Raw genomic sequence first — 57671 nt, forward strand, 5'->3', positions numbered from 1 at the left:
TCACAAATCTCTACGGTACGAGCTTTTAATCCTTCTTCCGTTTCACTCTCAAATATCATGTATGCATAGGGATAATCATAATTCACATCTTTTGGATATTCTTGTCCGACTTTTCCTAAAAGTTGATAGTCTACGACCCAGTCCGGCGGATTATCGATCGGCAGGGAGACGATACGGCCTTCTTTGGGTGTAAAATAGACAAACCCATACAATTTTTCTGGATTGTGATTTTCCCCATCATTTGGCAAATGGATAGGTGTTTCTACATGAATTTGAAACATCAATTTAACCAAATCTACGTCGTACGTATAATCGATACAATGAGGAAGATGGCTGCCTGGACAGCGACATGCAATTTCACATAACACAATGTCGTCATCAACAGTATGAAATAACTCAGCATGAAATACTGCATGTTTTGGAGTATCTAATGCTTGAATCATCTTTTTCGTATATGCTATCAATCGTTTGGATAATGGATTTGTTGGATGAAGAATCCAATTCCCATTGATCCCACTACTATCTAGATCAATTAAGTTTCCACCTACATACTCACTTGTACTAATAAATACTACTTCATCGTTTATCACGACTCCGTCGACTGTATATAGTGTACCTTCGATGTATTCTTCTGCCTCATATCCCAAAAAAATGGGCTTACTTCGTAGATAGTCGTCCAAATCATGCTCGCTCCAAAGAACCTTTACACCAATCGAACCAAATGCAGAAAGGGGCTTCAGTAGAACAGGAAAACCATTTTCATCAATAAAGGAAAGTAAATCCATCTCATCATGTAACCTGCGATATCGTGGTACACGAAGTCCTCCAGCTTTTACTTTGTCTTTCATATAGACTTTGTCACGATATTGCAAAGCACTGTCGCTACTCTGTAGACCTTCTATATTCAAATGTTCTCTTAACTTCGCAGATCGAATCATATCTAATTCTGTAGGGCCGATAATTTTACGAAATGTATGTTTCTTATGTAACTGCATAGCCCTACGCATCACCATGGGATTACTCCAAAAATCAGAAAATGTTTCAATATAAGCAAATTTGTCTTTTAGAAAGAAATCTACAATTTCATCACTTGTTAATAGAAATAGTTCCTCTCCTAGTGATTCATACCAATCATGTACTGCAAATTTCCTTGCACAGAGGACTAATATCATCTTGTTTTCCAACTTTCTATTTTTATTATGAGATTACTGTAAATCCCATGAAACTTGTGATGTAAACCATTGACATACGTTTTGGATTCGTTTTTTTAATTGTAGTTCGGACGGAGCTTCGAGTAACATATGAGCAATTCTCCCAAAAGCATAAGAATCTTTTGCAAAAGACTGACCTACTTTTCCAAAAACACAGTATTCAAAGACACCCTCTGGAGGATCTCCTTCTGGAAGAGACAAAAGCTTACCTTGTTCACCATTAAAATAAAGCCATGCTGATAAGCGTGATGGTGTATGATTTTCTCCATTATTAGAAAAAGAATAGGGAGCACCCGCCTGCAATTGTACATGTGCTTGTGTCATATCAATTCCAAACGTATGGTAAGCACTTGGTGCGATATGAGCTCCACAAGGCCTACTCGCTATTTCACATAAAACAATATCATCCTCTTGTGTATAAAAAATCTCGGCATGAAATGCTGTATCCGAGGGAGTTTCTAGAGCCTCTATGACTTTTTTACAGTAAGCGGTCATTCTCTTGAACAATGGATTTTGTGGGTGCAACTGAAAACTTCCTGTGATCCCACTATGGTCCAGATCAATAAAGTTCCCTCCTACTGCTTCGGAGACACAAATAAATGCAATTTCTCCATCTTTCACAATCCCATCTACGGTGTGCAGCGTGCCATTTATAAATTCCTCTACTTCCAAATTAGATAAATCTGGTTTCTGTTTTATAAAATCATCTAGTTCTTCTTCTGTATGAAGAATCGTAGTTCCAATTGATCCAAAACCATCTATGGGCTTTACTATCACAGGATATCTGTTGCTATCCAAAAAAGTATGCAAATCTACTATATCGTTGATTCTGTTATACTTCGGCACACGCAACCCCGATTCTGCAACTTTGTCTTTCATTGTTACTTTATCTCTGTAATTCATTGCGCTTTGTATATGCTGACCATCAATATGAAAGTATTCACGCAATTTTGCTGCCAAAACAATATCCCCTTCAAAAGCGGCAACTACTTTACGAAAGGAATAGGTGCGATGCAACTGGATGGCACGATGATAAACAAGCGGATGATGCAAATAATTGTCAATGATCTCCATATGAGCAAATGCATCCTTTGGATAAGAAGATGCAGTTTCCCTACTTGTAATGAGTACTAGAGGTTCGTCTAATGATGCAAATAATTTTTCATATGGCGTTCGCTCATGAGGAGCGAAATTAAGAATTAAAATACTCATTGTACACCGCCTGTTTTTTTCAAAATAATAGTAAATATTTTACTAATTTAGGGTAGAAATTGGTATAAATACCCAGTTATCATCCTTCCTATTAGACACCATTATAAAAAAATAACATTGTATTCGCAATCGCATTTATTGAAAATTAATCAGTTTTTATATTTTATTCTTTATATTTATAACAAAAATATAATAGTAACCTATACTCGGATCTATATTTCGAACATGTTTTATTTTTCAATAAAGTACTTATTATTCCTAGTTAATTATATAACTTTGACAAACAGGATCTCCCTGGTTCATTAGAATCGTGAGTTTCGGGCACTTCTTTTGATAATCCAAAATATAAAAATGGATTATAATTCTATTTTATGTATTTTATTTGTATTTTCTTCCCATCCTAAACCTTAAAAATATTGTTTACCTTTCCTATCATAAATTGTATAATTCATATATTTATAAGAAATAGTTAAGCGATAATATTAAATAAATTTATTAAATATGGTAGGATCAAAAATATTAGAATAGACAAAATGGAAGTAATTTATCTATTTTTTAAACAATTCTACTTTTTTTTCTAAAAAATATTGAAATGAGGTACATCCATGTCATCACATCTGAAAGACGATCGAGTCGGTATGTGGTATGCTGTCGCAGCTTATATATCTTGGGGAATTCTTCCTATATATTGGCACTTTCTAGAACAAATTCCCTCTCTCCAAATACTAGCTCATCGATTTATTTGGTCTTTTTTATTTGTCGCAATTTTAATAACAATGAGGAAACAATGGCCTCAAATAAAAGAGGTCTTCACTAGTGTAAAAACTGTATCAATGGTTTTAGCTGGAGCAGTTTTTATGTGTGCCAATTGGTTTATATATATCTGGTCTGTAACAAATGGACATGTGATTGAATCCAGTTTGGGATACTATATTAATCCTTTGATCAGCATAGCTTTTGGAATGTTATTTTTTAAAGAACGACTGAACCTTTGGCAAACCGTCTCCTTATGTCTAGCTTCGATTAGTGTGATTATTCTAACTATTAACTATGGTCAGATTCCTTGGGTTTCTCTTTCTCTCGCACTTACTTTTGCTTTATATGGTCTATTTAAAAAAGTAGTCCATGTAGGTCCAGTCGTCTCTCTCGCTTTGGAAACGATTATGATGATTCCAGTTGCAATTGCTTATTTGGGTTTTGTAGAATTCAACGGGACAGGCTCATTGGGTCATGTTTCTCCTTTCGTGATGATTCTACTTATTTGCTCTGGCGTGTTGACTGCCTTACCACTTCTCTGGTTTGGGATCGGACAAAAAAGAGTTTCGATGTTTACCATGGGATTTTTGCAATACATTGCACCAACCATTAACTTGATCTTAGGGATCTTCTTCTTCCATGAATCATTTACAACCGTGGAATTTGTGAGTTTTAGTTTCATTTGGTTAGCTCTCATCGTCTTTACATTCTCTCGCATGAAATTTATGAGAATTCCTATAAAGGAAGAGGAGCTCATAAAAGAAAACACCTAAAAACTCAGCTGTTTTAGCCGGCGTTGCATGACGAATCAATTGGATATTCATCGAGATGCCTCCTTTTTGTTTATAAAACCTTTTGACTTCTCTTTACTTGGTACTCCTATAAATGTTGGATGGCTGGTGTATTCCTACACCAGCCACTGAGGTTTATGATCTCTTTTTCTTATCTATTTTTTCTTATCCCCAGATACAGGAGAAACAGAATGAGGGAACTAATCGGGAAACCGATGAGCAATCCCAACGAGTTTTCATATCCTTGCTGCACCGCTTCATTTGCGAAAAGCCATTTTGCAAGTGCAGGCATGAGTTCGAAGCAGACGATGGAAAAAGTGGCAAAGGCAGCACCGATCATTTCTGGCTTCATTTGACGTTTTAGCATGTCAAAGAACAGAATAATGGCAATACCATAACCCAATCCAATCATCAGCACAGCCCCGTAGGCAAGAAAATCTCGCCCCTTCCACAACATGATCGTTCCACTAATGACCATGCTCATAGCGAAGATCATGCTAGTCTGTGTTCGAGCTGTCATGTAGCCGGCACACACTCTTCCCAATACGATGGCAAGCGTGATACCAATCGTCACTACAACCAAGAACAGCTCTTTTTCTTTGGACAACGGCTCACTGTAGGTGGTTACCACCGCAAAGACAGCAGCAATACCTCCTGCCATAACACCGTAAGGAATGGCAGCCAAAACGAAAAAGCTCCACCATTTCGGTTTGTCACCTTGCAGGAGAAAAATCTCCTTCTTTTTGCTGATAAAGAGACTCAACCAGATGTACAATACCATCGTGACGAATGCCACCAGCATGTACATCATATGGAAGGGAATCTGTTCCATTAGAAACAAGCCGCTATAACCGATCGCGAAGATACTGATGGTACCAGCTACTGAGTAGTAGCCCATCCCTTTCGCAAACTGCTGCTCTGGCACATCCGATTTTCTCGGAGCAGTGCTCTCCAGTACTTTGGCAACCAAGGAATCGCTAAAGGAAAACGTTACTCCTTGAACCATTCCTTGTACCACTCGAAGCCCCAAGAAAAGTGCTGGCACACTGACGACTCCATACATCAAAGTCGTAATGACCAACATGAAAATGCATGCATGGAGTGCATAAAGGTTGTTTACTCGACTGAGCAGCCATCCGCCTAGCACACGCCCGAACACCATGCCAATGAGGTATAGAGAGCTCATCAATCCAAGCTCTCGCTCCCATTCTCGCTCTTCCACAAGGATAGGTATGGTCATATTTCCAAGGAACATCAGCCCGCAGGTGAGAAAGTTCACACCTACAAACGGATAAAAAACGATTGGGAATGACCAATTCCGTTGAGAAAACATACGTTTCCTTTCCATCTGCTGTTTTCTGTAAGTCTATTATATCGGATTTGTGTGAAAAACGGATACCATTCTCAATTTCAAATCAAACCTCTTCGTCACCCCTATGCTCTCGTAAAATCTTTCGAGAATAAATATCTGCTTGTCTTACAATTTCAGGTATACGGCTAATGTTGCCCACTTGCTCTAAACTTAACCGAATAGCATCTTCTAAAGTTATATAGTTCCCAATGGAAACATAGACTGGCTTTACATTGGTTTGTGTTCGTACTATAGCCCCAATAACCTCTTGGTGATCGCGAATCAATTGATAATCTCCCTGATTCCCCCCCAATTCTTCATGTTCTCCTAACAGATAAGTTTTGGCTATACCAATTGTTGGTTTTTGTAGAAAAAACGAGGCATGAGTGGCAATACCCATCCTTCTTGGATGCAACATTCCATTCCCATCGAAAAAAACAACTTCTGGTTCGATTGCGAGCTTCTCCCATGCTTTCAAAATAAGCGGAAGTTCACGAAAGGCAAGCATTCCCGGAATATAAGGTTCATTTACTGTTTCACAATGAGAAACGATTTCTAAGATTTCTTTTGATTGATGATTCATAATCACGATGATTGCTGCTGCTTGATCCGATTGATACGCAAGATCAATCCCACAAACAATACTTGGTGTATGGGAGTGAGGTGAAAATACAATCTGTTTAGCAAATTCTGTTTGTATTTGTTTCTTTTGTTCATCCTTTACAGGGAAAGTATGTATTCTTTCGTATTTCATATGTCCTCCGCTAAATTCATTCTGTCTTTATTTCATTTTATACTACCAAGAATTGAAAATGTGGATTCTTCAACTATCTCATACTCCCTCAGACAATTTCATTTTAAAAAAATGCTCTCTTGATTCTATTGAATCAAGAGAGCACCCATTTTCTATTGCAGACCACCTAAAGTCACCCAAACTTGTTTTTGATCTTTCCTCACTTTATTTAATTTGATCGATACACCGTGTTTTGGAAGAATTTTTCCTCCATCTGGATTAAAAGGACTACTATAATCTTGTTGATCTGAAAATCGAGTGATACCTGTTTTGGATTTATATTTCATATGAACACCACCAAATTGAATATCAATTGGGGAAGTTGGATGAATATGAAAAGCTGCATCGTTTACTTGATAGCGTGTAGACCCAACTTTCCCATCACTCCAATAATGCCCAATTTGATGAGCATCCACTACACCTAAGAACCCCTCACCTGGATGGAATCCTGTTTGATTGTCTTCTCCAAAGCTGCCATCATAGTACCAAACTAACATTCCTGAATCGTAACTTAACAAGTTTTTCTCTCTTCGAATATGGGCCAAGCCTTTATCCACTCCATGATGGGTTCTCCACTCAATCAAATAATAGTTGGGATAAGCGACAGGTGAACCATCGAAAACCTGAAAGCCTTCTAAGGTAAAACGAGGCTCCCCTTCAGCATCATCTGCGAGAACAGGTTGTTCATCTGCTAACACCTGTATATTATCGACATAGAATCCTTCTAACACTGATCCTACATCTGTCACATAATGAAATGCCAACCGAACCCGATGACCAACCATAGAAGACAAATCTAAATTTTTCTGCACCCATTTTTTATCCGTCTTCCCTGTAAAAGATGCAATTTGCTTAGGCTCTTGCCTGTCATCTATGTATGCTTCTACATATAAAAAATCATAACCCGATTCGATTTCATACCATGTATCAAAAGTTAGTTTTGCTGAATTGTTTTTCGTTAAATCTATCGTTGGCGAAACTAGTTTCGTATGAAGCATGTTCCCTTTGGTAGAATAGTAAGATTTTTTCCCTAATGGTTGAAGAGGTGGAGAAATAACGCGATCTGGTAAATCTACTTTGATCATTTTCCCTTTTCTAGAATAAGCTACTGCTTCTCGAATCGGTAATGTTCGTGGATTTTGTAAATCTTCCAATTTAAAGGACTTGGGAACAGCCCAATTGCCACCATAGACACTCGCAAAATACAATTTATCCCATGGACTTAAACCAGAAGGCTCTGTATCTGGAATCACCCCTGTCCAACTACCATATGACATCAAAGACCATGCCTCTACAGGTGAACCTGTACCTGTATATCCTGTGTCATATTCGTCTGGCAACCCTAAGTTGTGTGCATACTCATGTGTAAAAACTCCCGTTGCTCCATCTTCTGGTTGAATAATATAATCATAGGCTTTTAAGGTCGTACCAGGAATCGGTCTTGGTTCAGGTCCTATTACAGATCGATGAGACCAAATCGAGTTATCTCCACCACCTGCTTCTTCCCCTTTCCCTGCGTGAACAACAAATAAATTATCGAGTAATCCATCTGCTTCCATCACATTTTCGTCGTCATCTAAGTCATAAGGATCACGTTGATCATACATCGCTTCTTTTCCAGCAATTTTACTACCTACACTTTGTAATGTTTCTTCTATTAGTTCCGTAGGATTGATATCATTTTGTGTATAATCTTCAGTTTTATGATGAGCTCCATAGTAGGCAGCAGGCTGTTTGGCTAGACTCCATTTGGTCACAACCCCATCCAAAGTCCAAGTCCCAGCAGACTGTTGCTGATAATATTGATGTGCAGTGATTAATTTCTTTTCATTCGACATGGTATATCCATTTTTACCAAAAAGTAGATTTTTGTAATGCTCAGGATTGAAATCTTTTGTCCAAAAACTACGGTCATCAGAAAAATTTATTTGATTGTGGAGTTGATCAGGAAACTCGATTAATGCAACGACTGCATTATCTTGATGAGGGAACGAAGGAAGATCTGTTTGCTCGGAAAGTTTATGTACACGCTGGATCACTTTTTGTCGCAACTTTTGTTGTTGAAGGTATACCTTTTCCCCAAAAGTGCTCGTTGTATCTATACCATCTGTTAAAAAGAATGGATTTTGCCTTTGCTCCAATTCCTGTTTGACGATTTTATCTATTTGTTCAGGAGTAGTAGAAGCTTTGATTTTCCCTTTTTTACGTAGGTATGTGATATAGCCTTCTTGATGGACTAATCCCTTATCCATATACATAAACTTCTTTTGTTTTTGTTCTTTTGCTTCAACATCGTGATGCAATATAAATGGCAAACAAGCGCAGCTTAGCAAAATGAAACAAAGTACGATCTTCCATCTCCGATTAGAAACAAATATAGAAAAACCACCTCTTTATATGTTCAACATTGGCTAGGTGGGAACGAGAGAAGATTCGATTGGATTTATTACAATATTTCATTTATTTATTATAAAATTAGCATCCTCTCTTCTTTTTCCATAATAGCGCATATAAAATATAACATAAATTTACAATTTTTCAAACTCAAAGCTTATGAAGGGTAACATCATTTGGCAATCTACTCATCCAAATAACTACGGCGGTGACAACAAAGCTGTCACCGCCGCTATGCATGATCCAATTTCATGCATTTTGGATTCGATCAACCCTTTGCTCTTGGCGAGTTCTGATTCGCCTTGATTGCTCGAGTAGGTCGATATGAGCAAAGGGTTTACAAGTTTGTCCAAATTACTTATACCAGACACACATTTGCTCGGTTTAAAGCTTTCGATACAATTAAGGATATGATGGGGAAGAGCTGAAATCTCTCCTATACACGAAGTTGCAAATTTCACTTTGACTTGTCTGTTTTCATTTTAAATAAGATAAATAAAAAAACCTCCCTCATATAACAGGGAGGATAAAATCTTATTTTTTATGCCGGCTACCTGGTTTTACAACAGGAACTCCATCTTTACAGAAAGGACAGTCTTCTGCTGGATAGCTCTCGATTTGTACTGCTTTTAGTGCGCGATATGTTACATCAAATGGATTTTCACCCTTGGTACGATCTACTAGTGATCCTACTCCGATGATCTTCGCTTCTCTTTCTTCTAACAAAGCAATGACTTCCTTTACAGAACCGCCTGTTGTCACTACATCTTCAATGACGAGGACTCGTTCCCCAGCTTCTACTTCAAAGCCTCGTCGAATCTGCATTTCACCTTCTTTACGTTCAGCAAAGATACAGCGTACTCCTAATGCACTCGCTACTTCATGCGCGATGATGACTCCACCTAAAGCAGGGCCCACAACAAGATCAATTTGTTGATCTTCAAAAAGTTTAGCAACGGCAATTCCTGCTTCCTTTGCCTCCGCAGGGTATTGAAGCAATTGAGCCATTTGCATATATTGGTCGCTGTGACGACCAGAAGATAATAAGAAGTGGCCTTTTTTCAATACTCCTGTCCGCTCGATTGCGGCTTCTAATGTCCAATTGCTCATGTTGTAGCCTCCTTGATGGATTGTAAAATGGTTTCATACGCTTGAACCGGATTTTCGGCTTTGGTAATCGGTCTGCCTATCACCAAATAATCTGCTCCGCGTTCGATTGCTTCGACTGGTGTTACGACACGTTTTTGATCATCTACCCCTGCTTCTTTTGGGCGAATCCCCGGTGTCACTGCTAGGAAATGAGACGAAGTTGCTTGTTTGATCGCCTGTACCTCGAGACCCGAACAAATTACCCCATCTGCTCCAGAGCGTTGTGCCAACTGAGCTAGATGAATAGCTGATTCAGTTACTTGAGCTCGTATTTGTAATTCATTGGTTAGCATCGATTGATCCGTACTTGTCAATTGCGTAACGGCCAAAATTTTGGTTCGGTGATCGGCTGTTGCTGTTTGTTCTACTGCTTCTCGTGCTCGTGATATCATGTGACTACCACCACTTGCATGAATCGTGAGCAAATCTACACCCAATTTGCTCACTGCTTTTACTCCTTCAAACACCGTATTAGGGATATCGTGAAGTTTGAGATCGAGGAAGACTTGATAACCTTCCTCTTTCTTTTGAGCAACCCAAGCAGGTCCTGCTTCATAAAACAATTGATAGCCTACTTTGATAAACGATTTTGGAAAAGAACGTAAAAATAATTCTGCTTCTTGTAAGGAATAATCCAATGCCACAATTACTTGTTTACTCATAATTCCTCCTACACCAAGACCGTTTGCTTTTTGGTAACTTTTGCTTCTTCGCCAATTGGTAGTGCATTTAAATGGATCGATTCCATCGTACTCAGTAATGCTTCTACTGTATCGAGCGAAGTTAAGCATGCAATGCCATGTTCTACCGCTTCTCGGCGAATGAGGAACCCATCTCTTTCTGGTGTTTTACCACGTGTCCATGTGTTTACAACCAAATCTGCCTCACCTGTTCGAATCATATCAAGGATATGAGGGGAACCATCTTTCAATTTGTTGACTCGTTGTACAGGAATACCTGCGTTTTCCAAAATGTCCGCTGTTCCTGATGTCGACACTACTCGATAACCCAGTTGAATAAAGCGCTCCATCAATGGAATCACTTCTTCCTTCTCTTTATCCCCAATTGTTGCTACTACTGTCCCAAATCGAGGTAGAGAAATACCTGCTGCTACTAAACCTTTGTAAACTGCTCTTGCATAATCGCGATCTCTACCCATGACTTCTCCAGTAGATTTCATTTCTGGACCAAGCATGATGTCTACTCGGCGAAGCTTAGCGAAAGAGAACACAGGTACTTTCACTGCTACTTCTGGTGTTTCGGGCCATAGTCCACCAGTATATCCTTGATCCGCTAAGCTTTCACCCAGCATAATTTTTGTTGCAACTTGTGCCATTGGGATACCTGTTACTTTACTCAAGAAAGGAACGGTACGGGAAGCACGAGGATTCACTTCTAGTACATACATCTCTTCTTGGAAGAGCACAAACTGGATATTGATAAGTCCTTTTGTATTCAGTGCTTTGGCAATGCTTGTTGTGATTTCAACAAGGCGTTGCTTTTGTTGATCCGTAATAAATTGCGGTGGATAGACTGCGATCGAGTCACCTGAGTGAACTCCAGCTCTTTCGATGTGCTCCATAATTCCGGGGATAAGCACTTCTTCTCCATCACAGATCGCATCAACTTCAAGCTCTTTTCCTAACAAATAGCGGTCAATCAATACAGGGTGTTCTGGATTTACTTTTACTGCTTCCACCATATAATCTCTTAGTTCACTTTCGTTATATACAATCTGCATCGCGCGTCCACCTAATACATAGGAAGGGCGAACCAGGACTGGATAACCTAAGTCTGTAGCAGTTTCCACTGCTGCTTCAATGGAAGTAACTGCTGCTCCTGGCGGCTGGGCTATATCTACATCACTGAGAAGCTTTTCAAATTTCTTGCGATCTTCCGCACGATCAATCTCTTCTAAAGAAGTACCGAGGATTGGAATGCCTTCAAAGCGTAAGTCTCTTGCTAAGTTTAAAGCAGTTTGGCCACCAAATTGAACGATTACACCGATTGGTTTCTCGCGTTCAATGACATTCATCACATCTTCTTTAAAGAGCGGCTCAAAGTAAAGGCGGTCGGATGTATTAAAGTCTGTCGAAACTGTTTCTGGATTGTTGTTTATAATCACTGCTTCATAACCCGCTTCGCGAAGGGCCCAAATCGCATGTACGGTAGCGTAGTCAAACTCTACTCCTTGTCCAATACGGATCGGTCCAGATCCAAGTACCAGTACGGTTTTCTTATCGCTTTTTTCTACTTCATCTTCTTGTTCATACGTAGAGTAGTAGTAAGGTGTAGAAGCGGAAAATTCTGCGGCACATGTATCTACAATTTTATAAACAGGTGTAATTCCAAGTTCTTTCCGTTTGTTGACTATTTCCTTACCTTTACTCCCAGTCAAACGAGCAATCGTCCGGTCTGTGAAACCCATTCGCTTGGCTGTAAGTAGAAGATCAGCGCTTAGTTCAGCAGTATCTGCTAACTGTAGTTCCAGTTGGATGATTCTCTCTAGTTTGATAAGGAAGAAACGATCGATTTTGGTTAGCTGGTGTGCCTCTTCCATCGAATATCCTCGACGGAACCATTCCCCAAGTAAGAAGAGACGTTCATCATCTACACGAACGATTCTCTTTTCCAATTCCTCCCGAGTCATATCCTTTGTTTCTGGTAAATAAAGATAGTCTGCACCGATCTCAAGGGAGCGAACTGCTTTTAGCAGAGACTCTTCTAACGTACGACCGATCGCCATCACTTCTCCTGTTGCTTTCATTTGAGTTCCCAAACGGCGATTGGCAGAAGAGAATTTATCGAAAGGCCAACGTGGAATTTTGCTAACTACATAGTCCAATGCTGGCTCAAAACAAGCATATGTTTGTCCCGTTACCGGGTTGATTAATTCATCTAAGGTATACCCCATCGCAATTTTTGCAGCGATCCGAGCAATTGGATATCCTGTCGCTTTAGATGCTAAGGCACTGGAGCGGCTCACTCGTGGATTCACTTCAATCACGTAATACTGAAAACTATGAGGATCAAGGGCAAACTGAACGTTACAGCCACCTCGAATATCAAGAGCACGAATCATTTTTAGCGCAGACGAGCGAAGCATGTGATATTCTTTGTCCGACAAAGTCTGACTAGGAGCAAATACGATACTGTCGCCTGTGTGAACCCCTACTGGATCAAAGTTTTCCATGTTACACACGACGATAGCATTGTCATTTGCATCTCGCATCACTTCATATTCTACTTCTTTAAATCCGGCAATACTCTGTTCGACAAGGCATTGCGTGATAGGACTTAGGCGAAGCCCATTCTCGACGATTTCGCGTAATTCCCCTTCATTGTTTACGATACCGCCACCAGTACCGCCTAGTGTATAAGCAGGTCGTACGATAACAGGGTATCCATTGGAGCTGGCAAAACGAACAGCCTCATCCGCAGTCTGTACAATATCACTTGATGGAACGGGTTCATTTAACTCATGCATCAATGCTCGAAATTGATCCCTGTCTTCGGCACACGTAATTGCACGAAGTTCCGTACCGAGTAATCGTACTCCTTCGCGCTCAAGAACACCTGCTTCTGCCAATTTCACTGCTAAGTTTAACCCTGTTTGTCCTCCTAAAGTAGGCAACAAACCATCTGGTCTTTCTTTACGAATGATTTGAGTGAGAAAATCAACAGTAAGCGGTTCAATGTACACTTTATCTGCCATATTGGTGTCAGTCATAATCGTTGCAGGGTTACTATTTACAAGAACTACTTCCATACCCTCTTCTTTCAGTGCTTGGCAAGCTTGTGTTCCTGCATAATCAAATTCTGCTGCTTGGCCAATTACGATAGGTCCTGAACCAATTACGAGGATCTTTTTTAATGTCGAATCTTTTGGCATGATTATTTCCCCTCCATCATTGTCATAAACCGATCAAACAAATAGCCAGAGTCAAGCGGTCCTGGTGCTGATTCTGGATGATACTGTACGGAAAATGCAGGTACTTCTTTGTGCTCTACTCCTTCAATCGTCCCATCATTCAATGCAAGATGACTTACTTTGAGTGCTGTATTTTCTAATGAGGACTCTCGAACGACATAACCGTGATTTTGCGCTGTTAAATAAGATCGACCAGAAGACAATTCTTTGACTGGATGATTACCGCCTCGATGACCAAATTTCAATTTTTCTGTGTCTGCTCCGCAAGCGAGGGAGAGCAATTGATGTCCAAGGCAAATTCCAAAAATCGGTACTTTACCGAGTAGGTCTTGAATGGCTTGTACAGATTCTGGTACATCTTTTGGGTCTCCAGGTCCATTGGAAAGCATCACACCATCTGGTTGATACTTTAAAATTTCTTCTGCTGTTGTATTATAAGGAACTACTACTACTTCGCAATCGCGTTCTATAAGTTCACGATGAATGTTATGTTTTGCGCCATAGTCTACTAAGACCACTCGTTTGCCATTGTTCGGAGATATTTGCACATTTTTTGTGCTTACTTGTGCAACTTGATCCGTACGAAGAGAAGCATCTTGCAATCGAGTCAGAAGCACTTCAACTGGCTCATCACTCGTTGTGATCATACCTTTCATTGTGCCATGAATCCGGATTTTTCTTGTCAACATCCTCGTATCGATATCAGAAATACCAACGATATGATGCATCGCTAACCATTCATGGATCGATAGTTCATTTCTCCAATTGCTCGCGTACTCTGCATGTTCACGTACGATTAAACCTTGGCAATGAGGTGTTAAAGATTCATTATCTTCACGATTAAACCCGTAATTTCCTATAAGAGGATATGTCATGGTAATCAATTCGCCGCAGTATGATGGATCAGTAACAATTTCTTGATAACCTGTCATACTGGTATTAAATACTACTTCTCCGATTGATTCCCCAGTTGCTCCAAATGAAATACCCATAAATACTGTTCCGTCGATAAGAAGTAATCGTGCTTTCATCCTGTTCACCCTCCGCATATGCAATCTGTTTCTATTCTGCCGTCCAAACAATTTTTCCATCTACAATGGTTAGCGTTGGCCATCCCTTCGTTTTCCATCCAACAAAAGGTGTATTTCTCCCTTTGGATAAGAAGGATTTTGGATCGATTTCTTGTTCTTGTTCCAAATCGATCACTGTAATATCGGCAAGCTGGCCCTCTGCTAACTTTCCATATGGCAAGTCAAACCGTTCAGCTGGTATGGTGCTCATCAGCTCCACTAATCGACGAAGGGTAAATTGCCCTGTTTTCACTAACTTGGTATATAAAAGGGGGAATGCTGTTTCCAAACCTACAATCCCAAATGGTGCCAGCTCGATTCCAGCCGCTTTTTCTTCTTCTGTATGTGGTGCATGATCCGTTGCAATAAAATCAATCGAGCCGTCTTGCAATGCAATAATCAATGCCTCGCGATCTTCCTTTGCTCGAAGAGGAGGATTCATCTTCCAGTTCGCATCCACATCTGGGATATCATCTTCGCAGAGTAACAAGTGGTGGGGGGTAACTTCTGCTGTTACTTTTTGACCACGTGATTTGGCTTCTTTGACTAAGCGCACAGATTCCTTTGCACTGATATGACAGACATGGTAGTGAACACCAGTATCTTCTGCTAGTAAAATATCTCGTCCAATATGAATCGATTCGGATAGACTTGGCATACCGGTCAAACCATGTTTTGCAGCAAATGCACCTTCGTGAACCACTCCGCCTTTGACCAGCGTGTCATCTTCACAGTGGGCAACAATAGGTAATCCGAGTTTTTTCGCTTTACGCATCGCTACACGCATCATTTGACTGTTTTGTACCCCTACTCCGTCATCAGAAAGGGCGAAAGCCCCAGCTTCTTTTAACGCTTCAAAATCGGTGTGTTCTGATCCAAGCTGACGAGTAGTAATAGCTCCAATCGGTAATACTCTCGCTTTTCCTGCTGCTTTCGCTTTCGCGAGAATTTCCTCGACCACTTCAACTGTATCAATAACAGGGCGAGTATTTGGCATACAAGCGATCGTAGTAAAACCCCCACGAACAGCTGCTGTTGCTCCTGTTTCAATCGTTTCTTTATGAGTATATCCGGGTTCACGCAGATGTACATGTAAATCAACAAATCCTGGAGAAACAAACTTTCCATCCAGATCAATGATCTCAGCATCGTTATCCTCTATATTTTCTCCAATTTGCTCAATTTGATTTCCATGGATAAGGATGTCACGGGTGAGCAACTCATCCCCTTCCGCTCCCAAAATACGACCATTTTTTAATAGTATTTTAGCCATCTGTTTTCCCCCTATTAATTTGCTCGCTTTCACGCTTTTAAAAAAAGTCTCTTTGCCTGCATGACAAAGAGACTTTTGGATCTTTCAAAAGTTTACCTTTGTCAGCCTCACAGGACCGCCTTTAAAAGGACTTATTCAAGTGTGTTGTTGTTTGATAGAAACTTCATCTGTTTGATGATCCGCTTCCAGTAAGGAAACTTGTACAATCTCCCGTTTGGAAGTTGGAACGTTTTTCCCCACAAAATCTGGCCGAATCGGCAACTCTCGATGACCACGATCTACCAAAACTGCAAGTTGAATCATCTCTGGCCTACCTAGATCTATCAATGCATCCATCGCTGCTCGAATCGTTCGACCAGTATAGAGTACATCATCGATCAAAACGACTTTTTTTCCCACAATACCTGGGACATTTGTATCTCGCAACTGTGGCTCATCATTTTTTTCCGTCAGATCATCTCGATACAAAGTAATATCGAGTTCTCCAATGGGTACTTCTTGGCCCTCAATCTGCAAGATCCGCTCACGTAAACGCCTAGCTAAAAATACACCACGTGTTTTGATCCCTACTAGCACTGTATCTTTTACACCTTTGTTGCGTTCGATGATCTCATGTGCAATTCGAGTAAGTGCTCGACGGATCGCCGCTTCATCCAAAATTAATTTTGTGGACAATGGAACGCTCCTTTTTGGGTAATAAAAAAAATTCTTGTCCACACTGAACAAGAAGTACGTCATAGTACTATCTCCGCATCCTTGCCAGCCTCACAGGACTGTGTTAAAGGTTCCTTTTAAACTAGAAGTATTATCACCCATTTATACTACTTTTGTCAAATGGAAATAGACCATGTGAAAAAATCTTATTTTTCCAAAACCTACAATGCTCGAATCATCTGTCGCTTTGTCCATCCATAATAAACCGTTCCAAGAACGAAATAGATCAGCCATATCCACAGAAAACTAACATAGACCGGACGGTCTAACAAAAAACTAAACAAATGCAATGCTACAATCGAATGAATACTACCAACTACAAATGGCAAGAGAAATAAAATCTGGATCTGCCTCACCAATATCATTTGTCCTTCTTTTTCATGTAATCCTAACTTACTTAACAAAGAAAGTTGATGACGCTCTACTGGCAACTCAATGTACAATCGAAAGAACAAAATGCTACCTGCTGCTAAAAAGAATAAAAGACCAATAAAAACACTGACAAACAACAAGGGAGAAAATAAGTTTTGAAAAAATGTTTGTACGATAAACGTTCCATTGACTTGCATCTCATCTTTTTGTTGTAGATGATACATCTTTTTCAGATCAGACAATAACCCTTTCGTCTTTTGATAATTCGTAAATTGGTATGCCTCAACAGACAAAACTTCGTTACCTTTCTTTAGTTTTTGAAATGTATCATCGGCTACAGCCCACATCAGTCGTGTTTGATCATGTTCGTTGAAAAGGATACCTTGTACACTATCTGACCATTTCCACTGATAAGACAACTGATTATGGTGTTGAACCGAAAACAGATCCGATTTATTCTGTTTCTTGTCTTTCGCCCATGCGCCGCTGTTTTTCACTTGCACTACTTCTCCAGAACCGATCAAGACCGTTTCTTGATTTGCTTGCTTGAGTAATACATTTAAAGCGGAGTTATCCATGACATATACAGTAGGGTTGTTCTTATTTTTCGCTCGATCTGTTGTTTCCATCTGTATGATCGAAAAATGAATATACCTTTGTAAACGCAAACCATTTGCAGCTATTTTTTGCTGCATTTGGGAGGGATTGATGGGGCTATTGATCATGCTTACATGATAGGGAGCCTGTTCTTGAGCTACTTTATCTGCTTCCATATAGTAAGTGATACTTACTCCTACACTTGTCAAAACGATACTCGTAAAAATCGTAACAAGAAATAAAATATTAGCATTATCTTTCAATCGAAAGCGAAGCTGTGAAAATAGAAACATATTGATTTTACGGTAAAACCACTTAGGCATTTTTTCGATCAGGCTAATTACAACAACACTCAATTGAGTATAACCAAGATAGGTTCCAATTAAGATCATGACAAGAATAATCAAAAAATATTTCATCATACCTGCAAACGAGATAGTAAAGGAAAGCATATAGGCCATTAGGATACAAACCAAGGAAACAACCACTAGCCAAATGGAAAAAGTGGGCCTCTTTTTCTCTTGTACTTTTTCTCGTAAGACTGCATTAATGGATTGTTTTTGAATCGAATACCTACTCCACCAAGATAAAATCAGAAAGAGACAGAGAAAGAAAAAAGTCGTAAACATGATTGCCACAAATGAAAAGTCGAATGGTATAGGATTTGGTATATGCAAGATATAAGAAATAGCTAATAAAAAAAATTTCTCACTGATTAGTCCTGCAATAACTCCAACCAGAAGTGCTAGAAAACCAACGAAAAGGTTTTCCCAAAATAACATACGAACAACTTGACCTACAGGCATCCCCAATACCTGCAAAAGTCCAATGTCTTGTTTTCGATTTCGCAAAAATGCAGATTGTGAATAACCAATAAATAAAAAAGCAAAAATAGCGACAATACCTTCCACCATATACAACAAAAATACAAATTGCTCAGGAATGAGCTTATTATCTAAAATAGGATGAAAGAGCAAGGAAGCATATAGAAAAAAGACCCATACCGCAAAAATACAACTCAAAAAATAAGCTTGGTAGCTATTTCGATGGTGTTGGATATTTTTAATTGCGAAGGCTTTTAACGTCATGAATTTCTCCTCCTAAGGTCGATTGAACCAGTAGGATCTGCTCATAAAACGCTGACCTTTCCTCTCCGCAATATATCTCATTTTCTAAATGGCCATCTTTGATAAATAAGATACGGTCACAGTAACTTGCTGTAACTGCATCATGTGTAACCATAAGTACAGTAGCTTGTTCTCTGCTATTTAACTCCACTAAAACTTTCATCAACGATTTAGCGGATTTGGAATCCAAATTACCTGTTGGCTCATCCGCCAATACGAGAGAAGGTCGGTGGATCAATGCTCTAGCAGCGGCAACTCGTTGTTTTTGTCCCCCTGATACTTCATATGGGTGTTTTTCAAGTATTGTATCTATTCCAAGATATGTACTGATCCCTTGTACTCTTTGTTCCATCTCTGTAATGGATCTTTTATTTAATACAAGCGGAATTAAAATATTCTCTTTTAGGGAAAGAGCATCCAGAAGCTGAAAATCTTGAAAAATAAACCCAAGCTTTTCTCTGCGAAAATCAGCGAGCTTCGTTGTGTTCATCCCTACGACATTTTGACCATCAATCTTCAATTCTCCAGAAGTAGCTTGCTCAATCGTTCCTAAGATCTGCAATAACGTAGATTTTCCACTTCCTGAAGGCCCCATAATTCCCACAAATTCACCTTTGTTGATGGAAATATCAAATTGATCCAATGCTTGAAAGGAAGCTGTTTGTGAGGAGTTTCCATACGTTTTACTAATCTTCTTTGCCTCTAATATCATGTGAAAAACCCCTTTCATTTCCTTCAAGTCTAGCAGTATCATATTATTTTAGGCATCGATTTTCCTTTCAATAAACACCGTTGGCCTTACATTTTTGTCACCTTCTGAAAACGGATATGAAAGGTAGTCCCAGAACCTACTTTTGATTCTACTTCATAGGAATGATGCAAGTTCTCCAAAATGACCCGAACCACATACAAGCCCATTCCGGTCGCTTCAGCAAATCTTCGCCCATTTTCGCCTGTGAAAAACGCATCAAATATCCGAGGAAGATCTTGCTTGGGGATACCAGGTCCCTCATCTGTTATTGAAAGTAATATTGTATTTTCTTCTTCTGTAATAGAGAAACGAAGATATGCCTCTTCTTTGATCTGTATGGTGTATTTCACTGCATTTTGTATCAACTGCTCCAATATAAATTTTAGCCACTTCGGATCTGTGATCACTTCTAAATTTTGTGTTTGCTCTTCTATTTTGGGGAAAATATGACTGCGAATAAATAACCTGCGTTTCTCGTTGATCACTTCGCGAATGATATCGGCTATATAAAGTCGTTTCACTTGATAATCAGAGACAAAATGATCCAAACGAGCCATCGTCAAAGCCAAATCAAGCCCGTCGTCTATCTTTTCTACTTCTTCTAAAAGTGTGGTTTTCTGTTCATTATCATATTGTTGAGACAAGAGAGATAGTGTTGCCACAGATGTTTTCATTTGATGAATCCAAATATGAATAAATTGCAAATGGCGTTGATGAATTTGTTCTAACTCAACATGTTCTGCTTTAACCGTTTTGTACATATGTTGATAAACGTCCCAAAATCTTTGAAATTCCATTGGGCTGTTCTTTGGTGTTTCCATTCCAAGCTGTTTGTCTATTAACAATTGATCCAACTTTTGATAATGAGGAACATAACGAAACCCTTGCCAGAGAAGAAAACCCAAAAGGATGCTTGTAATCAGCAAACAACCATATGCAAATAAGCTCCAATCAAAAACCGTTTTATAGCCTGAATAATAAAATCCAATGGCAAATAATACATAAAGGGTTGTACCCGTTACGTATACCAAGCCAATCAAAGGAAGCTTTGTTCGCAAATAAAAAAGGATGGATTTACGCATCTTTTGACCCCGCATCCACGAATAAATAGCCCAATCCTCGCTTGGTTTGGATTTGATCTTCTAAAGCCCATTGCTGTAATTTTTTGCGTAAACGAGTCACATTCACCGATAAAGTATTATCATCTACAAATGTTTGATCATCCCATAAAGCTTCCAAACATGTATCCCTAGACAAAATTTTGCCTTTGTTCTCTATAAACAGTCGCAATAATTTCCACTCATTTTTGCTAAGTGTCTGTGTTTCTCCTCGATACAATATTTCCATTTGAGGAATGGATAAAACTAACTCGCCTGATTGTAATTCCGCGGGCTGTGATAACTCCGAAAAATCACCATATGATCTGCGCAACAAAGCTTTGATTTTTGCATGTAGTACTTCCAGATGAAATGGTTTTAGCATATAATCATCTGCGCCATTTTCCATTCCAAGTACTTGTTCCATCTCACTAGAACGAGCAGATAACATGAGAATAGGGATACTTGACCTCTCTCTTATTAATTTGCAGATATGGTAACCATTTTGATAAGGTAAATTGATGTCCAATATAAGAAGTTGAGGATTTACTGTTTCGAATTCCTTAAGGATAGCCGTAAAATCTTGAACAATATGTATGTGATAACCGTATGGCTCTAGATACGAACAGATCGCCTCTGCTATTTTCCGTTCATCTTCTACTATGTATATGGTATACACTCCATAAACCTCCACAATAGTTAACTATTTTCCATGATGATAGGGTAACAAACATCAAAAAAAATAGCCAATTCTGAGGGAATTAGCTTTTTATCTCATCACTTGAAAGAGAGCTTCGCTTATTTATTACGTAGCTGTGAACCATCCAAGCAAGGGAAATCCACATTACAATTGTTATGACACCGTTTTCTCCTGTTATATATGTCCAATAAGGTTGCTTTACATAATATAGCGTAGCTAAGAAACCACGGATATGATTAATCAGAGCATGACACAATACTACAGGCCAAATACTATCACTCGCGATACGAATCCACCCCAGCAAGTAGGAAAGGGGGAATATCATGATCGTAAAGAGCAACAGATTCACCCACATATTTCCTGTTTCCGTGTAGGCAACCAGCAAGAAAAATGGAATATGAAAGATAGCCCAACAAATTGCCGTAATCCATAAAGCTTTTTGCGTGCCTACTTCCTTGATAAGCCTGGATTGCAAATATCCTCTCCATCCGATCTCCTCTCCAAGTGCAAACAGAATAGGACCTAGTAGAAAACCAAAAGAGAAATATATTTTAGCTACGAATAGTACACGATCCCCTTGTGTCATCGCCATTTTTGTGATTGTTGGCAACTGTACCACACCGAATGCCCATGCCACTAAAAAACTAACTATCAACAGGAAGACTACTACGACCACCCATAAATAACCCTTCCATGTTCCGATACGAAAAATACCGAGTTCTTTCCATTTTCCTTGGCGTTTTGCAAATAACACAACAATCATCGCTACGAACATGGGCAAGGCTTGGCTAAGTGCCTGCAAAATAGGATTGGATGAAGAAAGAAAAAGAATCGTCAAACCAATCGTCCCCACCATAAAAATCCAAACTTCCATCGATAGTTTCCTCATTTTTTTGTCTCCCCTTTCAGATTTATCTTTATCTTAGGGCAGACAGGAGAGATCAACCATCGATCTAGCTTTCATTTCTTCGAGAAAGATTGCAGTTTTGTAAGATTTCTAAAAACGATATTTCTATTCCTTAAATTTACATATAAACACATCCTCTTTAAAAAACCCCTTTTTCTTATGCCGTATTCTATTCCCAATTTGCTTATTCCTATAATATAATGAAAATTAAATCACACCTTCGACACAGGAGTTATCGTGACTGAGACGGAACGCATGGAAATCGATGGTCTCGCCACCATCCAGATCGACGACGGCGTCGTAACCATCTGGCTCGACAAGAAGCTCGACGGAACCGTCGACTTCACCAGCTCGGACATCAACTACTTCCTCAAGAACTGGAAGCCCGGTGACGTCTACTATCGCAGCATCGAGGACACACCTGAGTCCTTCCGACGGATCGCAGTACTGCTCGAAGAGCTCTCCGGTCACCCGAACGGCGCACTGGCTCTGAGTCAGCTCAGGGAGACTCTGCCGAAAGACCACTGGCACCTGCATGACTTTGTCCGTCCCAAGGACACTGGCTCGGCAAGGTTCTGCTCTTGGTTGCTGCCTTCCGCAACGAAAAAAAAACAGACACATGTTGTGTACAACTTCGGTAATCTGCGGCGGTACTTCTGCTGGTGGCACTACGCGTCGGCCATCCCTATGTTGGCCTTTTTCATCGGGCTAATCTATCTGCAGACGCACTTCATGCCCTGGATGATCTACTCGCCGCTGACAGGAACCATCGAGCTGGGAAAGAAGACCAGCATGGTGGCAGCCATCGCTGGCCTCGTGCTTCTGGTAGTGATCGACAACAAGCTCGGTACTTGGCAGAAGAGCACAGGCTACTCGCCGTTCACCAACAAGGCCGCCATCTACGAAGAGCAGGCATTTCGCGAGGGAGCGGAGGACTGGAGGACCTGGGAGCGCTTCCGTAGCTGTCTGTCGTTTGGTCTGTTCCACCTGCCGTCTCTGTACTATGTGTTCGGCATGTTCCTGCCGCACGTGATCATGGGTAGCGTGTTCATGGCCATCTACCTGCGTACCTTCCGACGCACTAATTGTCGTCGTACGGCTGTACTGGCAGCATCGGTGTTCCACGTTGTGTACAACCGAGTGACACTCATCGTGATCGCTTTGGTGGTACTCTTCGAGCTCGCGTTGCCGGTACTCTTCTGATCCAGAAGGTGTGGTGCCCCCGTGTACGGAACACGGGGGCACTGATTTTATTTACACAATTTCACATCTCTGGCAATTATGCATTATGTTGAGCATATGCTTGAGCCGAAACATATAAAAAATACGAAAGTCCCGTTTGCTGATTCTCCAACATCGATCGATGAAAATCATCCTCTAAAAAAAATTTCGTCTGCTCTACAAACTGAGCATCACTCTCTAGCAAATGTTGGGCTTTTAAATAAGCCACATGTTCTCCAACCGTCTGTAACACTTGTTCATCATTAAACTTTGTTCCTTTTTGTAAAGCTTCGATCATCTTATTTGTAAAATGAGCAGCTTCTGCTGCGGTTTGATTGAGTTTGTCTACTTCCATTTTCGGTTGTTCATCTAACACAGAATACCCATATGTCTCTTGTAAATGCTGATCTTGTTCCTCTAATGCCTCTCTCCACTCTGCCTCACTCGTGAATCCTTTAAATAAATCCTTTTTCTCCATAGTTTCTCCCCTTTTCTCATAATCAATCGATTTAGTAATCGTGTCCAATAATTGATCGAGCCTATCTCTACGCATAACTAACAATTTTTTCTGATCTTCTAGTACCTTTTGCCTAATCGATTCATGATCCAACAACTGCTTAATTTCCAGTAATGAAAAATCCAACTCACGGTAAAATAAAATTTGCTGCAATCGTTCTAGTTCTTTCATGCTGTACAATCGATACCCGGCATCGGTTATTTTTGCAGGAATAAGCAGTCCTATCTTGTGGTAGTGGTGTAATGTCTTCACTGTTATATGAGACATCTCTGCCATTTCCTTTACGGTAAAATACATCGCCTCTCCCCTTTCTCCTTGAGCATAAATCCTCCCCTAAGGTAAGAGTCAACCCTTTTATGTTGTGCCTTTTCCAAACAAATAAAATAAAAAATCAACCCTATTAAAATAGAGTTGATTATCAGGAAAGGGCTAAGCTTGTAACACCACGTTCGATGGTTTCCTTCCTTTCGGTCTTTTGAATAAGAAATATCCCAACGTAATGACAAGAAAGGCAACAAGGAATAAAAACAAATGATTTGCTTGTACTTGTAAATCTCCCATATTTCCACTGGAAATGACATCTCGAAAACCTCTTATGCTGTATGTCATCGGCAACCATGGATTTAGTGCTTTTGCCCAATCTGGTAATAGTTCAAATGGGAAAGTCCCTGCACTAGAAGCCAATTGGAAGATCATCACCAATAAGATAATAAATCGGCCAATCTGATCCAACCATGTCACCATCGCTTGACAGAAAAACATAAAAGTAAACGATACAAGTGCTGTATAGGCATAAAATAAGGCTACATTTTGAACTTCTATCCCAAGTAAATAAACCAAAATCGTACAAGCAATGATCGATTGTCCCGAACTCATCAAAGCAAAAGTCATCGTCTTACTTACAAATAATTTCCACCCAGCAGCCTCTTTTTGTGTACTCGATGATCGAGCTGAATACACAGTTGTAAACACAAGCGCCCCAGCAAATAACGCAAGCGATACAAAATAGGGAGCGATTCCATACCCATACAAATCGATATGCCGATCGTCATTTTCTTTGATCGAAACCGGAGTAGAGAACAACTGAATTGTTTGATCATCTGCTTTCACTTTCGAGGTGTCGTTTGCTGCATCTTGTAGTTTTGTCGCTAATTCTTTTGATCCCTCGCTCAATTTGGTAGACCCTGACTGTAGTTTGGACGAACCATCAGCTAGTTGTTTTGTACCAGTCACAAAACTCCCAGTACCAGAAGACAATTCACCGATACCAGCGTTGAGCTGGCTCGCTCCGTTTTGGATTTGACTTGCACCTTGGACTAACTTTTGACTTCCTGTTACTACACCAGTAAATTTTGTATTGTATTGATGCAGTCCATCCGACAATTGTTGCTGTCCAGCTTGTAATTTGTTCGCACCTTGTAATAGTTGACTGTTCCCTTGACTTAGTTGCTTACTACCAGATAGTAACTGTTCTTGTCCTTTGGTAAGGGATTGGCTACCAGCTAGTAATTGTGATTGAGCATCACTTAATTGCTTTGAACCAGTGGAGACTGCTTGACTTGCTGCCAGTAGCTTTTGAAAATTAGGATCTAATTTTAGTTCAGGGTGCGCTGTTTGATATTGTTGCAGACCATTCGCCACTTGCTCTGCTCCATTTGATAATTCTTTACTCGATTTCTGAGAAGTAGACAAACCTTCCTCCAACTGTTGGCTACCTTTTAGGGAGGTAGTTAGTCCATCTGTTAGTTTATCTGCACCTTGTTTGGAAGTTTGAATCCCTTTCGCTAATGTTTCTGTACCTGTTGCTGTTTGCCCTGCTCCTGCTTCTAATTGCTGCCCAGCATTAGCAAGTTTTTGTGTCCCCTCTGCCAAAGCGAGTGCACCTTTTTGTAGTTCTGCTGTCCCTTTCTCCAGTTTCCTTGATCCATCATTTAATTTCTCCGTGCCCTCATGCATCGTAATGGCTCCAGATGATAACTTGGCTAGATTGGTTGTGACTTTAGATTGTCCCTCGTTTAATTGGACGGCTCCTTTATTCAAATCGGAAGCGCCTTTTCCTGCTGTTTGTAAACCCTTGGACAGTTTGCTGAATTGTGTAAACACACTGCGAGTATAAGCTTCTGTGACGTTATCTGAGAGTTTTGCCTTCATTTCTTTGGTCGCATTTTCACTGATCTGACCAGCGATAAAATTATAGTAACTATTGGATTCATATTGAATGTTTGCTTGATGCGGATGATCGCTGTTCAAAGAAGCAGCATCAGCAGAAAAATCATTTGGTATCGTAATCATCGCATAATAACGATTATGGTTCATGCCTTGCATCGCTTCATTTTTATCCACAAACTTCCAATTGAATTTTGGATTCTTTTTTAGTTCGTCTATAAATTCTTTCCCTACATTCATCGTTTTATCTTGATACGTAGCACCTTTATCTAGATTTACTACAGCCACAGGCAAATTTTCTAATTTCCCATAAGGGTCCCATGTTCCTTTGAGTAAAAAACCACTATACAAAATGGGTACACATGCAACTCCTAAAAAGGTAAGGATCAACATTGGTTTCTTGAAAAAATGTTTGAGATCGTCTAGAAAGACTTGAAACAACTTCATGATTTTCACATCCCCTAAATAGATAATTTTATATAAATGATAGAATATTCCGTGTTTTATTAACGGCAAATATATTGCCCTGTTTTCCGTAAAATGAGGTTAGCAAAAAATGAACTTGCACCTATTTTACCGATGTTATACATTTAGGTAAATTTAATTATAATGATGTCAGATTAATTATCATTTAAGGATGTGAGATAAGGATGCACCTAGAACAATTGGAATGCATCATAGAAGTAGCCAAAACAGGCTCCCTCACGAATGCAGCAAAAAATTTACATGTCACCTTATCTGCTGTCAGTCAGTCAATCTCCCATTTAGAAAAAGAACTTAGTATAACCTTATTTAAACGGTCGAGACAAGGAACTGTGCCTACAGCGGAAGGAGAAATCATCATAAAAAAAGCGTTTGAGATTATGAGCAAGGTGCAAGAACTAAAAGATCAAGCTAATGATTTTTCTAATATGCAGACAGGTGAACTTCGGCTGGCAACTATCCCAGGCCCTCTTTCCCTTTATCTCGATACGTTGATTCAATTTAAATCGTCTTATCCCCAAATTCAGATGGAAATCAGTGAAAAAGGTACACAAGAGATCATCGATGATATTCGTAAAAACAAAGTAGACTTAGGGTTGATCATTTTGTTTGAAAACTTGTTGCAAAAAAATCCCCATCTCACCTTTGGCCATCTTCTCAAAGGAAAAATGGTTGTGTGCGTCAGTCGAAAATCTCCGCTGTCCTTGTTACGAACCATATCACCTGCTCAATTGCTTCAGCAATCCTTTGTTTTTTATAACGATGATTACATGAAATGGTATATGGAGAAGTACCAAAAAACATATGGAAACGCAAATATATTGTTCACCACCAATAATCAGGATGCTATTTTCCAAGCATTACACGAAGAAAATATAGTTACAATTGGACTCGATTTTTCCTTTGTTAAACTGCCCCAAGTAAAAAATGGAGAACTTGTCCTATTGGAAATTGATATCCCAAGGCCAGAACCAATCTACTTAGGATGGGTTCGTGCAGAAGAAAAACGATTTTCCAAAGCAGAAACGATTTTTATCCAGAAACTACAATATGAGTTACAAAAAAAGCCACATATTAAATAGTGGTTTTTCCCTATTGGGTATGTTATTACTTTGTCTGATTATCAAATAATAATTAATATTTATTATATAACTTGATAACTTACTTAGGAGTTTGATCTATCCAACAATCAATAACATCAAAACTAGCAAAGAGTAACACACATTTTTTACCTATATCACGACTCATAACGCACGCTATACTATTCTGCCAAAAGCTAACGCACAACAGCCGTGAGATGCCGACTGGTACATCTATAAAGAACGTCATCTCATCGAATGTTTTTTCAACAAACTAAAGCACTTCCGTAGAATTGTCACTTGGTATGACAAGTTAGCTACTCTTTTTTGGCGTTTATTTATGTTGCTTCCATTTTCAAATTGACTGAATAATTAGTTTTCAGATACATCCTAATTAAAAATAAAGGCTGTTTTCGTAAACATTGTTGTTATAGAACAATGTTTACGAGCATTACCTAAAAAACGACACATAGCAAATGCTACATGTCGTTTGATTTATTATGCTTCTACAGTATTTTGTTCCATTCCACTTCCGTATTGCTTTTTGAAAGCTACCACAAAGTATGCTAAGGATAATACACTGAATAAGACAATAAAGCCTAATAAGATTATTACATTATGCCACATTAAGCTATAGTCCCCAGTGGAAATAACTACCTTAAATGCTTGTACAGTATATGTCATTGGTAAAATCGCATTAAAGTGTTGTAAGAATTTCGGTACTAGTTCTAATGGGAATGTACCAGCACTTGTTGTTAGCTGTAAAATTAACGCAATAATAGCAAGGAATCTTCCTGGTTCTCCAAAAACAGTTACTAAAAATTGAATTAACGCTAAAAACGCGAAACTCGAAACAAGACTAATTAATAAATAGTAAGGTAAAGATTTAACTTCTAGACCTAATATACTTATTAATGCAACACTTGCAATAACTGATTGGATGATTCCTACCACCATTAAAATACCTGTTTTTCCAGCAAACCAAGCAAAAGCATTTTTAGGACGTGATGCAGCAGCTCTTATTGGGTAAACAACCGACATCAATAGACCACCTACATATAATCCCATTGAAAGGAAGTATGGTGTGAAACCTGTTCCATAGTTAGGAACTTTATTTATACTTTCTTTTTTCAATTTAACTGGATTTGAATACATATCTAATTGTTTATTATTTACACCAACATCTTTTGTTTGCTCTTTAGCATCACCTAATTTTGTTGATAACTCATGTGATCCATCTTTAATTTTTCCTAATCCGCTGTTCAGTTGATTAGATCCATCCGCCAGTTGATTCACACCATTTTCTAACGCTGGTGTATTATCGCTTATTTGACCTATTCCACCTGCAATTTTACTCATACCATCTACTAATTTTGGTGAATTACTACTTAATTTATTTGCTCCATCATTTAGTTTATTAATACCAGACACTAATACTGGTGAGCTTTCTGACAGTTTATTTGTTCCATTTGCTAAAGCTTGAGTTCCTGTAGCAAGCTGTTTTCCACCGTTGTTTGCTTCTCCGAGTTTTTCACCAAATTGAGATAATCCATTTGTCAATTTTATTTGACCAGCAGCTAATTTACCTACACTTGCCGTAAGTTCATTACTTTTTTCATTTAAAGTAGTTGCTCCTGCTGCTACTTGCTTACCACCTTGGCCTAGTTGCCCTGCTGCAGATGATAAATCACCTACGCCACTTGCAACTTGCTTACTACCTGAAACTAACGCTTCGATTTTTGAATTATAAGCGTCTTGTTGTTCCTTAGGTAATGAAGATAATAATGGTGCTACTTCTTTCTGTAATTGAGACAGCCCGTCAGCTACTTGGCTAGCTCCTATTTTCGCTTCATTCGCCTTATTTTGCCATGTAGTTAAATTAGTTGATAATGAATTTGCACCGTCTGCTAATTGCTGAGTACCGGATTTTAACTGAGGAAGGTTTCCTTTTAATAAATTTAACCCGCCTAACACTTGTTTTGAGCCGTCAAGTAGTTGACCGTTTGCTGAATATAATTGATCTAGACCATATGACAGAGAATTCGTACCAGTATTTAACTTAGACGCTCCAGCATTTAAGTCACTTACACCTTTTGAAAGAGGTCCTACACCATTATGAAGTTGGTTAATCCCTTGAGATAATTGTCCTAGACCATTTGTGTATGCTACTAAACCATTTTTCTCTTTTTGAGAACCATCATTTAATTTACTAACACCTTCTTTTAATTCAACTGATTTACCTGCTAATAGTTTAAGTCCATTTGCAAGTTTCTGAGAACCATCCTTAGCAGTTCCAACACCTTTATCTAATTTTGCTGACCCATCACTAGCTTGAGCGATTCCACCAGTTAATTCGCCAATACTATCGTAAATCGCTTCTACATAGTTTCGAGTAATTGTATTAGAAATTTTTTCTGTTACCTTTTCAGATGCAGAATTCCCAATTTGTGCTGATAGAAAATTGAATCCTTCATTTGGAATATATTCCATTGTTAAATGTTTTGGATTTTTTTCAGAAACAGAAGCAGCGTTTTTTGAAAAGTTTTCAGGAATACGAACTGCCATATAATATTCTTGATTTTTCAAACCTTTCATAGCCTTTTCATTGCTAACAAACTTCCATTTGAAATTGTGATCTGTTTTAAGATTCTTAACAAAATCTTTTCCTATGTTTAAAGACTTTCCGTCAACTGTTGTTCCTTCATCTAAATTTACAACTGCTATGGGTAATTCCGTTAAACTTCCGTACGGATTCCAAAAAGCCCATAAAAACATTCCACTATACAATAATGGCACTAACAATACTGCAATCACTGGAATTAAAAGCTTTTTGTTTCGTACAAGATGGCTAAATTCTTTTCCAAATTGTGAAAACACGTATCTCTCTCCTTCTTATATTGGACAATTGACCAAATTATCCAATTGGTCAATTTTATTTATTTAAAAATGGATTATCATTTTGACAATCCATTTAAAATATAGAAATTAAATAGTTCTGTAATACGTTGTTTATCTAGAGGCTCGTGATCTCTGCCCCATTCAATCGCTAGTGTTGTATACAATCTATATAAAACTACAGCAGTAATTTCTGCATCACATTGTACGATTTCATTTCGATTATTTGCTTCTTCAATCTTATGCTTAAGATATTGAATAACCACATTGTTAAGTCTCTTAATTGCGTCATGGACCTCAATTGTCCCAATTTCGCGTTGTTCTTGAAGAAGTTTAATCGTTAAATCATGTTCTTTTTGAAATTCCGTTATTGTTTCGATTCCTTTATGAATTTGGATAATAAAAGAATCAGAATCACAAATGGCATTTTCCGCTGCACTTTTCATATCCAAAATTAGATTATTGATAATTTCATCAAATAATTCCTCTTTATTTTTGAAAAAAGTATAGATCGTACCTTTTCCAACGTTTGCTTGCTTTGCAATTTGACTCATTGTTGTAGCTTTATAACCAAATGTTCCAAAAGATCTTGTCGCTGCCTCTAAGATACCTTTCTTTTTACTTGTACTCAACGTATTACACTCCTTTTGACTAATTGACCAAAAATGAATTATGGTCAATTTGATATTCTTAATTTAACATACCATTTTCATCTTTTCAACTTTGATTTAAAAAAATAAGCTTTTTTTGTAAACTTTGTTGTTATTTAAAAATGGGATTAGGATGTGCCTGAAAACTAATTATTGAGTCAATTTAAAAATGAAAGCAACATAAATAAACGCCAAAAAAGACGTAGCTAACTTGTCATACCGAGTGGCGATTCTACGGAAGTGCTTTAGTTTGTTGAAAAAAAATTCGATGAGATGACGTTCTTTATAGATGTACCAGTCGACATCTCACGGCTGTTGTGTGTTAGCTTTTGGCGGAATAGTATAGCATGCGTTATGAGCCGTGATATAATCACGAATGCTCTTTGAACCATAGGCTTTGTCGCCAAAAATATTGCTTCCTGCAATTTTGAAAAGATCAAGCATGTCACAAACAGGGCGTGAGTCATGCACATTGCCGCCTGTTAGTTTCAAAAGAAGCGGATTGCCTAAGCCATCCACAATGGCATGGATTTTCGTGGTTTTTCCTCCGTGAATGATGCCAATATGCTGTTCTCTTCATGATTTAGAGCTCCTTTTTAGCACCTGAACTGTGCTGATAGGCTTTGATGACGGTGGAATCGATGCTAAGATTTTCAAAGTCTGCCTCTTCGAGGAGAAGACAAGATTTGATGATGAACATTATTTTAAATTATACAAACAAATATCAGGTGACAGATACTTGCAACCATACATCGAATTGGATTGGAATGAAGAAAATATGGACAGCCTACGTAAGAAATTTCCTTTGTTATGGGATCGATATAGTCAAAATCCTTTAGAATAAAGCTACTCTAAGATGAGTGGCTTTGTTATGAATACTATGGCTTTAGCTATAAAACAAAAGCAGTCTAGGAGAAATGCTCCTAAACTGCTTTTGTCAACAGCCCATATCATAGTGGCTTTTTCTTAGTTCCATACATAGTTTAACCATCTGTTTCTAGTTATATAAATGTTATTGCTCTGTATTACTATCAAATTACTATTAATCGGACATTTTATTTATATATGGTAATAAAACAAATATTTACCAATAAACAGACTTGATAACTTGCAGAAATCACTATTTGTAACCAAGGATATAATCTTATGCAAAAAGATGAAATAAACTGTTTGCATTCATACTTACAAGAATGGTGATTAATACAGTAAAAACGATAGCTGCTGCCGTTTTGCTAAAAGGATCTTTCACTCGAACATGAGCGATAATCGCACCTATCATCGTGATTCCAAGCCAGATAGCACCCCATGCAACCGCTTCAGCATACCAGTAACCGATAATGAGTATAGCAGCTCCCACGAGTTGGATGGCGCCTGTAACAACACGAAACCAATGAGGCAGTTTTATATCATTGAACACATCAACCCAGTATTTGGCTCCTGCGATCTTGTTGACGCCTGAGAAGATATAATACGCAACTAGTAAACTTTGAAGAACGATAGAAAAGATAGTCATGATGATTTCCTCCTGATGTTTTAAGAATTCGTTCTTAATTATTGTGCTAATAACTTATCAAGTTTGTTTTGCATAAGCACCCAGCCTTGTTTCGCTCCGTTGTAAGCATGGCCTTCATTTTCGAACCCAGAATGTTCCAGGTGTAAATAAGTAATATCGTCCGCTTCTTTCAATGTCCATGTAACAATAGTGTTTTGCCCATCTGTTAGCCAACTATAAGATAACTTATTGGGCTCATCCAAAACGAGCACTTCCGAATCGATAATTCCATCCCACCACTTGTTTGGTTTCGTTCGAAATTGAAATTTATGCCCCATGACTGGTTTAAAATCATTATCCATTACCCATTTCGCTAGCTTTTTTGAATCCGTTAAAGCTGACCATACTCGCTCGATTGAATGATTAAACTCAAAATCCAGTGAAACTGTTGGCATTTACTCTTCCTCCTCTAATAGTTTGATCCAAAAGCAATTTTTTTTCGTTCCAAAAATTTATGTAATATGTCCCAAGTCATGTATTTCTTGGAGTGGTTCGGGATTCAATCGATACCTCGTTTCTCGACCAACTTTTCGATTCGTGACAATACCGTCATCTTTGAGGATCACCAAATGTTTGGAAACTGCTGTGCATCCATTGGAAACTGATCCGTTCATTCATAGAGATGCAATTCCTCTACATTTGCCAAAAGGCGAATCAGTTCTCGTCGTGTTGAATCAGAAACGGCGTGATTAACATCTCCTCCTAGCTTTCGCCATCTAAAGGACACCAAATAGTGTCTCAAATATTTAACTCCATAATACGAAACCTAATGGTGTCTTGTCAAGCTGTTCTTTTTATTTTAAATCTGATTCACTATTAGGAGTATGTGAACGATTGGAATACGGAGGACATATCTGAAATGATTTCCAATTTCTCTGCTAATCTCAACTTAAGAGCTTAAATTATCCGACTGGGCAAAAACACCCAAAATCAGCATGGGTAACACACATTTATTACCTGTAGAACCTTTATAGGATTACAATTATGATTATGATATCTAAGAATGGAGTGTTTTTATGAGAAGGATTCTTATCTATAGAGATAGTACATCGGAAAAATTTTGGGAAATAAATGTTATAGAGAATACATTTCTAGTTACATATGGAAAAATTGGCACAACTGGAACGGTGAAGATGAAAGAGTTTGAATCGGAAGAAATCAGTCATAAAGAAGCGGATAAATTGATTCAATCTAAATTAAAGAAAGGATACGTTATAGCGGATTCGACTGAAGATATAGTAAAGAAAAACATGATGTCGGAAACACTTTTTTGGGAACTATTAGAAACTGCTAAGAAGAAAGAAGAGGATCCAGAAGATCAACTGGAATGGTTAGAACTCCATTTATCAAGGAAACCAATAAAAGATATTGTAGAGTTTGATTTTATTTTAAAAAAATATTATTACCAATCTTATACATCCGATTTATGGGCTGCTGCTTATATCATCATGGGCGGATGTTCAGACGATTCCTTTGACTATTTTCGGGCATGGTTACTATTTCTAGGAAAAGAAACATATGAATCTATCATAAATAATCCGGAATCTATTATTCCCCATCTCCAACCATTAGAAATAGAACAGGAAGTTCCAGAGCTTGAAGATTTACTCTATGTCGCTAGTATGGCCTATGAGGAAAAGACAGGATTTGATGATGAACATTATTCTAAATTATACAAACAAATATCAGGTGACAAATACTTACAACCAAGCATCGAATTGGATTGGGATGAAGAAGATATGGACAGCCTACGCAAGAAATTCCCTTTGTTATGGGATAGATATAGTCAAAATCCTCTAGAATAAAGCCACTCACTCTCAAAAGTGAGCAGCTTTATTTTGAATACTTATCTTTGATAACTCCATAACTTGAAACTGAACAATATGATTTCACGGAGTATTCGAACATAAAAAAGGAGGCAATCTTCCTATTGTATGTTTACTTAAGAAAGATGAATATGTATGGATCTTGGAGGGAAATAAAATGGAAAAACCAGTCGCTCTGATAACTGGTGCATCAAGTGGGTTTGGTTTGCTGATGAGTATTTCTTTAGCCAAACGTGGATATCATGTCGTAGCAACCATGCGAAATCCGGAGAAAAGCCCAGCTCTAGAGACATATAACCAACTTGAAAATATAGAAGTGGTAAAGATCGATGTAACGAAGCATGACGAAATGACTACCTCGATGAAACAAATCATCTCGCGTTTAGGAAAAATAGATGTGCTAATTAATAATGCTGGCTATGCCGAAGCAGGATTTGTCGAAGACATATCCATCGATGCATACCGCCATCAATTTGATACTAATGTTTTTGGATTAATCGCTATGACCAAAGCTGTCCTTCCTTTTATGCGAGAACGTAAACAGGGAAAAATTATCAACATTAGTAGTATAAGTGGCAGATTTGGTTTTCCAGCACTCAGCCCTTATACCGCTTCCAAGCATGCGATCGAAGGATTTAGCGAATCTCTTCGCTTAGAAATGCTACCTTATGGAGTTTATGTCTCGCTTGTAGAACCGGGATCATACAAAACAGCCATCTGGTCCAAAGGCATGACAACCCAATCGAAACAAACCACATCAGCCTATGAAGTTTATTTGACAAACATTCTCCAAGAAATCGACCAAACTTCCAAAAACGCAGGTAATCCTCGAGAAGTAGCTGATTTAATCGTGCAAATCGCTACTTCCAAACGTCCAAAACTCCGATATCCAATTGGAAAGAACGTAAAAATGCAACTGTTGCTCAAAAGTTTATTGCCTTGGGAATGGCTGGAGCAGCGAGTGATAAAATTAGCATCACGAACAACAAAAAGCAAGAGCTGATAGAAGAGGGATATCTATCAAAAAGATATCCCTCACCAAAAATAATAAACAAAATGACATATATGACTTATGAGATGGGAGTACCATTTTCCACCCATTCATCAGGCTTTAAAAGAATAACATCTCCATCACTTGGTACTCCTCCAATAATCAATACTTCCGATTTAAAACCAGCAATACGCATAGGAGGAAAATTCACTACTGCAACGACTTGCCTACCCACTAATTGTTCAGGGTTATATCTTTTTGTTATTTGAGCGGAAGATTGTTTGATCCCGATTTTACCAAAATCAATCATTACCTTTATGGCAGGTTTTCTTGCTTCTGAAAACGGTTCTGCTTTGATCACCGTTCCAATACGGATGTCTAACTTTTGGAAATCTTCCACGGTTACCATTTTTATTCCTCCCTATTTATGACCATGGCTTCTCGATTCACTAAACGAAGAACTCATCAAATATTTTATGTTGTCCAATCTTTTGTTCTGAATAAACATGCTAGATTTAGACTCATAAGTTATAATAATAGTGTAAATGATAGTGATGGGGAAATGAAATGAATAGAGAAGAAAGAAAAAATAAACTGCATGCATTATTAGCACAACAACAACAAAAGAATGAACGACAGCAAAAGAAAAATATGATAAATGAACTCGAAAATCAATTACTAACTGTATTCGCTGACCCAAAAGACTTTGAAATTCTAGATGAAGGTTTAAGCGACAAAGTAGTAGAGCAGTTTTGTGATATATTCCCGATTACGTGGAATAAAATCAACTGGGGAATGAAAAGTGTACATCAAATAAATGTAAAAATAGACGATATTCTTGAGATACCATCTACCCTAACATCGATAGGATTTAGCATATTGACTCCAATATATATCTTATGGGGATATGGTGATTACCCATCTATTAAAACAAAATGGGAACGGATATCACTTGAAAAAATAAATGAAATTATTTGGATAGGCTCTGATATGTATATTTTTTCCCCTATGCAAAAATATGTCGTTGAATTTTCACATGATGATTCGATTCACATCGGATGGGTAAACTAATCTATGGCTCCATGGACTCCGCACGTTCTAAAATTGTTTGTAAGACTTCTTCATCATCAATGTAGCCGATCACTAAGGCAAAAAGATACCTCATATCTTCTTCATGCAGTTGATCTAGGGCGCTAATAATTTCACTTTTGGTACCTTTACTCATGCTGTAACTACTCCATTTCTTTCAATAGATTTAAATTGTAATTTAGAAACGAAATTGATAAATGTTCAGAATAACCTTTAGTATAAAAAAACAGAGAGAAAAATCTCTGTTTTTTATACCTTATCTCAAATTAATTCTTTTCTGTTGTAATCTGTAATATCATGGCTCAACTTATCCAACAACTCTTTTACCGTATACTCTTTGTTAACTAAGGCTTTTAATTCACGATCTGTCATACCGATCAACTGTACGAATTCTACTTTTCCATTAGGTGTATGGATCACACCCGCTTCATCTGGAATAGTTATAAATCCAGTAATATTGGAAGTTCCTTCCGTATCCATCCCGCTCTCTTGTCCTGTATATATGTATTCATATGGCTGAAAGATCACATTTCCTTCAAATACATAGCGTGTCAATGATTGTAAGACACCTGCCATTCCCTTTAATTCCTGTTCGTCCACTTTTGGTGATTTTTTCAATTTTACAGTTAATTCAAAACCATATCCGCTGTATTCCAGATCTTCCGATTCCTTTTCATGCAACTCCGAAAGCCCATATGTGACAAAATGATAATAGTCTCCCCCATCATAAATACTGATTCCATCTAAAGGATCATTTCCGCCCAGTCTCCATTTACGTAAAGTACCAAAGTGTAAAGGATTTTCTTGATCTGGATACTTTTTTGAAAATACTTCTGTAATACAGTCCCAACCTTGATTTTGCTCTATCTCACTCATTTCCTAACCTCCGATTGTTGTTGATGTGATAAATGTCATATGGACAAACAAAATGTGGTACAACTTATCTCTCCAGTATTCCTATCCAAATATACATTTTAAAAGGTATCCAAACTTAGGATATCTTTTTTATGTGCCTCAAGACAAGGTATCGGGCAAAATGCGATACTCTCTATTTTTCCCCAACTCTCTACTACCATTTATAGAACAAGGAAACTCCCTTATACAGCAAATAAATTCATTCGATGATATTATATATCTTCCAATATCTATCAATAACAGAAAAGCTAACAAGTTTGATAGAAATCAGATTATAAGGGGGATAGTTTACATTCATTCCTCAAGTACTCTGATCACTAAATAGAACAGCATGTGGAGATGAACTAGAATCACCAATCCAAACATTGTTCAATATCGACAATAAAAGAACTCATCTATAACTAGATAAATTCTTGTCTTGGGAAGCTAATTCGCTATGATTTTGAGTTTCCGATCTGAAAATGTACGCTATCTGTTTTAACTCTCGCAGCTTGTATTTGCGTAACTGGTGCTGTTCCCGTATTTGTCTGACTTCAATGGCAGCTTTTTTAAACTCTTTTTTAATGCATAAATACTCCTCTAATACATAAAATCTTTCACTATTCGCCTCTGCATGCGTACCTCTCTTAACCTTCATAAGTAGCATTAATTCTCTTTCATCTATTTCGTTTTTTGCTAGTTCTAAAGCATGCACTATGTCCTGTGTAGCACGATCGTAACGTGCAAGATCTGATTTAGCACTATGATAATGCCCGGCTACTTGTCCAATATGTCCAGTTATGGTGTTGATAATTTTCCATGGATTGACTCTTTCATATGTAGCATCAAATATTGTTTCGTTTCTACTAGAGCTACTGTGTATTGTTACATTAATCGCTAGAATAATAGATGAAAGTCTATAGCTGCCGTCTTATGATGTACATGTTAATTTCGGGTAGTATCGTTCATAAGAAAAATACTTAGTTGGAGGATACAATGACGATTTATTATTTTATGTTTGAAGCAATACCACATTCGGATAATCCAAAAAAAGATGACTGTGCAGGTGCATTTATAAACTGTTGGGTTGACTCAACAGATGTGAACTTGGCATTGACTGAAGCAAGTAACTACATTAACGATGAAGGTTGGGAAGTAATAAGTATGGTAGATCAATTTATCGCAAGTCGAGAGCAGTATGAGGAAGATGATAAATTAAAGGAATCACTGGAGTGTTTTGATCAAGCTAGGAGTGATGGGATCGCCGCAGTCTTTCACATATGGTCTTATGATGACTAGATCTAACTTTTTCAACCAAGTACGTAATTGTACACACTATGTATCCTATAATATGAAATCTACTTTGCGGGTAATGACACATTTGCTGATACTATCCCTACAAGAGAGTGGAAAGGGAAGAAAAGGTCGCTAATTGATGGGGAAGATGTTTTTATTAAATCAAAGAGTTGGTTCTGTGATTGAAAAAGCCGCCACCAGCGATGGTGTTTTTTTGATGTACCAAAAACGAAACGTTAATTATGCCTTTTATACTGTTTTCTAGTTGTGATCGAACCAAACTCGTCACATTCTCATATAGAACATGACTAATTTAATGCTTTTTTGGAAAAGTTTTCAGATAAGGTAATATCACTCCACTTTTAAGCAAAATGGAAGAGTTGGGCTGGATTAAACGGGAACAGAAATGGAAAACAAAATATCTTTCATTGACTGAGCAAGGAAAAGAGTTATTTCATGAAGTGGTTCCGAAACAAGAACAATTTCAGGCATCACAATTTTGCGAATTGGATCGAAAGGAGAAAAAACAGCTTCTTGACTTACATAGAAAAATTCAAAAATAAACATTAGGCAAATTTACTAGGAGGTAAATATTATGAAATTCAAAGGAATTCATCATGTATCTGCATTAACAGCAAAAGCTCCTGAAAACTTTGATTTTTACACAAAGGTGTTAGGTCTTCGATTAGTTAAGAAAACAGTCAATCAGGATGATCCTTCCGTTTATCATTTGTTTTATGGAGATGAGAAAGGAAATCCTGGTACAGAATTGACGTTTTTTGAAATTCCTATGCTTGCACAAAATCACGAAGGTACTAACAGTATTTCTGCAACCTCTCTTCGTGTCCCAAATGATCAGGCTTTAGTTTACTGGAAACAGCATTTCGAAGAATTAAATGTAAAGCATGAAGAAATCACAGAACGAGCAGGGCGGTCTACTTTAGCTTTCAAAGATTTTGAAGAACAGCGATTAATTTTAGTGTCCGATGAAAATAATGAGGGAGTTCAAGGTGGAGTCCCTTGGGAAAAGGGGCCAATCCCAAAAGAATATGGAATTATCGGATTAGGGCCAGTTAAATTAACCGTACAATATGCCAAATCAACAGTAGGTGTTTTAACTGAGATGATGGGATTCCGTAAAAAAGGAAAATATCCATCTCCAGTAACGGGCCAACCAGACATTTTAGTATTTGAAACTGGTGAAGGGGGAACTGGTGCTGAAATCCACGTAGAAGAAAGAATGGACCTCCCACCTGAACGCCCTGGACGTGGTAGTGTACATCATGTAGCATTTCGCGTAGAGAACGAGAAAGAATTACGTGAGTGGATCAGTCGAATTAACGAAGCAGGACTTTCGAATTCCGGATTCGTTGATCGCTTTTACTTCCGTTCACTCTACTTCAGAGAACCGAATGGCATCCTTTTCGAATTAGCAACTGATGGACCTGGCTTTGCTACAGATGAAGATATCAATCATCTAGGAGAATCTCTCGCACTACCTCCATTTCTCGAACCAAAAAGGGAACAAATAGAGACAAAATTAAAACCATTGAATACAAAAGTACAGTAATTTCTTAAAAGTGATAACAAAAGGAAGTACTACAATTTTAGTAGTGCTTCCTTTACATTTTTAATAGTAAATTTCAATGATTTTATTATTTCTTTTCACAACGTACATTTTTAGATTGTACATCTGCCATCTAGGAGCCGCTTGCAAGTTTCATCCCTATAAGAGAGAGAAATTGACGGAATGTTTCACGAATTAATACACGAGTAATACATTTCTATCTCTTCTGTCTGTGAAATTTTATGTTATAAATCACGTTCTCTATCCGCCTACTATTAATAACAAAAAGATGTTAATCGCTATCCACTAGAATATGTTATTAACTGCAAAGTAGATTCTCCTAAACGAAAAACTACTTATTTAGTTGGCGAAACTCTTTAAAAGGCATAACAACTGAGAGTGTATATAACCATAAGTAGCGTTTTTTGTTTGTTGTAGCATGGAGTATAGCTGATCTTTGATCGTCATTTCTTGTTGTCTCCTTTAACTCCATCGGTTACAATGGGCTTATCTTAGTTATTTTTCTTTTGCTCGCTTCGGTGTTGGAACACCTTAACGGGCTTGATTGTTTTGCTGCAAATGCTTGGCAACTTATTGTTACGTTTGATCATGTTCATCTCCTTCGAGAAAGGTTGTTATACATGTACGATTTAGATTTTGAACAACAAATTAGTATCATTATTAAAAGCCTTGGTAAAATCGATGAACGTCTAGAGCGTATCGAGAAAATCCAAGAAGAACATGGAAAACTGTTATCTCATCTCGTCATCTCACAAGAAGCGAAATGAAATTTTGGAACTTCTTTCGCGTCGATCCATCAAACAAGAAGCTGAAATTAAAGCTATTAAGAGACCTGCAATCTAGCCCAATGGGCTTTTTTTTGTTGGAACGAACGTCCTATTACTACGAAGACTTTCACTGTAATAAGCTTTTATTCCAGCTTCAAACCATTCCTATTTCTATTCCTAATCAAAAAGAATCCAATTTTGTACAATTAATCCATTCGATGATAGGTACTTTCTTTTTCTAAGTTTTTATCGGAAAAAAATATAAATAAAAGTTTTTATATGCTGAATACCTATAGAAATCTATGTAATCCCAATGATATATCCAATAAAATATGATTAACAAAACAAAAGGAGATGTATCCAAATGACAGTAACAGTAAAAGAAACTACCGAAAATAACGAATTGAGATTTTTCACAACAGGTGACGGCATCCAAATTGCCTATCAGTTTGATGGAGAAGTCGACGCACCTGTATTGATGCTAGCAAACTCGATCGGAACTACATACCACATGTGGGATGGCCAAATCGCCGAATTAACAAAGCACTTTCGTGTCCTGCGGTATGACTTTCGTGGACATGGTTCCTCCGATGTGCCTTCAGGAGCATATTCCATTGATCGAATGGGGCGAGATGTGATCGAGTTGCTCGACTCTTTACAAATTGATCGAGTACATTTCTTAGGATTATCATTAGGCGGTGCAGTCGCTCAGTGGTTGGCTATTCATAATCCTGAGAGGATCGACAAGTTGATTCTCTCCAATTCTTCCTCATACTTGGGGCCAGCGGATCAATGGGATTACATGATAAACTCTGTTTTGAATGCGGAAGACCTCTCATGGCTTGCTGACATGTTCATCGGAAACTGGTTCCCTAAACATATGCTAGAAAAAGAGAGTGGCATTATATCATCATTCCGTAATATGGTGTTAAACACTGATCCAACAGGATTTGCTGGAACTTTCGCTGCGATTCGCGACTTGGACCTGCGAAGAACGGCAGCACTTATCACAAGTCCAACATTGGTAATCGCTGGTGAACACGATACTGTAACTCTCCCTAGCCACGGAGAATTAATTGCTGCCACAGTGCCAAACGCAAAATTCGTCTTGTTACCTTCTGTTCATTTATCGAATGTAGAACTTTCCGATGACTTTTTGAAAATCGTAATTGAATTTTTGCAATCCAAATAACAACAGCAAACAGACTTGAGTTGCTAAATCAGCAGCTTCAAGTCTGTTTGTCGTTCCTGTTCCATCCTCCTGAGTTTCTGCTTACGAACAACAACAAAAACTAGGTTAATCAACCATAACCAAATCTCTGGATGCTAGCTAGTTGGATACGTTTCTTGTAAAAATGCGATAGATTGATTTATCAGTGCTTTTAACACATCCACATCAATATCTGCTACTTTATTGATGTACACACATGCTTTTCCAGATGTATGTTTACCTAAGTCCTTTAATAATTCCTCTCTCTTTTCCTCACCCGGCGCAAAATAGAGACTAATCTTGGCTTTACGTGGGGAAAAACCAACTAGTGGAGCATCCCCTTCATGACCAGAGGCATATTTATAGTGATAGGTACCAAATCCAATAATACTCGGTCCCCACATCTTTGCTTCATATCCTGTCGTTTCCGTAAAAATTTCTAATAACCGATAGGCATCTTCCCGTTTTTTCGGGCCTTCGACATTTTCAATAAACTCGATCACACTGTTGTTTGTTTCCTTTGTTTTTAGTTCGTACATCATAAGAAAAGTACCTCTCTTCTAATACGCGTGAGTTTAGAGGTTCGCTCGTGCGCTCACCACTTTTATTTCATATGCTTCCAACCATGCTATCTTTTCAAGAATAAGTCGGAGAAAATGACTAGTACTTAACCAATAAGTACCTCTTCTTTTGGATAATTAATTGTACGCTTCTCTTCTCGTGATAGGGAGAGCAGTACTGTGATCGGACCAATTTTACCGATAAACATCATCACGCCAATAATTATTTTGCCCCCCATAGAGAGATCAAAGGTGAAATTTGCCGTTAATCCCACTGTTCCAAAAGCGGATATTACTTCAAACAGACAGATGATAAAAGGTGCATCTTCTGTGATAGTCAATAAAAATACCGCCAAAGCGATAAACATTAAAGAAACAAAAGAGATTGCTAAACAATTTATAATTAAGGAAGAATCGATCGATTTACGAAAAAGATGAATACTTCTTTTTCCTTTTAGATAGGAAATTACCGAGAGAAGAATAACAGTGAAGGTAGATACTTTGATTCCTCCACCTGTAGAAGTACTTCCCGCTCCAACAAACATAAACAGACACATAAAAAATAAGGTATATTCCTGTAGACCTCCAATATCGATAGTGTTAAAACCAGCTGTTCGTAATGTAACGGATTGGAAATAAGAAGCCCATAATTGCTCATTTAAAGGTAGGTTACCCATCGATTTTGGATTCTGAAATTCAAGTAAAAATAGGATGATCATACCAGAAAAAATCAAACAAATGGTACCTATGATCATCACCTTGGAATGCAGACTCAATGAATGGAAACTTCGTTTGTTCCAAACATCAAGTAAGACAGTAAAACCAATCCCTCCAATGATGATTAAGGACGATACAATAAGCAAAATAAAGGGATTATCGTTCTGACGTATCAGGTTATCTGGCCAAAGTGCAAATCCAGCATTATTAAAAGAGGCAATACTATGGAAAACCGAATAGTAGAGGGCATATTTCCAGTTCATCTGGAAAATCCAGTTGATAAACAGAGCGAGTGCCCCAATGGCTTCAAAAAGAAACGAATATAAAATTAGCTTTTTTACAAGGGTCATAATATTTCCAAATCGATCTTGATTGAGCGAAAAAGATAAGATATGACGTTCTTTCATGGATAATCGTTTCCCCAGCAACAGAAAGAAAATGGTAGCAGAAACCATTATCCCTAAACCACCTATTTTTACTAATAGGAGTATGACAATCTGTCCAAATAAGGTGAATGTTGTTCCAACATCTGTTGTCGCTAAACCTGTGCAAGTAATGGCAGATGTAGCCATGAACCATGCATCAATCCAATCGATAGATTTTTTAGTTGCAATTGGTATTTTTAGTAATATTGTTCCTAAAAATAAAATAAACAAAAAAACAAGTATCAAGATTTGGGAGGTATTTAGACGAGTCTTTTTGATCACATTAAACACCTTCTTCAAATCGTTGGATCGCAGTATTACGACCGATAACCACGAGAATATCGCCCTTCAAAATAAGTTCATTTGGAAGAAGGGAGATTTTCACGACATTATCACGTTTGATGGCAATAATATTGCAGCTATATTTATTTCGAATGTCTAATTCCGAAATCATTTTGTTTTCTATTTTGGGAGAAGCCACAATTTCGACAATACTGTGCTCTTTGGAAAGCTCAATGTAATCGATAATGTTATCTGAGTTTATATAATGCGCAATTCTCTTGGCCATATCCCTTTCTGGGTGTATCACTTGATCTGCTCCAATTTTGTTCAATACTTTTTGATGACTGTCATTGGATGCTTTTGCCCAAACTTTCTTTACTCCCATTTCTTTGAGTAGGAGTGTTAACAGTATACTTCCTTCTATATTCTCACCAAAAGAAACAAATACATGATCAAAATTCGTAATATCAAGCATTTGTAAAGCAATTTCATCAAGATTAGATATTTGTACAGCATTGATTCCGAGTTTTCCATATTCGTCGACCTTTTTATGATCAATATCCACTGCCAGTACATCAATGCCGAGCTGATGAAACTCTTTAACTAAACCCCCACCAAAACGTCCTAATCCAAATACGGCAAATTGACTGTTCTTCAAAACAAGTATCTCCTCTATAAGTAAGGTAGTTTCAAGAAAAAAGTTTATTATCATGCGATAGGATAATGGAGACAAATACAATTTAGGTTTTTGTAAAAGTTTAACTCGTAATTTGGTCTTATGGATACCTTACTGAATTAAATTATATAGTCAAGCTTTACACCTATTCGGTTTGTATTAAGATGAAATATTGCAAGGTTCTTAATGAATAAAATAAAGATCCATTTGGATCTATTTGACTCATTATGCACTTAGTTTTGCGTAATTGGAATCGAGCTATTAGATTGTAAATTTGTTCCTCCTTCTGGTCTTTCTTTACTACTGATCATAAAAATATATATTCGTTAAGTGATATTACTAAGTAGTTTGTTATAGGTCGAGAAATATTGGGAACACTTGAATGAGAAGTAATTATCATCTATAATTCAAGTATTCAATTGAATGAAAAAGAGGTGCCTATATGAAACAAGCCACAACTGCAAGAGTTTTTAAAGATAGATTGTATCAACAATATGCTCGAATCGGAAAATGTTTGTCCAGCGACAAAAGACTTGAAATATTGGATTTACTTTCCAACGGGCCAAAATCGGTGGAAAACTTGGCTAAACAGACAGAAATGAGCATTGCCAATGTTTCCCGTCATCTTCAAATTTTGTTGGATGCAAGGTTAGTGAAGTTCAACAAGAAAGGGACATATGTTATTTATACTTTAGCTGACCCTGAGGTTGGTAATTTTTTGATGTCTTTATGGCGTATTTGTGAAAATCAACTTGCAGATATACCACGTATTAAAGAAGATTTCTTAAAACATTATCAAAATTCGCAAGCCCTTACAAAGGACGAATTGATTGAAAAGATGGAAGCAGGCACAATTATTCTTTTAGATGTTCGTCCAAAGGACGAATTCGAAGCTGGACATATTGCAGGTGCAATTTCTGTTCCGATAAAAGAACTTGATCATTATCTACAAAATTTGCCTCAGCATGTTGAAGTTGCTGCTTATTGTAGAGGACCATATTGTGTATATACAGCGCAGGCTGTTGAAAAAATACAACGTGAGGGATTTAAAGCATACCGCTTAGAAGAAGGTGTTCATGAGTGGCAAATGAGTAGCAATTGAAGCATTCGTTCCTCTTTATTTTTGTGGCCAGAATACAGCCAAAACGAAAAAACACACTATTCTTTCTTTCGGAATTTCGAAAAGAGAGGGTGGTGTTTTTTCATTTAGTTAAAACATGAATTGAAAACAGTTGAAGTATGGGATCAATTTTTGTTTACACCATTTCCTTCTTATGATAGATACTTAAAAGAATTAATTATTATTAAGACTAAGCTTTGTTTTGTATCCACTGGGATTGGCATGCTTTATTTTGCGGTCTATGGTAGCAACCCTGTCACTGGGCCTGTTGGTATATGGATAGTGTATTGCTCGCTCAACAAGCTGATCCTCAATAAAACGCATCCTCTTAATTACCTTTCCTTCCTTATTTTTATCATAAACATTGTATTTTTTTTGTGGTTCAGCATCTGACCAAATTATATGTGCAATTAGATCATTCTTATGATGTTCTAGCCGATCTGTATTCATGTAACTTTCATCAGGCTGCCAGTCTCTTGGTAAATCCTCACTTTCCCTATAAAAGAACAAATCATAAATCCTGTTTTTGCTTTCTGTTACTTTCATTTCTTCTTCAACTGGGTGTTCCTTACTGTATTTTTCAAACAATTCTTTCAATTCTATTAGATCTTTTGGTGGATTTAGAATCATATAATGCTTTTTAACAGTCACCTCTTCTTCATCCTTTTTACCAAAGATCTCTTTTGTATTGTCAATTTCGAAAATCTTTGTTTCCCCACTTGATTCCTCATTCTTCTTACATCCAATTAAGTTTAATGGAATTAAGAATATACCAATCATCAAAACTATAATTTTTAAATTAACTTTAATCACTCCATTTTCCCCCAAATAGTACATCCATCTCCATTACAGTAAAGGGCTTATATTTCCCATTATATTCATCATAATTCTGTAAGACAAACCGGAAACGGAATCCCGCTAATTAGATTACTTTTAAATTTGAGATAAGTCGTATGGCAAACCCTTTCCTCTTTTATGGATTTATTAAAGTAAAAAATTATCAACTTTCTCGCTAACGATATAGGGATAGTGAAACGGATCGCGCTCTAGTCCGTCAGGTAGATTCCATTATATGGTTCCATTTCCCCTAAGTCGCCGGATGCCGGTTCTATCCCTTATAAATAGAATAAAGATCAACAATACCATACGATTGGACTTATATAATTTTTGGGACGATCTCTCTCGTGATACAGGTATGACAAATCGAAGTTGCTGGATAGAGCCATGTTTTTTTATTAAAAGAGTTATAAGAAAAGAAGGCATACAAAGTGTACAACAACTTATATTAAAAACCCAAGCACAAAAAGACCTCGAAAAATGAGGTCCTTTTTTATTCTTCCGAATGTTATATTATATAAAATAATGAATTTTCCAAAAGGAGAAATATAACCATGTCCTCTCTTGTGTGGTTGTCTATTGACATTGTTGTATTTTGTGCTCTGCTGATCAGTATGGTATTAGTTGTTACACCCCATACTCCAAAACCAAAGGAAGAAATGAAACGGGTAATAATTTACCTTATCATCATTCCTGTATTCTCTCTTTTTATGATATGGGTGTTTATGCCTTTGATTCTATTATGGTATGAGTAACATTTGGGTGAATTTACTGGTAGTGAGGCGTATGAAGAAGAAAAGACGCAGGTGCCAGTGGTACCGTTCATCCAGGCGATGGGCATGACGGATGGCACCAAGATACTTGTATCGTTACTTTTATTGTCATCATTCATGATACTTGTATCTATATCATTATGATCACTTTTGACTTTGTTTGTATTAGTAAGAGCATCTGTTTAGCGGCCTTAAAATCTTGAGCTTTGGCGAATTTCAAAACCATATTCAATTATTCAATATTTTAGTTGAATATGGTTTTTTTCTGATATATAATTCAATTAATCAATTGAATACAAAATAAAGAAAGGTTGAATTCATGACATAACCACTTCTCAAACGGAACAAGGTAAAACAATCATAAGCTAACTATATTGGTTATTACATTCCACAAATCGAATTTAGAAGTATGTTTTGATGTAAAGTTTTATTTTTTCCATGGTAATTGGTATCACACTACCATGCGTAAATGAATGTATAGAAGTATATGAAAATCCCATAAGAAAAGGAAGGTACAAAATGGCTCTTAAGCAGGTAACGGATGCAACTTTTAAAAAAAGTGTACAAAATGAAGGATTAACAGTAGTCAACTTCTGGGCGCCTTGGTGCGGTCCCTGTAAAATGTTTGCACCTGTTCTCGAGGTCTATGACTTGGAACAACGAGATGATGTAAGAATTCTTAAAATAAACGTGGATAAAAACGAGAAAATCGCGTCCTTCTTTAGAGTAATGTCTCTTCCCACCACGATTTTATTTAAGGATGGAAAACCAATTGATAAAAAAATCGGTTTTCTGCCCAAAGAAGCGTTGGCAGGGTGGATATCTGCAAATAAATAATCTGATATTTAAGATAATGATTGGAGAAAAAATATGAAAGAAACTTTTTTAGATTTAAAATCTGACAACATCAGAGACAATAAACCGAATAAAACGCGCTTTGCATTTACGATTCTGGCTATCGTGCAGGCGACCTTGATTTTTACAATTGCCCTGATCATCGTGCCACTGCCCAAGATTGCCAGCGAGTTTGCTCTAAGCTCGGCGAATTTACTACTTGTCCAAGTGGCTTATGGATTACCATTCAGCGGTCTTCTACTGTTTGGTGGGCGATTAGCAGATCGTTATCGCGGACGGCTGATGTTTGTGATAGGACTCATCATATTTGGGGGGGCATCTGTAATTGCCGCATTTGCCCCAAACTTTGAAATGTTGGTAAGCATGCGTTTCATACAAGGTATCGGAGCAGCACTCACAGCGCCTGCTGCATTGGCGGTATTGCGGACGTTATTTCCTGATCCAGCAGCTTTCGGCAAAGCCATGGCCATATGGGGTGGGGTACCTTTTCTCGGCGCAATTATAGGATTCGTTATTCCTGGTATACTAACAAATTGGATATCTTGGCGGTGGATGTTTGTTTTTCCGATTGTGGTTGCAATAGTAGCCTTAACTTTAACACGCAAATTGCTGCCGATTGGCTATGACAACACTTCCGTTAAACAACTAGGACTTGATCCAGTTGGGGCTGTACTCGTTACCTTGGGTATTTCGCTGGCTAGTTATGGTTTGATTGCAAGCGGTGACTATCCATGGACATCTACTACTGTGTATGGACCACTGGCTGTTGGTATTGTGCTGTTAGTAGCTTTCCTCCTGGTTGAACGAAAAGTACGTGATCCTTTGCTTCCGCCTGGCTTCGTTATAGAACCTCGTCGTATAACTGGGCTACTGGGAATATTCTTGGCTGCAGCAGGTTCTATGCTGATCGAATATATTCTAACCCTCTACCTTCAGCAGATTAGAGGATGGTCATCGTTGGAAACAGCAGTCTCATTCCTGCCTTTTCTGATAACGATGATTGTAGCTAACCAAGTCGCAGCATCATTAGTTTCCCGATTCGGAGTAGCACGTATTACTACTGTAGGAGGAGTTATCGCGGCTATTGGGCTTGGTATTCTAGCTAGTATCAACCCTAATACAGTGTATGTATACAGCTTGTTGCCTGGCCAGATATTTCTGGCGATGGGTATCTCATTTGTCCTTTCGGGTGCAGCGGTTCTTTCCATGACGAATGTTCCACAACATCAAGCTGGTCTAGCAGGAGGTGTGTTGAACACAGCTATGGAGTTGGGGCCGACGGTGGGGCTCACGTTGTTAATGTCTGTAGCAGCGACACAAACGGATCTGGTTCAAGGCTATGCTTGGGCATTCGGAACAGCTGGGGCAGTTTATCTTGTAAATGCGGTTGTGTCGAGCATGTTGCTTCGCCGTAGATCTTCTGAGAAGTACCAACAAACCTAATTGTGAGTGCGCTTGATTGGGTTGTTTCACCTTTATTATAGACTGGTGGGAAATAACTCCATCATCGATATCAGCTTCGTAGCAGTTGTGTTGAATTTTACTACCGCATTGTGTGGGTGATGATGCATATTTGTCAGGCTGATCAGCTGATAAAGTTCGCAAGACAGGGTGGTCTTTCCAGAGGAGAGGCCACCTCTTTTATTCATCAACATTTCCTTGTGCATCTTCTTGTACATGTACATGTATTTCTTGCTGGCTGTGTCTTTACCGCTTCCATGATTTATATCGATCCCACTGCTTACCGCTTTTCTTATTCTTTTCGTTTCATGGTACTCTGGATTGCATTAGCAGCTCATGAGATTTTAGCGCAGTACATTTATATTCATCCGCCAACCAGTACCTCCATAGACCAAGCGAACATCGGGAGAATGGTAATGTATTATGGTGGAGATGTGATGGACGTTGCCATTATCTATTTGCTTTGTGTGCATTGGTTTAAAGCCACTCGTTTTCGTACCTCTGCTTTTTTCTCCTATGATTAATTCTCTACGATAGTTGTCACGGTGCTTCCTTCTTTCATACCCAGCTCATCTCCATATGAATAACTAAAATCCACATAATATTATGTCAAATTTAAATATTGATTATTCATATTTATATAAATAATGTTATAATTAATTTGTAAGATCCCCCACAGGAGAGGAGAACCACATGCCTCCAGGCAACACTCTGATTTGCAGGAATTGCGGTAAGATACCACTTACCACCATTTTCTGCGAAACGTGTCGCCTGTGTATCAACTGTTGTGGTGGTCACTAAGAACAGTTCTAGAGTCTAACGATTCTACGATCTGTTCCATCTGGATGATTTGCTGGCAGTGTAAACCCTGCTCGCAAGTGGAACTGGTACGCTAACAGCCGTTAGTAGTTGTTCCAATCCAGTGCCCCTCATTCTGTACAGGATGAGGGGCAACTAATTTTACAGATACTTTTTATGTATATAATCAAGACAATAATCAACATAAAAAAATGTAATCGGGAAATGTCCGTAATAATAGATCAGTTCCCTCCTTTCTTTCAAAAAATGTCATAACTGCGCCCATGTATATACGTCATCCCTCTATCCATTTTCACCACTTCCGCATCCAGCAGGACCAACTCAAATTTTCCCCCTGTTTCACTAGTGATCATCAGTTTGCTCACATTTCTCGTAGGAATGGATGGTTTTTGATACGGTTGATCTTCAAACGTATAGGTAATCTGAAGTTTATCTTCGGAAAGGGAAACTTTTGAACCACTATAAAGCCTCCATTGTGGCAAGCACTTCAATGCATCGACAAACGCTGTCACTTTCTCTTGGCAACCTTCGATTTGTATTTGTAACGCCATTATGATCTCTCCTTGTCCCATTCTTGCAATCGCCTGATCTCCATACGAATCAAAGCATGAATCCATCTTTCGTGATGATCCAATCCATATGGAAATAAATAGGTTACGATAAACCCTTTTCTCAACTGTCTCAGTTCTTCGATGATTTGCTGTTTATGAAAATACATATGGTCCACGGTATAATCGTATTTATCTGCTATGATCTGTAAAGTTTGGGTAACTTCAACTGGCACCGTTTTATTCTCAATCAGCCAATCCAAATTCATGGCTTAATTATAGATGCAGTCTTCCGTCTTTTCCCATTTTACGCGGATTTAACTTTGAGATTAAAATCTGGCAGTCTTACTACTCGTAACTCTTGATTTTATGGAAGAACTTCTATTTAGATCATCCTTGATTTCAAAATAGAAACTAAAATCACAATATTTTATTAAGTGCAGTCCCTTTATGGCATAATGGGTCAAATAGTATAATAAAGGGGCGTTATGACTTGGAGAATTGCAATCCTGATCATCCAATGGTTCGTTATGTACTTCGTAAAGTGAGGGCAGAACAAGGGCTTCGCTTAAAGGATCTAGAAGATTACCAGATTTCTTCTGCATCGATTAGCAATCTAGAGCGCGGTGAGGTTAAGACGCGGGATGGAACATTTGAGTATTTGTTGAAGAAACTAGGGTTGAATCAAAAGAAATTGAGAGAGTTAGTAGAAAATGAGAAAGAAGAAATCGAAGAACTACAGTTTACATTAGAATGTGTGGAATCACTCTTAGAACAAGGGATCAATGAACCCGCGATAAAACAACTAGAGCAAATTCAACTAGAAGATTTTCATCCATTAATATCTTATTTCTGCTATCTAGAAGGCTACTATAATAGAAGATTGAAAAATTGGCCTCAAGCGCGTAAAAGCTTTCAAAAAGGGATACGTCTATGTAGTCAACATAATCTAAAACCACAAGATAATATTCTAGCTGCTTGTTACAATCAACTAAGTATTTGTAGTTATAACCAACATAACTTCTCTCAAGCAATTGCTTTTGCAGATCAAGGTTTAAAGGTATTCGATGATACGCTGAAAAGAGAAGATATTCAATACTCCCTACAAAGTAATAAAATCCTTTACTTAATAAAATCATCCCAAATGAATTATGCTGCTCAAACTTTAGATAAACTCTGGAATTCTATCGATAAAATCAAACGAAAAGTTGTTGTAATTACCTTACACAAATTCCAATCTATCATACTGCGAAGTTGGGGGATGTATCCCAAGGCAACCATGATCTGCGAGGAAGGAATCAGATTCGCTAGCATTAATGGATTCCAAGATCAACAGCTTGACATTTTAAATATTTTGGGAAGCATCCTATTGGAACAAAATGAGCTTCATAAAGCTAAAAAACGTTTTCAAATGGTGCTTTTAATGGATCAAAAATTGGACTTCCCATTTGTTCATATTGATGCTCATACTTACCTTGCAATCTTACACTCTAAACAGAAAGATTGGCAAACGGCGGAAAGTCATGCAACTTCAGCCATTGAAATGAGTAGAAAAATAACAAATGATTTTCGATTAGCGAAGGCTTCCATTGTAAAAGGTGATATACTTTGCAAACAAATGAAATGGGAACAAGCGATACCTTTCTACCAAGAGACAATTAAAATAACCACTAAACATGGATTTATAAACAGAAAGTATACAGCTCTTTCTCGGTTATCACGTTGCTTTGATGTGTTGAATAATCATGTGGAATTGATAACATGTATGAAACAGATGCTTGAAATCCAAAATGACTTAAAAATTACAAGCGAGGAGGATGAGATATATGATTTCTTTTAATCAGTTGTTTATGGGGAAAGGTGACGAAACCGTAGACTAATTCTTTTTAATCAAGGAAGGGATTACTTATAAGAAAAATGAATATGGTCATAATACGGTTGAAAAATGATAATGGAGTTATAAAAAAGAGGTCTTTCTACAAATTTATAGGAATTCTCTTTTATTTAAAGTCACATATTTCACAGTTCGTTTCAACATAACAAAATATTTAATATAATTTCAATTTCTTATCGTTTTTTAACTAAAAATGTTTTATCTAGTGAAGTACATGAAGTTTCGTTTCAATCTCTTTTAAGTACTCTCTAAAACACAAAAACGAAAGAAACGAAAGATAATGCACCCTGTTAAACCCAATAATAAGACGAATAATTATATTTATCTAAAAAATAAGTATAAAAAGAGATTATCGATCCCCTATTTTTGTGCACTATTGGAGGGCGATGACTTCGTACTAATTTTTGATTTCAGATAATCCCGATAATTGAAGATGGGTTGAACCCATCTTTTTTGATTCAGATCATTTATTTTAAATAAATAAATAATTCCCCCTATTTTCATATTTCCACTTAGAATATTATTATTGTAAATCAACATAAATATCGTTGGATATTTATTAAATTTAAATTATAATAAATATAGTTTTGAACAAATTGATTTTTGATAACAGGGGGATTTATATGAAAAAAAGCAAAATACTTATTCCGCTGTTAACAACAAGTCTGTTGTTAACGGCACCTTTCTCCGCGACTTTCGCCCAGCCTGTCAAATGGACAAATGTAAATTCCTATGAAGAACAAAACGGGAGCAAGTTTAATAGTGAAAACTACGATTTTGTAAAATTTTCACAAATAGGATCAATATTAAAAGATATCGAGAAAAAATCCAACCGTGTAAAGGTAGAAATACGAGGGAAGTCAGCCAATGGTCAGCCTCTTTATGTCGTGACGATCGCTGATCCGACTACACAAGGGAAATTTGGACATTACAAATCTCTCCGGAAAAAAATGTTTAAGAATCAAGAAAAAGCCCAAGATTGGGTGAAGAATAATCCCGACTTTAAAGTTCCGATCATGATTAACGGCTCGATCCATGGAACCGAGTTCGTTGGCACGGATGCAATTCTTCAGCTCATTGAACGATTTGCTACTCAAGAAGATCAGGTAACCAAAAAAATCTTGAACAACAATATTTTAATTTTTAATGTGGTTCAAAATCCGGACGGACGGGTTAATGCCACCCGTTTTAATGGAGCTGGATTGGACTTGAACCGTGATTTTATCACTCAATCTCAACCAGAAACCAAAGAAACAGTAGAGTTAATAAAAGAATGGAATCCATTGGTATTTTTAGATACTCACGGCTATGTAAAAGATTATGCACCAAATAAACAAGGATTAATCGAACCTAGTACACCTCCACATAATCCGAACTACGAATATGATCTGTTTAGTAAGTGGGCCAACCAACAAGCAGAAGCCATGGAATCAGAAATTATGGCAAACAAGGATAAATACCAAGGAAGCCTATATCAAAATATGACAGGCACTTACATCCCACAACGTGATGATAATGCTGGTTGGGATGATTATCCACCGATTTTCACACCTATGTATGCACTGTATCATGGATCTTATGGTCATACATTAGAAGCTCCAACGAACGATCTGGATGGGGTTCGTTGGATGTATAATGCAATTATGGGCGCATTAAATCATGCTACCAACAATAAACAGCAGATGATCACAGACCAAATCGAAATCTTTAAACGGGGAGTTAATTTCGATCATCCTTATCATCAAGCTGGATTCTTCCCACACGCGTATATTTTGCCAGTTGATCCAAAAGACCCAACGGTAACGCACAAAGCGGTGAATCATCTGTTAAACAATGATATCGAAGTAGTACAAGCTTCTGAAGCATTCACAGCAGAGGGCAAGTCCTATCCAAAGGGAACTTATATCGTAAAAATGGATCAGGCCAAAGCTGGACTAGCTAACACTATGCTTTGGGATGGAGAAGATATCACGGATGACACACCTGTCATGTATGATATTTCAGCCTGGAGTTTACCAGAACTGTGGGGATTTGAAGCGGTAGCAGCAAAAAGTCCAGTAGCAGTTAAAACCAAGGATGTGAAGCAAGTAACTGACCAAGGATCTCTTGCTGGAAAGGGTCCCTATCTGATCCCGAACAGTTCCGTGAAAGCGGTTAACTTGGTAAATACTTTGTTGAAGCAAGGTGTATCCATCAAGCGTGATACGAAAGGTAATTTCTATGCAGAAGCTACGGCAGCGGCAATCTCCTCTGTTGTGAAAAATTCTGGTCTACACCTTGAAACAGCTAGCATTCCAAATGGTGCTGTATCAGTATCCCAGTTGAAAGTAGCCATTTTAAAAGATGGAGGAATGGGGAAACAACAATCACATTCCGGAACGAAGCTAGCTTTGCAGAGACTCGGTTTCCAAGTGACAGAACTGACACCTGTTGAAGTAGCGAACAAAGGTCTTGAATCTTTCGATGTCTTTGTATACAGTGGGACGGAAAATCTGATTTCGCTCAACTTAAGTGAGGCGAATAAAGAATTCGGCTTGCAAGAAAGTACTCAATTGAATGAATTTAAAAAGAATGTAGGAAACTTTGTAAATAAGGGCGGAAAATATATTGCTATCGGTTCAGGAGCATCCCGAGCCACCAAAACCCTTGGACTGACTGACGATACCATTAATATCGGAAATTCCAACAGTAATGGCATTGTAAAAGTGAACTACAAAGACAGCGGTTTCACAGCCGGATATAATTCAAACGATCTTGGTTTTGTCTACCGCCCAACTTGGTTTACAGGTGATGGTATCCAGAATGACAATGTACTAGCAACCTATGCAAATTCCTCTGACTTCTTCGTAGCAGGTCACTGGGCAAATCGTCAAGCGGCTCAAGGTCAGCCGGTTATGGTAAAAGAGCAGGGCAAAGATGTAATTTTAATCGGATTGGAGCCAGGTTTCCGCGATCATACCGACTACCTATTCCGTCTCCTTTCTAATGCAATTTTTCAAAAGTAATTCTCTATCTTGAACAATCAATCCCCCACCAACTTCGTTGAGGTGGGGGATTCTGCATGAAGGGAACTCTCCACGAGTAAATATGGCAAGAGCCACCTAGGTATGATAAGCTTGCCCAAGAAGAAAAAAAGATGATCAAAGAAGGATGCACAATCGCTGGTGTAAGTCGTTCCGCTTTATATCGTGAATTACAAGCGCGTAGGATCACCCGTTGATCTTGATGCGCTTTTTATTTTGAAAAATTTTCAGATCTGGTTCACACGGGGGAGAACAATGATAGCTAACTTAAATGACTATTTTAGAGAATTAATGGTGTATATTCCTAAAGGAGAAACACGCCTGCGAGATTTTCTAAACGAGCAAAAATGGATTAGTTCAAATTATAAGTTTGGAATTCCAGGTATTAGAAAAAACCTAAAGGAAGTTATTTGGGATGTTGAGATAGAGCCGTTTTATCTTGCTAAATATACAGTGACAGAAGAACTTTTCGCAATTATTATGGGAGAGAAATTTGCAACAACGACTAAATCCCAAAAGCCAGTTGTTGATGTTTCATGGCTAAATGCAGTGAATTTTTGTAATTTATTGTCGGATGCAATGGGTTTTGATAGATTTTATAGTTTTGATAATGCGAGTAACGAAGTTGTTTGCAATTATGGTACGAATGGTTTTCGTTTACCAACAGATGCTGAATGGCAATATGCATGTAAGGCAAACTCAAAAGGGTATCGATATGGTGAAATTGATGAAATCGCTTGGTATAAAGGCAACTCCAACGAAAGAGTACACGATATTGGCGGAAAAATGCCTAATGAATGGGGCTTACACGACATGATCGGGAACGTTTGGGAGTGGTGCTGGGACTTATATGATAAAGAAACCTTTGGTGCTTACAGAATAATTCGCGGCGGAAGTTGGGCAGAAGAAGAGCGAGGATGTGGAGCTACTTGTCGCCGCAAGAGTATGCCTGACTTTCATATCGATGATATTGGATTTAGAATCGCTAGGTCTATCCTTTCATCATGAAAGCGTTATGGATTGATAATGGACATTTACTCTGCACAGACTTACTTTATTCAGAATGGACAAAAACAGATGTTCAAGATTCTTTGTATAAATACTAAGACTTGAGTTACCTATATGGTTTCTCAGGTCATTTTTCCATTTATGGTTAAATGATATCCAAATCGATAGATACTCCTCTACACATCCCACCACCTAATCCCATATCATAGACAATTTGTTGTTATTGATCCCTTTTCATCAAAATAAAGTGATG

General features: G+C 37.9%; 52 protein-coding genes and 2 pseudogenes (1 of these 54 cut by a window edge). 21 read left to right on the forward strand and 33 right to left on the reverse strand.

The window, feature by feature from the left end:
- Both A3GQ_RS0110895 and A3GQ_RS0110900 read right to left on the reverse strand, forming a co-directional pair.
- On the reverse strand, nucleotides 1–1172 hold the 5' portion of the coding sequence (locus tag A3GQ_RS0110895) for an ATP-grasp domain-containing protein (protein ID WP_028777075.1). It extends 67 nt beyond the left edge of the window; the window shows 1172 of its 1239 coding nt (coding positions 1–1172); its start codon is at nucleotides 1170–1172; the stop codon falls past the left edge of the window.
- A 33-nt stretch (nucleotides 1173–1205) separates the two neighbouring features.
- A complete protein-coding gene (locus A3GQ_RS0110900; protein ID WP_028777076.1) occupies nucleotides 1206–2423 on the reverse strand; it encodes an ATP-grasp domain-containing protein in 1218 nt (405 codons plus the stop codon).
- Between the two features lie 605 nt (nucleotides 2424–3028).
- On the opposite strand from A3GQ_RS0110900, the gene rarD reads away from it, so the two are divergent.
- Nucleotides 3029–3952: an EamA family transporter RarD gene (rarD, locus tag A3GQ_RS0110905; protein WP_028777077.1), complete on the forward strand. Its 924-nt coding sequence runs from the start codon at nucleotides 3029–3031 to the stop codon at nucleotides 3950–3952.
- Nucleotides 3953–4121: 169 nt separating this feature from the next.
- Here the strand turns inward: rarD and A3GQ_RS0110910 are convergent, their stop codons facing one another.
- The 14 genes from A3GQ_RS0110910 to A3GQ_RS24135 all read right to left on the reverse strand — a co-directional run bounded on the left by A3GQ_RS0110910 (nucleotide 4122) and on the right by A3GQ_RS24135 (nucleotide 22178).
- On the reverse strand, nucleotides 4122–5318 hold the full coding sequence (locus A3GQ_RS0110910) for an MFS transporter (protein WP_083964194.1): 1197 nt from the start codon (nucleotides 5316–5318) through the stop codon (nucleotides 4122–4124).
- A 67-nt stretch (nucleotides 5319–5385) separates the two neighbouring features.
- Entirely contained in the window at nucleotides 5386–6075 is a 690-nt protein-coding gene (locus tag A3GQ_RS0110915; protein WP_028777079.1) for an endonuclease V, read from the reverse strand.
- A gap of 152 nt (nucleotides 6076–6227) precedes the next feature.
- Complete coding sequence (locus A3GQ_RS24120) at nucleotides 6228–8366, reverse strand: immune inhibitor A domain-containing protein (protein WP_169818282.1); 2139 nt, start codon at nucleotides 8364–8366, stop codon at nucleotides 6228–6230.
- Between the two features lie 676 nt (nucleotides 8367–9042).
- Entirely contained in the window at nucleotides 9043–9618 is a 576-nt protein-coding gene (pyrE, locus tag A3GQ_RS0110925; RefSeq protein ID WP_028777080.1) for an orotate phosphoribosyltransferase, read from the reverse strand.
- Nucleotides 9615–10319, reverse strand: coding sequence for an orotidine-5'-phosphate decarboxylase (gene pyrF, locus A3GQ_RS0110930; protein WP_028777081.1), 705 nt, complete (start codon nucleotides 10317–10319; stop codon nucleotides 9615–9617). Before pyrF ends, pyrE begins: the two co-directional genes overlap by 4 nt.
- Before the next feature lie 8 nt (nucleotides 10320–10327).
- The gene (gene carB, locus A3GQ_RS24125; protein ID WP_051271610.1) at nucleotides 10328–13549 is read right to left on the reverse strand and encodes a carbamoyl-phosphate synthase large subunit; all 3222 of its coding nucleotides are present in this window, start codon (nucleotides 13547–13549) and stop codon (nucleotides 10328–10330) included.
- A gap of 2 nt (nucleotides 13550–13551) precedes the next feature.
- Nucleotides 13552–14619, reverse strand: a complete 1068-nt coding sequence (locus A3GQ_RS0110940) for a carbamoyl phosphate synthase small subunit (RefSeq protein WP_028777082.1) — start codon at nucleotides 14617–14619, stop codon at nucleotides 13552–13554.
- Nucleotides 14620–14650: 31 nt separating this feature from the next.
- A complete protein-coding gene (locus tag A3GQ_RS0110945) occupies nucleotides 14651–15931 on the reverse strand; it encodes a dihydroorotase (RefSeq protein ID WP_037464654.1) in 1281 nt (426 codons plus the stop codon).
- 135 nt (nucleotides 15932–16066) lie between these two features.
- A complete protein-coding gene (gene pyrR / locus A3GQ_RS0110950; protein ID WP_028777084.1) occupies nucleotides 16067–16606 on the reverse strand; it encodes a bifunctional pyr operon transcriptional regulator/uracil phosphoribosyltransferase PyrR in 540 nt (179 codons plus the stop codon).
- Between the two features lie 200 nt (nucleotides 16607–16806).
- Complete coding sequence (locus A3GQ_RS0110955) at nucleotides 16807–18702, reverse strand: FtsX-like permease family protein (protein WP_028777085.1); 1896 nt, start codon at nucleotides 18700–18702, stop codon at nucleotides 16807–16809.
- A complete protein-coding gene (locus tag A3GQ_RS0110960) occupies nucleotides 18677–19453 on the reverse strand; it encodes an ABC transporter ATP-binding protein (protein ID WP_051271612.1) in 777 nt (258 codons plus the stop codon). Before A3GQ_RS0110960 ends, A3GQ_RS0110955 begins: the two co-directional genes overlap by 26 nt.
- Before the next feature lie 86 nt (nucleotides 19454–19539).
- Nucleotides 19540–20574 (reverse strand): sensor histidine kinase, encoded by a 1035-nt coding sequence (locus A3GQ_RS24130; RefSeq protein ID WP_051271613.1) that lies wholly within the window; start codon nucleotides 20572–20574, stop codon nucleotides 19540–19542.
- Entirely contained in the window at nucleotides 20567–21268 is a 702-nt protein-coding gene (locus tag A3GQ_RS0110970) for a response regulator transcription factor (protein ID WP_028777087.1), read from the reverse strand. The genes A3GQ_RS24130 and A3GQ_RS0110970 overlap by 8 nt, the downstream gene beginning before the upstream one ends.
- An 82-nt stretch (nucleotides 21269–21350) precedes the next feature.
- The gene (locus tag A3GQ_RS24135) at nucleotides 21351–22178 is read right to left on the reverse strand and encodes a CPBP family intramembrane glutamic endopeptidase (RefSeq protein WP_051271615.1); all 828 of its coding nucleotides are present in this window, start codon (nucleotides 22176–22178) and stop codon (nucleotides 21351–21353) included.
- A gap of 255 nt (nucleotides 22179–22433) precedes the next feature.
- On the opposite strand from A3GQ_RS24135, the gene A3GQ_RS26955 reads away from it, so the two are divergent.
- Complete coding sequence (locus tag A3GQ_RS26955) at nucleotides 22434–23399, forward strand: hypothetical protein (RefSeq protein ID WP_156877665.1); 966 nt, start codon at nucleotides 22434–22436, stop codon at nucleotides 23397–23399.
- A gap of 76 nt (nucleotides 23400–23475) precedes the next feature.
- On the opposite strand, the gene A3GQ_RS0110990 is transcribed toward A3GQ_RS26955, so the two are convergent.
- Nucleotides 23476–24231, reverse strand: coding sequence for a MerR family transcriptional regulator (locus A3GQ_RS0110990; RefSeq protein ID WP_028777090.1), 756 nt, complete (start codon nucleotides 24229–24231; stop codon nucleotides 23476–23478).
- Between the two features lie 132 nt (nucleotides 24232–24363).
- Nucleotides 24364–26547 (reverse strand): YhgE/Pip domain-containing protein, encoded by a 2184-nt coding sequence (locus A3GQ_RS0110995; protein WP_028777091.1) that lies wholly within the window; start codon nucleotides 26545–26547, stop codon nucleotides 24364–24366.
- A 203-nt stretch (nucleotides 26548–26750) separates the two neighbouring features.
- On the opposite strand from A3GQ_RS0110995, the gene A3GQ_RS0111000 reads away from it, so the two are divergent.
- Together A3GQ_RS0111000 and A3GQ_RS28505 are read left to right on the forward strand one after the other, a co-directional pair.
- Nucleotides 26751–27665 (forward strand): LysR family transcriptional regulator, encoded by a 915-nt coding sequence (locus A3GQ_RS0111000; RefSeq protein ID WP_028777092.1) that lies wholly within the window; start codon nucleotides 26751–26753, stop codon nucleotides 27663–27665.
- 220 nt (nucleotides 27666–27885) lie between these two features.
- Nucleotides 27886–28026: pseudogene (locus tag A3GQ_RS28505) on the forward strand (IS5-like element ISSoc13 family transposase); the annotation flags it as partial.
- Between the two features lie 134 nt (nucleotides 28027–28160).
- Here the strand turns inward: A3GQ_RS28505 and A3GQ_RS0111005 are convergent.
- The 6 genes from A3GQ_RS0111005 to A3GQ_RS28365 all read right to left on the reverse strand — a co-directional run bounded on the left by A3GQ_RS0111005 (nucleotide 28161) and on the right by A3GQ_RS28365 (nucleotide 33373).
- The gene (locus A3GQ_RS0111005; protein WP_028777093.1) at nucleotides 28161–30539 is read right to left on the reverse strand and encodes a YhgE/Pip domain-containing protein; all 2379 of its coding nucleotides are present in this window, start codon (nucleotides 30537–30539) and stop codon (nucleotides 28161–28163) included.
- A 77-nt stretch (nucleotides 30540–30616) separates the two neighbouring features.
- Nucleotides 30617–31189 (reverse strand): TetR/AcrR family transcriptional regulator, encoded by a 573-nt coding sequence (locus A3GQ_RS0111010; protein WP_028777094.1) that lies wholly within the window; start codon nucleotides 31187–31189, stop codon nucleotides 30617–30619.
- Between the two features lie 324 nt (nucleotides 31190–31513).
- Nucleotides 31514–31771, reverse strand: a complete 258-nt coding sequence (locus tag A3GQ_RS28510; protein ID WP_083964198.1) for a transposase — start codon at nucleotides 31769–31771, stop codon at nucleotides 31514–31516.
- 580 nt (nucleotides 31772–32351) lie between these two features.
- Nucleotides 32352–32720: a DoxX family protein gene (locus tag A3GQ_RS0111025; protein ID WP_028777095.1), complete on the reverse strand. Its 369-nt coding sequence runs from the start codon at nucleotides 32718–32720 to the stop codon at nucleotides 32352–32354.
- A gap of 38 nt (nucleotides 32721–32758) precedes the next feature.
- On the reverse strand, nucleotides 32759–33154 hold the full coding sequence (locus A3GQ_RS0111030) for an SRPBCC family protein (RefSeq protein ID WP_028777096.1): 396 nt from the start codon (nucleotides 33152–33154) through the stop codon (nucleotides 32759–32761).
- A 57-nt stretch (nucleotides 33155–33211) separates the two neighbouring features.
- Nucleotides 33212–33373: an ArsR/SmtB family transcription factor gene (locus A3GQ_RS28365; RefSeq protein ID WP_342664998.1), complete on the reverse strand. Its 162-nt coding sequence runs from the start codon at nucleotides 33371–33373 to the stop codon at nucleotides 33212–33214.
- Between the two features lie 402 nt (nucleotides 33374–33775).
- Between A3GQ_RS28365 and A3GQ_RS0111040 the strand changes: the two genes are divergently transcribed.
- Together A3GQ_RS0111040 and A3GQ_RS0111045 are read left to right on the forward strand one after the other, a co-directional pair.
- A complete protein-coding gene (locus A3GQ_RS0111040; protein WP_028777097.1) occupies nucleotides 33776–34564 on the forward strand; it encodes a DUF4240 domain-containing protein in 789 nt (262 codons plus the stop codon).
- A gap of 178 nt (nucleotides 34565–34742) precedes the next feature.
- Nucleotides 34743–35588, forward strand: coding sequence for an SDR family oxidoreductase (locus tag A3GQ_RS0111045; protein ID WP_028777098.1), 846 nt, complete (start codon nucleotides 34743–34745; stop codon nucleotides 35586–35588).
- Between the two features lie 67 nt (nucleotides 35589–35655).
- Here the strand turns inward: A3GQ_RS0111045 and csaA are convergent, their stop codons facing one another.
- Nucleotides 35656–35985: a chaperone CsaA gene (csaA, locus tag A3GQ_RS0111050; RefSeq protein WP_028777099.1), complete on the reverse strand. Its 330-nt coding sequence runs from the start codon at nucleotides 35983–35985 to the stop codon at nucleotides 35656–35658.
- Between the two features lie 158 nt (nucleotides 35986–36143).
- On the opposite strand from csaA, the gene A3GQ_RS25690 reads away from it, so the two are divergent.
- Nucleotides 36144–36647: a CDI toxin immunity protein gene (locus A3GQ_RS25690; protein ID WP_051271617.1), complete on the forward strand. Its 504-nt coding sequence runs from the start codon at nucleotides 36144–36146 to the stop codon at nucleotides 36645–36647.
- Nucleotide 36648: 1 nt separating this feature from the next.
- On the opposite strand, the gene A3GQ_RS26965 is transcribed toward A3GQ_RS25690, so the two are convergent.
- Nucleotides 36649–36801 (reverse strand): hypothetical protein, encoded by a 153-nt coding sequence (locus tag A3GQ_RS26965; protein WP_156877666.1) that lies wholly within the window; start codon nucleotides 36799–36801, stop codon nucleotides 36649–36651.
- A gap of 125 nt (nucleotides 36802–36926) precedes the next feature.
- Entirely contained in the window at nucleotides 36927–37541 is a 615-nt protein-coding gene (locus tag A3GQ_RS0111065) for a suppressor of fused domain protein (protein WP_028777100.1), read from the reverse strand.
- A 1014-nt stretch (nucleotides 37542–38555) separates the two neighbouring features.
- On the opposite strand from A3GQ_RS0111065, the gene A3GQ_RS0111075 reads away from it, so the two are divergent.
- The 6 genes and pseudogenes from A3GQ_RS0111075 to pcaD all read left to right on the forward strand — a co-directional run bounded on the left by A3GQ_RS0111075 (nucleotide 38556) and on the right by pcaD (nucleotide 42402).
- On the forward strand, nucleotides 38556–38858 hold the full coding sequence (locus tag A3GQ_RS0111075; RefSeq protein WP_028777102.1) for a hypothetical protein: 303 nt from the start codon (nucleotides 38556–38558) through the stop codon (nucleotides 38856–38858).
- A gap of 341 nt (nucleotides 38859–39199) precedes the next feature.
- A pseudogene (locus A3GQ_RS28020) lies at nucleotides 39200–39418 on the forward strand (MarR family winged helix-turn-helix transcriptional regulator); the annotation flags it as partial.
- 32 nt (nucleotides 39419–39450) lie between these two features.
- Nucleotides 39451–40425: a ring-cleaving dioxygenase gene (locus A3GQ_RS0111090; RefSeq protein ID WP_028777103.1), complete on the forward strand. Its 975-nt coding sequence runs from the start codon at nucleotides 39451–39453 to the stop codon at nucleotides 40423–40425.
- Nucleotides 40426–41063: 638 nt separating this feature from the next.
- Nucleotides 41064–41210, forward strand: a complete 147-nt coding sequence (locus tag A3GQ_RS27700) for a hypothetical protein (protein ID WP_169818284.1) — start codon at nucleotides 41064–41066, stop codon at nucleotides 41208–41210.
- Nucleotides 41207–41452, forward strand: a complete 246-nt coding sequence (locus A3GQ_RS0111100; RefSeq protein WP_028777104.1) for a hypothetical protein — start codon at nucleotides 41207–41209, stop codon at nucleotides 41450–41452. The genes A3GQ_RS27700 and A3GQ_RS0111100 overlap by 4 nt, the downstream gene beginning before the upstream one ends.
- 122 nt (nucleotides 41453–41574) lie before the next feature.
- Nucleotides 41575–42402: a 3-oxoadipate enol-lactonase gene (gene pcaD, locus A3GQ_RS0111105; RefSeq protein WP_028777105.1), complete on the forward strand. Its 828-nt coding sequence runs from the start codon at nucleotides 41575–41577 to the stop codon at nucleotides 42400–42402.
- Between the two features lie 134 nt (nucleotides 42403–42536).
- Here the strand turns inward: pcaD and A3GQ_RS0111110 are convergent, their stop codons facing one another.
- From A3GQ_RS0111110 to A3GQ_RS0111120, 3 genes are all read right to left on the reverse strand, one after another.
- Entirely contained in the window at nucleotides 42537–42959 is a 423-nt protein-coding gene (locus A3GQ_RS0111110) for a DUF1801 domain-containing protein (protein ID WP_028777106.1), read from the reverse strand.
- A 128-nt stretch (nucleotides 42960–43087) separates the two neighbouring features.
- The gene (locus A3GQ_RS0111115) at nucleotides 43088–44404 is read right to left on the reverse strand and encodes a TrkH family potassium uptake protein (protein ID WP_245596771.1); all 1317 of its coding nucleotides are present in this window, start codon (nucleotides 44402–44404) and stop codon (nucleotides 43088–43090) included.
- A gap of 1 nt (nucleotide 44405) precedes the next feature.
- A complete protein-coding gene (locus A3GQ_RS0111120) occupies nucleotides 44406–45062 on the reverse strand; it encodes a potassium channel family protein (RefSeq protein WP_028777108.1) in 657 nt (218 codons plus the stop codon).
- Between the two features lie 460 nt (nucleotides 45063–45522).
- Between A3GQ_RS0111120 and A3GQ_RS0111125 the strand changes: the two genes are divergently transcribed.
- Nucleotides 45523–46182 carry an ArsR/SmtB family transcription factor gene (locus tag A3GQ_RS0111125; RefSeq protein WP_028777109.1) on the forward strand — a complete coding sequence of 220 codons (660 nt, stop codon included), beginning with the start codon at nucleotides 45523–45525 and terminating at the stop codon, nucleotides 46180–46182.
- A 192-nt stretch (nucleotides 46183–46374) separates the two neighbouring features.
- Here the strand turns inward: A3GQ_RS0111125 and A3GQ_RS0111130 are convergent, their stop codons facing one another.
- Entirely contained in the window at nucleotides 46375–47013 is a 639-nt protein-coding gene (locus A3GQ_RS0111130) for a hypothetical protein (RefSeq protein WP_028777110.1), read from the reverse strand.
- Between the two features lie 578 nt (nucleotides 47014–47591).
- On the opposite strand from A3GQ_RS0111130, the gene A3GQ_RS0111140 reads away from it, so the two are divergent.
- From A3GQ_RS0111140 to A3GQ_RS24165, 4 genes are all read left to right on the forward strand, one after another.
- Nucleotides 47592–47792: a hypothetical protein gene (locus A3GQ_RS0111140; protein WP_028777112.1), complete on the forward strand. Its 201-nt coding sequence runs from the start codon at nucleotides 47592–47594 to the stop codon at nucleotides 47790–47792.
- Between the two features lie 537 nt (nucleotides 47793–48329).
- Complete coding sequence (trxA, locus tag A3GQ_RS0111145; RefSeq protein WP_028777113.1) at nucleotides 48330–48647, forward strand: thioredoxin; 318 nt, start codon at nucleotides 48330–48332, stop codon at nucleotides 48645–48647.
- Nucleotides 48648–48680: 33 nt separating this feature from the next.
- Nucleotides 48681–50108 carry an MFS transporter gene (locus A3GQ_RS0111150; RefSeq protein ID WP_083964199.1) on the forward strand — a complete coding sequence of 476 codons (1428 nt, stop codon included), beginning with the start codon at nucleotides 48681–48683 and terminating at the stop codon, nucleotides 50106–50108.
- A gap of 122 nt (nucleotides 50109–50230) precedes the next feature.
- The gene (locus A3GQ_RS24165) at nucleotides 50231–50650 is read left to right on the forward strand and encodes a cytochrome c oxidase assembly protein (protein WP_051271618.1); all 420 of its coding nucleotides are present in this window, start codon (nucleotides 50231–50233) and stop codon (nucleotides 50648–50650) included.
- 534 nt (nucleotides 50651–51184) lie between these two features.
- Here the strand turns inward: A3GQ_RS24165 and A3GQ_RS0111160 are convergent.
- Both A3GQ_RS0111160 and A3GQ_RS0111165 read right to left on the reverse strand, forming a co-directional pair.
- Nucleotides 51185–51496 carry a hypothetical protein gene (locus A3GQ_RS0111160; RefSeq protein ID WP_028777115.1) on the reverse strand — a complete coding sequence of 104 codons (312 nt, stop codon included), beginning with the start codon at nucleotides 51494–51496 and terminating at the stop codon, nucleotides 51185–51187.
- The gene (locus A3GQ_RS0111165; RefSeq protein WP_169818285.1) at nucleotides 51496–51729 is read right to left on the reverse strand and encodes a hypothetical protein; all 234 of its coding nucleotides are present in this window, start codon (nucleotides 51727–51729) and stop codon (nucleotides 51496–51498) included. Before A3GQ_RS0111165 ends, A3GQ_RS0111160 begins: the two co-directional genes overlap by 1 nt.
- 257 nt (nucleotides 51730–51986) lie before the next feature.
- On the opposite strand from A3GQ_RS0111165, the gene A3GQ_RS0111170 reads away from it, so the two are divergent.
- The 3 genes from A3GQ_RS0111170 to A3GQ_RS0111180 all read left to right on the forward strand — a co-directional run bounded on the left by A3GQ_RS0111170 (nucleotide 51987) and on the right by A3GQ_RS0111180 (nucleotide 57418).
- Nucleotides 51987–53333, forward strand: coding sequence for a helix-turn-helix transcriptional regulator (locus tag A3GQ_RS0111170; protein ID WP_028777117.1), 1347 nt, complete (start codon nucleotides 51987–51989; stop codon nucleotides 53331–53333).
- Between the two features lie 677 nt (nucleotides 53334–54010).
- On the forward strand, nucleotides 54011–56392 hold the full coding sequence (locus A3GQ_RS0111175) for a M14 family zinc carboxypeptidase (RefSeq protein WP_028777118.1): 2382 nt from the start codon (nucleotides 54011–54013) through the stop codon (nucleotides 56390–56392).
- A gap of 273 nt (nucleotides 56393–56665) precedes the next feature.
- Nucleotides 56666–57418: a formylglycine-generating enzyme family protein gene (locus tag A3GQ_RS0111180; RefSeq protein ID WP_028777119.1), complete on the forward strand. Its 753-nt coding sequence runs from the start codon at nucleotides 56666–56668 to the stop codon at nucleotides 57416–57418.
- Nucleotides 57419–57671: the final 253 nt, after the last annotated feature.

Origin of the sequence: Shimazuella kribbensis DSM 45090 (genome assembly GCF_000428065.1) — a bacterium.
GTDB classification, from domain to species: Bacteria; Bacillota; Bacilli; order Thermoactinomycetales; family Thermoactinomycetaceae; genus Shimazuella; species Shimazuella kribbensis.

Excerpts from the sequence above, each read along its gene's own strand:
- A3GQ_RS0110910 (WP_083964194.1), bottom strand. The coding sequence starts at position 5,318 with ATGGAAAGGAAACGTATGTTTTCTCAACGGAATTGGTCATTCCCAATC.
- A3GQ_RS0111000 (WP_028777092.1), top strand. The coding sequence starts at position 26,751 with ATGCACCTAGAACAATTGGAATGCATCATAGAAGTAGCCAAAACAGGC.
- A3GQ_RS0110995 (WP_028777091.1), bottom strand. The coding sequence starts at position 26,547 with ATGAAGTTGTTTCAAGTCTTTCTAGACGATCTCAAACATTTTTTCAAG.
- A3GQ_RS26965 (WP_156877666.1), bottom strand. The coding sequence starts at position 36,801 with ATGAGTAAAGGTACCAAAAGTGAAATTATTAGCGCCCTAGATCAACTG.
- A3GQ_RS24130 (WP_051271613.1), bottom strand. The coding sequence starts at position 20,574 with ATGCGTAAATCCATCCTTTTTTATTTGCGAACAAAGCTTCCTTTGATT.
- A3GQ_RS0111045 (WP_028777098.1), top strand. The coding sequence starts at position 34,743 with ATGGAAAAACCAGTCGCTCTGATAACTGGTGCATCAAGTGGGTTTGGT.
- A3GQ_RS0110960 (WP_051271612.1), bottom strand. The coding sequence starts at position 19,453 with ATGATATTAGAGGCAAAGAAGATTAGTAAAACGTATGGAAACTCCTCA.
- A3GQ_RS0111160 (WP_028777115.1), bottom strand. The coding sequence starts at position 51,496 with ATGGCGTTACAAATACAAATCGAAGGTTGCCAAGAGAAAGTGACAGCG.
- A3GQ_RS0110955 (WP_028777085.1), bottom strand. The coding sequence starts at position 18,702 with ATGACGTTAAAAGCCTTCGCAATTAAAAATATCCAACACCATCGAAAT.
- A3GQ_RS0111125 (WP_028777109.1), top strand. The coding sequence starts at position 45,523 with ATGAAACAAGCCACAACTGCAAGAGTTTTTAAAGATAGATTGTATCAA.
- A3GQ_RS0111150 (WP_083964199.1), top strand. The coding sequence starts at position 48,681 with ATGAAAGAAACTTTTTTAGATTTAAAATCTGACAACATCAGAGACAAT.
- A3GQ_RS25690 (WP_051271617.1), top strand. The coding sequence starts at position 36,144 with ATGAATAGAGAAGAAAGAAAAAATAAACTGCATGCATTATTAGCACAA.
- A3GQ_RS0111175 (WP_028777118.1), top strand. The coding sequence starts at position 54,011 with ATGAAAAAAAGCAAAATACTTATTCCGCTGTTAACAACAAGTCTGTTG.
- A3GQ_RS0111065 (WP_028777100.1), bottom strand. The coding sequence starts at position 37,541 with ATGAGTGAGATAGAGCAAAATCAAGGTTGGGACTGTATTACAGAAGTA.
- rarD (WP_028777077.1), top strand. The coding sequence starts at position 3,029 with ATGTCATCACATCTGAAAGACGATCGAGTCGGTATGTGGTATGCTGTC.
- A3GQ_RS0110990 (WP_028777090.1), bottom strand. The coding sequence starts at position 24,231 with ATGTATTTTACCGTAAAGGAAATGGCAGAGATGTCTCATATAACAGTG.
- A3GQ_RS0110915 (WP_028777079.1), bottom strand. The coding sequence starts at position 6,075 with ATGAAATACGAAAGAATACATACTTTCCCTGTAAAGGATGAACAAAAG.
- A3GQ_RS0111100 (WP_028777104.1), top strand. The coding sequence starts at position 41,207 with ATGAAATTTTGGAACTTCTTTCGCGTCGATCCATCAAACAAGAAGCTG.
- A3GQ_RS28365 (WP_342664998.1), bottom strand. The coding sequence starts at position 33,373 with ATGAACGGATCAGTTTCCAATGGATGCACAGCAGTTTCCAAACATTTG.
- A3GQ_RS0111040 (WP_028777097.1), top strand. The coding sequence starts at position 33,776 with ATGAGAAGGATTCTTATCTATAGAGATAGTACATCGGAAAAATTTTGG.
- A3GQ_RS0110945 (WP_037464654.1), bottom strand. The coding sequence starts at position 15,931 with ATGGCTAAAATACTATTAAAAAATGGTCGTATTTTGGGAGCGGAAGGG.
- A3GQ_RS0111030 (WP_028777096.1), bottom strand. The coding sequence starts at position 33,154 with ATGCCAACAGTTTCACTGGATTTTGAGTTTAATCATTCAATCGAGCGA.
- trxA (WP_028777113.1), top strand. The coding sequence starts at position 48,330 with ATGGCTCTTAAGCAGGTAACGGATGCAACTTTTAAAAAAAGTGTACAA.
- A3GQ_RS0111075 (WP_028777102.1), top strand. The coding sequence starts at position 38,556 with ATGACGATTTATTATTTTATGTTTGAAGCAATACCACATTCGGATAAT.
- A3GQ_RS0111025 (WP_028777095.1), bottom strand. The coding sequence starts at position 32,720 with ATGACTATCTTTTCTATCGTTCTTCAAAGTTTACTAGTTGCGTATTAT.
- A3GQ_RS0110900 (WP_028777076.1), bottom strand. The coding sequence starts at position 2,423 with ATGAGTATTTTAATTCTTAATTTCGCTCCTCATGAGCGAACGCCATAT.
- pyrE (WP_028777080.1), bottom strand. The coding sequence starts at position 9,618 with ATGAGCAATTGGACATTAGAAGCCGCAATCGAGCGGACAGGAGTATTG.
- A3GQ_RS27700 (WP_169818284.1), top strand. The coding sequence starts at position 41,064 with ATGTACGATTTAGATTTTGAACAACAAATTAGTATCATTATTAAAAGC.
- A3GQ_RS0111140 (WP_028777112.1), top strand. The coding sequence starts at position 47,592 with ATGTCCTCTCTTGTGTGGTTGTCTATTGACATTGTTGTATTTTGTGCT.
- carB (WP_051271610.1), bottom strand. The coding sequence starts at position 13,549 with ATGCCAAAAGATTCGACATTAAAAAAGATCCTCGTAATTGGTTCAGGA.
- A3GQ_RS0110940 (WP_028777082.1), bottom strand. The coding sequence starts at position 14,619 with ATGAAAGCACGATTACTTCTTATCGACGGAACAGTATTTATGGGTATT.
- A3GQ_RS0111110 (WP_028777106.1), bottom strand. The coding sequence starts at position 42,959 with ATGTACGAACTAAAAACAAAGGAAACAAACAACAGTGTGATCGAGTTT.
- A3GQ_RS24120 (WP_169818282.1), bottom strand. The coding sequence starts at position 8,366 with ATGGATAAGGGATTAGTCCATCAAGAAGGCTATATCACATACCTACGT.
- A3GQ_RS24165 (WP_051271618.1), top strand. The coding sequence starts at position 50,231 with ATGCATATTTGTCAGGCTGATCAGCTGATAAAGTTCGCAAGACAGGGT.
- pcaD (WP_028777105.1), top strand. The coding sequence starts at position 41,575 with ATGACAGTAACAGTAAAAGAAACTACCGAAAATAACGAATTGAGATTT.
- A3GQ_RS0111090 (WP_028777103.1), top strand. The coding sequence starts at position 39,451 with ATGAAATTCAAAGGAATTCATCATGTATCTGCATTAACAGCAAAAGCT.
- pyrF (WP_028777081.1), bottom strand. The coding sequence starts at position 10,319 with ATGAGTAAACAAGTAATTGTGGCATTGGATTATTCCTTACAAGAAGCA.
- csaA (WP_028777099.1), bottom strand. The coding sequence starts at position 35,985 with ATGGTAACCGTGGAAGATTTCCAAAAGTTAGACATCCGTATTGGAACG.
- A3GQ_RS0111180 (WP_028777119.1), top strand. The coding sequence starts at position 56,666 with ATGATAGCTAACTTAAATGACTATTTTAGAGAATTAATGGTGTATATT.
- A3GQ_RS24135 (WP_051271615.1), bottom strand. The coding sequence starts at position 22,178 with ATGAGGAAACTATCGATGGAAGTTTGGATTTTTATGGTGGGGACGATT.